This window comes from Duganella sp. AC237, from assembly GCF_979254035.1.
Genome location: NZ_CEEDEW010000003.1, coordinates 3775848 through 3833518 on the forward strand (window position 1 = coordinate 3775848; position 57671 = coordinate 3833518).

Genomic DNA, 57671 nt, shown 5'->3' on the forward strand with positions numbered 1-57671 from the left:
TGCAGGTACTTGCGCTGCGTGCAAATCAGGGTGATGCTGTCGGCCACCTGGGCGCCGTAGCTGGTCTTGACCCGCTCGAAGAACTCGTTGACGCGGAACGACTTGCCCACGCTGCCCAATACGATCTTGCCCACCTCCGAATCATTCACCACCCGCACCGCCGACACGGCCTTGATGAAGTAGTCGTCCGGCGACAGCGATTGGCATTTGCCATGCTTGTTCCACTCGTAGGCGCCGAATGTGCGCTCGTAGAAGAAGTTGGGCATCCATGGCGCGATCTTGTCGATGGTTTCCTGCTTGAGCGAGAACTGCTCGCCCTTGCAGCTGCCATAATTGGTGCCGCACTCCTTCTTGTTCGGCCACAGGCCGTGCAGGTTCAGGTTCTTCGCCTCCAGTTTGCCGCCGTTCATGGCGTCGCATTCTGGCTTTTTGCCGTTGTATTTCACATGCTCGCAAAAACCCGGCTGCCAGGTGATCGCCAGCAGATAGCTATCCTGCTTGTTGGCGATGTTGCACACCCCTCCGGCGGCAGCGATCTCGCGCCCGCGCTGCGCCTTGGTCGGCTTATCGCTCAACTCCGGCGTGCCGCATTCCTTGCGCACCCAGCGCAATGCCGGCTGCGCGCCCGGCACCTCGACCCTGATCCAGTCGTAATCGACCTTGTTGATTTCGCGGACCGTGTACTCGGTCCCCGGCACGATTTTCTGCGCGCCCGGGTTGTTCTGTTTGGCGAAGGATGTGTAAGCCTCGCAGCTTTGGGTGGCGGTGAAACTGCCATTGGCCGATTCGCTGGCGCTGCAACCGAACGCGGTAAAAACAAGCAGCAAGGCGGCTGCGGGGACGGTGTGGCGATGCATTCAAACTCCTCAGGTTGGTCAAGTGCCAATATCTTAGCGGACTTATCGCGGCGGGTGGGAAGCCCTTTTCTATCGAAAACAGCCGCCGGCACCGCGACTTGTGGCAACCGCACGACGAATCGAAGGCTTGCCGTCCGTGATAGGCGATAGTTTCTTTATGACATGATATTCTCGGTTACCGACTGATCCTGCGAACCACAATGATCTCCAACGAAACACGCCTGAAGTGGGTGGCTTTCATACTGCTCGTCTTCATGGGTGGCGTCGGCACGCTGCCCTTCCTGACCAACCGCAGCGTCCAGCACACCATGGCGCAGTTGAAAGCCACTTCGGCCAGGGAACGCCACTACCAGTCGATCCTGGGGTTGCTGGTGGACGCCGAAACCGGCCAGCGCGGCTTCATCCTGACCGGCAAGGAGGAGTTTTTGCAGCCCTACCATGCGGCGGTCAACATGATCGAGCCGCTGCGGGCGACGCTGTGGCAGGAAAGCGCCGACCCGCGCGAGCGCAAAGCGCTGGCCGACGTCAAGGTCTCCATGGACCTCAAGCTAGGCTTGATGGCCGAGACGATCGCGATGCGGCGCGAGCAGGGATTCGCCGCCGCCGAAAAGGTCGTCGCCGCCGGCGCCGGCCGCGCGCACATGGACATCCTGCGCAATCTGATCGGCGGCGAGCTGTCCTCGCTGTCGATCCACCGCGACGAGTTGCGCGAGCAGCTGACGCACGGCGCCCGCAAGGCCATGTACATCAGCGCGGCAGTCAACATCGCCGAGATGATACTGCTGGCGGTGGCGTTGCTGGTCGGTCTGCGCTCGTTGCGCGCGCGCGCGAACGCCGAAAGGCTGGCGGCGGAAAACACCGGGGCGCTGCGCCGCGCCGCCGCCGCGTCGGAGCTGCGCAACCAGCAGCTGGCGGTCAGCGCCGACATGCTGCACGCGCTCGAATGCGTATCCACCGTCGAAGAAGCCTCGCTGATCGTCTCCACGTTCTGCAAAAAGCTGGTGCCCGGCGTATCCGGCAGCCTTTACCTGTATCGCAACTCGCGCGACACGCTGGAGCGCAAGGCCAGGTGGGGCGACATTGCCGACGACGCCGATGGCATCGAGCCGGAACAGTGCTGGGCGGTGCGGCGCGGCACCGTCCACGTCTGCGCCGGTGACGGCGATCTGCAGTGCCGGCATGGCAGCGCGGGCGACAGCGGCGCCGGTCCGCGCGTCTGCATGCCGCTGGTGACGCAGGACGCCGTGCTGGGATGCCTGACCCTGTACGCGGCGCCCGAGCAGCACGACATCTTCGAACGCCAGCGCGAGGTACTGGCCACGCTAAGCGAAGAGATCTCCATGTCGATGAGTAACATCAAATTGCGCGAGACCTTGCGCCTGCAATCGATCATCGATCCGCTGACCGAGTTGTACAACCGCCGCTACATGGACGAGACGCTGCGGCGCGAGCTGATACGCTCGCAGCGGAACGCGAAGCCGCTGGCGGTCATCATGCTCGATCTGGACCACTTCAAGCGCACCAACGACACCTACGGCCATGACGGCGGCGACGCCATCCTGAAGCGGGTGGCGCAGGTGCTGTTGACGAATATCCGCGCGTGCGACGTCGCGTGCCGCTTCGGCGGCGAGGAGATGGTGGTTCTGCTGCCAGATTGCGACATCGACCTGGCGACCGAGCGCGCGCAGCTCTTTCGCGGGTTGATCGAGGCGCTCCAGGTCGCGCATGGCGGCCACACGGTGCGCACGACGGCGTCGCTGGGCGTGGCCGGGTACCCGGAACACGGTGCCGAGCCGGCGGCACTGTTCCAGGCGGCCGACAAGGCGCTTTACCAGGCCAAGCGTGACGGCAGAAACCGCGTCGTCCGGGCGCTGGCCCCGGAGGCGGCCAGCGCGGATCAGCGCCGCACGGAAGCTCACGAAAATCGCGTATCCTAGACGGTTCACACATCTAACGCAGAGCGCACGCCATGGCGACAAAACCAGTTACCAAAGCCGAAACGGTCCTGCTATCGGGCGGCAATCCGCAAATCCCCAAGGCCTATGGCGACGCGCCGGTGCAGGCCTACATCGCCGCGATGCCGGGCTGGAAAAGCGATCTCGGACGACGTCTGGACGAGATCATCGTCCACACCATACCCGGCGTGAACAAGGCCGTTAAATGGAACACGCCGCTATACGGGATCGCCGACCAAGGCTGGTTCCTGGGTTTTCATTGTTTTACCAAGTACGTCAAAGTCACCTTCTTCAACGGCGGTTTTCTCGATCCGCTGCCGCCGGGGGCGTCCAAAACCGCCGGCGTGCGACATCTCGACCTGCGCGAGGACGACCCGCTCGACGAAGCGCAATTCGCCGAGTGGGTGCGACAAGCCAGCCGGTTGCCCGGCGAGCGCATGTAAAGGCCGTCAGGCCACTTTCGCGACCCGCGCGGGCGCTTGCCGCCCGCCCTCCCGCCCCGACGCGGCGAAGATGGTCTCGGCGATGATGTCCGCCGTCGCCGCCGACAGTGTCCAGCCCAGGTGCCCGTGGCCGGTATTGTAGAAGACCGTCGGCGCCTTGCCGCGCCCCACACGCGGCATCAGATTGGGCATCATCGGCCGCAGCCCGGCCCATGGCGTCACGCTGCGCGTGCTCACCCCCGGGAAGCATTGCTGCACCCACTTCACCAGCGGGGCGATGCGGTCGGCCCGGATATCGCGGTTGAACCCATTGAACTCCGCCGTGCCGGCCACGCGGAAGCGGTCGTCGCCCAGTCGGCTGGTCACCAGCTTGGTCTCGTCGTCGAGCAGGCTGACGGTCGGCGCGGCGGCCTGGCTGGCGGCGTCGTTCAGGTGCACCGTGATCGAATAGCCCTTGACCGGATAGACGTTGACGCGGTCGCCCAGCATCGCCGCCATCGCGCGGCTGGCGGTGCCGGCGCAAACGACCACCGCGTCGTAGCGGCGGGTGGTGCTGAAACCGTCCTCCTCGACGGTGATGTCGACGCCGTCGGCGCCCGCCCGCATGGCCGTCACCTGCTGGCCGAAGCGCAGTTCGGCGCCCAGCCGTTGCGCCGCCCGCGCCAGCCCGGTGGTGAATTTGTGGATATCGCCGGTGCTGTCGCTGACGGTGTAGTGGCCGCCGTAGTAGTCGCCGCGCAGGGTCGGCTCGATGGCGCGCATCTCCTCCGGCGTGACGGCGCGACGCGCCAGCCCGCCCTGCATCAACAGCTTCGACACGCCCGCCGCGTGCTCGAATCCGGCGCGCTCGCGGTAGATGTGCAGGATGCCTTCGCGCTTGAGGTCGAAGGCGATGTCTTCGTCCCTGGCCCACTGGAACAGGTGTTCGCGCGCCGCCAGCGCCAGCTGTGCGGTGGCGATCGTGTTGTCGCGGTAGTGCGGGATGGCGGCGATGAATTGGGCGAACCACGACAGCTTGTGCCAGCCCGGCTTTGGATTGACCAGCAGCGGCGCGTCGTTCCTCAGCATCCACTTCAGGCCCTTGGCGATGGTGGACCGGTGATTCCACACTTCCGCGTTGGAGGCGGACAGCTGGCCGCCGTTGGCGAACGAGGTTTCCATCGCCGCGTAGCGGTGGCGTTCGAGCAGGGTGACGGCGAAGCCGCGTTTGGCGAGGGCGTAGGCGGTGGTGACGCCGGTGATGCCGCCGCCGATGATTGCGATGGTTTTCATGAAGATTCCAGACCGTCAAAGGGGATGGTCTCGGCGCACATGCGCAAAGACACCCCCTCTGTTCTGGACCTGAGAGATTCACGCCGGGCCGCGATGGCGGCAGCGCTTGCTCCTTCGGTGCGGGTGGACGACGTCCGAGTCCTGCCGCTCTTCAGAGTTTAAAGTGCTGTATCGGTCCTTTTGCCTGAGAGTTTCCGGGGCGGTTGCTCCTTCGGCGCCGTCCGTCAGCGCGATGCTGGAACAGTCTCTCCCGATACGGCGGTGGCTTTTGGCCACAACGGGCGTAGCTTACCTGAAAAATTGCGGCTTATCCACCCGACCCGCACCCACCCGGCGCATTGGGTTCGCGGCAACCCGGCCGTGGGATGGGATACTTGGCCAACCCGCGCTACGAGATAATGCATGTGGCGCATCACCATCGCCACCACTTCCACTGCGTGAAATGCGACCGCGTGTTCGATATCGAGGGCTGCCCTGGCCATATGGACAGTCTGGCGACCAAGGGGTTTACCATCGAACGCCACGAGTTGACCTTGTACGGCGTCTGCGCCGAATGCTCGGCCGCCGGCGCCACGCCGCCGCCCCGGCCCCAACCCGCCATCAGCTTGACCCGGCACGGCGCCGGCAATCGGCACGCCGGTTTGTGCCCGCCGCGATCCGCCATGCCCCGCGCCTGCCCTGCGCGTGCGACAGCGTACATCGCTTAAAATCGAACTTAGGCATACTTATCGTTACCCCGAAATAACTTGATGAAAGCGAGACATGGCAGAGAATGAAAAGGCGGCGTCGCCCGCCCCGGTGATGGATGCGGAAACCCTGGAGTTCATACGCGGCGTGTTCACGCTGGTGCGCGGCGGCGACGCGGAACGTCTGGCCGGCATGGTGGCCAAGGGCTTGCCCGTCAGTTTCCGCAATGAGAAAGGCGACAGCCTGATCATGCTGGCCTGCTATCACGGCCACCTGGACACGGCGCGCGTGCTGCTCGAAGCCGGCGCCGACCCGAACGTGCCGAACGACCAGGGCCAGACGCCGCTGGCGGGCGTGGCCTACAAAGGCTATCTGGACATCGCCGAGCTGCTGCTGGCCCATGGCGCCGACATCGAAGGCGCCAGCCCGGACGGCAAGACGCCGCTGATGATGGCGGCCATGTTCAACCGCACCGATATCCTCAAGCTGTTGATCGAGCGCGGCGCGGCCGTCGATGCGGTCGACAGTCGGGGCATGACGGCGATCTCGCTGGCGCAGACGATGGGCGCGAAGGACACGGCCGCGCTGCTGGCCGAAAAAAACCTGTAAGCCACGCTGCGGCGACCCCGACCCGTCCCTCCCGCCCTCATGCCCCGATCAGGCCTTGCCCGCACACGCGCAGGGTCGCGCCGCTGATGCCGAACGCGGCCGGGGTGCTGAGGAACGCGATCAGTTCGGCGACGTCGCGCGGCTGCCCGCTCTGCTTGACGGCATTGAGGCGCCGGCCGATCTCCCGCACGACCATGGGCATGGCGTCGGTCATCGGCGTATCGATGAAGCCGGGCGCCACGGCGTTGATGCAGATGCCGCGCGGCGCCAGCAGCGGCGCCTGGGCGGCGACATAGCCGATCAGCGCGGCCTTGGACGCGGCGTAGTTGGTCTGCCCGAAATTGCCCGCCACGCCGCTGACCGACGACAGGCAGACAATCCGGCCGTCGTCGCGCAGCACGCGCCGCTCCAGCAAGCGCTGGTCGATCGCGATCACGGCGGCCAAGTTGACCTGCACCACCAGATCCCAGAAATGCTCCTGCATATTGGCCAGCGTGCGGTCGCGCGTGATGCCGGCGTTGTGGACCACGACGTCGACGCCGCCGAAGCGCTCGAGCAAAAAGTCGGCAAGACGCCCGGCGCTGTCCGGCGCGGCGATATCGGCGAGGAAGGGCACGGCGGCGAAGCGGTCGCAGGCCTGGTGCAACGCATCCGCCGCGCCCGGCACATCGAGCGCGACGACGGTGGCGCCCTCTTGCGCCAGCCGCTCGACCACGGCCAGGCCGATGCCCCTGGCGGCGCCTGTCACCAGCGCGACCTTGCCGGACAACGCCTGCGTCGACGACATGCTGGCGGGCGCCGCCACGTTGGCCGCCAGGTGGAACGCCTGCCCTGTCACGTAGGTGGTGCGGGCGCCGCAAAAGAACCGCAGCGGACCGTCCAGGCGGTCGAGCGCGTCGCGCGCCACATAGCCGAGATTGACCGTAATACCTTTGGCGCCGATTTCCTTTGCCAGCGAGCGCACAAATCCTTCAACGCCACGGGCAACGGCGGCGGCGGCCGGCGTGGCCGCGGCGCCGGGATCGGCCGCCAGTATCAGCACCCGGCCATTGCGAACCAGCCGCCGCACGACAGGATGCAAGCCGTCGTACAACGCCCGGTAGTCCTGCGGCGCCACGCAACCGGTGGCGTCCATCGCGACGATATCGAGCGGCCCGGCGCCGGCGGCCGGCCCGTCCAACGCCGCCGTGCCGGCGCGGACAAAAGCCGCCGCCATCGCCTCGGCCGCATAGCCGCCGGCCGTCCGGCATAACAAAACGCGTTTGCCATCGAACGGCCGGTCCACATACGGTCCCGCCTCGCGCGACAGCGGCACCGGGTTCGGCAGGCCGATGGCCCTGGCGATGGCGCCGGTGATCGGGTTGCCGTTCAAGCGCATTAACAAATCGGACATGTGATTCTCTTCGGTGCGGGTAACACCGCATTATGCCCGCACCGGCCGCTGGAGACGTTCCAGCCCGGTTTGCCGTCCACCCGCAAGACGCCGGCCCGGCCTCAGTCGAGCAAGCCGAGCATTTTGGCCTCGTAGATCGCCTCGGCGCGCGAGTTCACCTTGAGCTTGCGGTAGGTGCGCCGGATGAAGGTCAGCACGGTGTGGCTCGACACCGCCATCAATCCTGCGATCTCCTCGGTGGTGAAGCCTTTGGTGATCAGCTCCAGCACCTGCTGCTCGCGGGGCGACAACTGGGTGCGCAACGGTTGGGCGTCGGCATCCGCCGCGCTCCTGGCCAGCGCCTGCCGCACCGGCGGCAGGTGGCGGAAGCGGGTCAGCATTTGCCGGGCGATGATCGGGCTGATCGGGCTGCCCCCCTGAAAAATGCTGCGGATCTCGTCGGCCAGGCCGCCCGGCTTGGTGTGCTTGAGCAGATACCCGGCGGCGCCGGCCTCGATCGCGCGCATCACATGCAGTTCGTCGCCGAAATTGGTGCTGACCATGACCGCGCAATCGGGCCAGTGGGACGCGGCCGCGCCGATGACATCGATGCCGGAACCGTCCGGCAGGCCCAGGTCCACCACCAGCACGTCGCAGGCCCGTCCGTCGAGCATTTGCAGGCCGGCATGGCGCGTGCTGGCGGCCGCCGCCAGCACCATGTCGGCCGCGCCGGCCACGGTCCCCTCCAGCGCATGCAGGAAGTCCATATCGTCCTCGACGATACCGACGCGGATGGGGTGGATCGAAGTGGTGGTCATCATGGGTTGTCTCAGTGGTGTGTGGCGACCCGCGGCGGCGCCAGGGTCGGTTGCGAGTGCGTTGGCAGTGCCGGTTGCGGTTGCGGTTGCGATAGCGGCTGGGGTTGCGGTTGCGTTAGCGGCAGCCACAGCAGCACGCGGGTGCCGCCGCCGACGACCGCCTCCCAATCGATGGCGCCGCCGATGGCGGCGGCCCGGCGCTGTTGGTTCAGCAAGCCCTTGCCGCCGCGCTGCCGCGCCGCCGCCAGATCGAAGCCGGGACCGTTGTCGGCGATCGACACCGTCACGCCGTCGTCGTCGAACGCGGTGGCGACACGGATTTCAGTGGCGTTGGTGTGCTTGACGATATTGCTCAACGCTTCCTGCAAGATGCGCAGGATGTGCAGCGCGGTGCGCGGATCGATCCATTCGAGCGGCGGCACGTCGGCCACGGCCCAGTGCAGGCGCATGCCGGCCAGTCGCAGACGCTCGCCCAGCCGGTAGCGCAAGGTCGCCAGCAACAGCAGCAAATCGGCCTCGACCGGCTCGAGCGAGTCGATCGTCAGGTGCAGGTCGTCGATGCAGGCGCGCAGGATGTCGGGGATGGCGTTCTCCTCGAGCTGGCCGCGCTCGACCGCCCACAGCGCGCTTTGCAACGACGAGCCGAGGCCGTCGTGCATGTCCTGCATCAGGCGCAGGCGTTCGCCGGCGAGCGTTTGCCTGTGCTCGATCTCGATGAGGCGCTGGTAGCTCAATGCCAGCTCGGCCTCGCGCTCGCGCAGGCGCGACGCCAGTTGCAGGTTGCTCTGCTCGACATGCGCCAGCGCGCCGATATAACGGCGGTACATCAGGTAGCACAGCATGCCGAAATTTTGCAGATTGATATACGGTCCCAGATACCAGTGCTCCGGCCCGAGGAAATTGCTTTGCAGCGCCCAATCGTTAAGACCGTACAACACGCAAAGGCCGACGCCGACCGACATCAGCATGGCGTCCGGCGAACGGCGCCATGACGCCCGTACGCCGGCAACGGTGATGGCGCTGCCGGCCACGATGGCGAGCAGGTAGATCAGCGGCGTGACCAGCGGCGTGTTCCAGCCCGCCAACGACGGCGACGAGCACACGGCGACAAAAAAGTTGACCGCCAGCAAGCTGCGGCTCAGCCAGCGCTGGCGTTGCCCGTGCACCATCTCCTGGAACGCGTGCACCAGCGTCAGCATCCAGAACAGCGAATTGAGCATGAGCCAGGCGAACCAGTCGTTGTCCAGCCGCGCCTCGCAGAAAAAGCTCAGCGAGCGCGTGAACTGGGCCGCCGCCAGCAAGGTGAACAGCCCGTAGCCCAGGCCGACGCCGCGCCACAGCCAGACAAAGGCGGAAAACACGCCGACGGCGACGAAGGCGCCGATGCACATGAGCGGCAGATACAATTGCAGCCACTGCCGTCCGTGGTAGCGCCAGCCGATATCGTCGGTCGTTCCCAGCCACACAGAGGCGAGCGCCGCGCGGCTGCTGGGCGGGTGCTGAATGCGGAACAGGATCTCGCGCGGCGGCGCGCTGCGCGGGTCGCCGCCCAGTTCCAGCCACAACGGCGGCCAGTACCAAGTCGGCCCGTCGAGCTGGCGTTGGTGGCGCAGCCGGCCGTCGACGTAGACGGCGATCGGGCCGTAGGCCTTGACCCGCGCCGAGTACAGCATCCGCCCCGCGCCGGATTCGGCGGCCGGCAAGGTCAGGCGGAACCAGGTGGTGACGATGGGGGCGCCAGATACGTCCAAGCGGCCTGCGGCGGTGGGGGGGCTCGGCACGTCAGGCGTATCGGGCGTTTCGTGCGCGCTGGCGCCGCTGCCGGCCTGCGCCGCGCGCGCCTGGCCGAGCACGTCCGACGGGTGGGCGTAGGGCAGTGTCACGGTGCGCCAGGCCGCCGGCAACGTGGCGCTGTCGACCTTGTCCGCGGCCGGCGTGGGGCGCTCGCCTGCGACTTCCTGCATCTCGGCTTTCGTCAGGTGCAGGGGCCCGGCGCAGGCACCGGCCATGCCCAAAAGCAGCATGCTGAGGCAAGCCGCCAGCCTGCCTGGCGGCATGGCGATGCGTCGGCGAGGCGGCCGCGATAGTGCTGTGCGTGGATACAATCTGGCCCCGCCCGATGAAAAAACCCCAGTCCCCGTTCGCCTCGAACAGCGCTTGCACGCCGGGCAAAAGTGACTATTAAGAAAATATTAATGTTATTCTTAATCGTAACATTAATGTCCACAGTTTAAACATCGCGGTCTGTCCCCAATTCTGGTGACAGCGCGGTTGGCGCTTCAGAGGTAGAGTGGTCGATGTCAACGAGGCCCCCACCATGAAACTGTCGCTCGCCGCGAAATTCAATATCGTCTTTCTCACCATTTTCGCGATCGGCTTCGGCGCCGCCAGCGCCGTCACCAACCACTTGCTGCAGCAAAACGCACGCGAAGAGACGCTGGAAAGCGCCCGCGTGCTGATGCAAGCGGCCAGCGCCGCGCGCAGCTACACCTCGGGCCAGATCGCCCCGCTGCTCGACATGCAGCTCAAGTATGAATTCCTGCCCCAGTCGATCCCCTCGTACGCCGCCACCGAGCACCTTAACCATCTGCTCAAGTCCTACCCGGATTTCAGCTACAAGGAAGCGACGCTGAACCCGACCAACCTGCGCGACCGCGCCTCCGACTGGGAGGCCGACGTCGTCAACACCTTGCGCGCCAAACCGGAGCTGAAGGAAATGGTGGGCGAGCGCGGCACGCCGATCGGCCCGGCGCTGTATGTGGCGCGGCCGCTACAGATCACCAACGCGGCCTGCCTGCGCTGCCACAGCGTGCCCGACAACGCCCCCAAGACCATGCTCGACATTTACGGCCGCAACAACGGCTTCGGCTGGAAGCACATGGAGATCATCGGCGCCCAGGTGGTGTCGGTGCCGATGGAGGTGCCGCTGCGGCGCGCCAGCGTCATGCTGCGCAGTTACATGGTGTCGATGCTGGGCATCTTCGTGTTCCTGTTCATCGCCCTCAACTTGATGGTGCACCTGTTCGTCACGCGCCGCATCACGCAGATGTCGCGCCTGGCCGACCAGGTCAGCATGGGCGAGTTCAGCGCCGGGGAGCTCGACGTCAAGGGCAGCGACGAATTGTCGGTGCTGGCGCGCTCCTTCGGGCGCATGCGCACCAGCCTGGCGAGCGCGATGAAAATGCTCGAAGAGTAAGCGCGACATGCTTGCGCAATTGGGGAAATACCGGATCGACGCCACCCTCGGCAAGGGCGCCATGGGGGTGGTCTACAAGGCCTTCGATCCGCACATCGAGCGGGTGGTCGCGCTCAAGACGATCCGCAAGGAGTTGTTCGGCGACACCCGTCAGGCCGAGCTGATCAGCCGTTTCAAGAACGAGGCGCAGGCCGCCGGCCGCCTGCAGCATCCCAACATCGTCAGCGTGTACGAGTACGGCGAGGACGCCGACGCCGCCTACATCGCCATGGAATTCGTCGACGGCACGCCGCTCAATACCTTGATGGTCGCCGGCCAGCCCACCGCGCTGGCGCACGTGGACGCCTGGATGGGCGACCTGCTGCTGGCACTCGACTATGCGCACGCGCGCGGCGTGGTCCATCGCGACATCAAGCCGGCCAACCTGCTGATCACGTCCAGCGCCCAGGTCAAGGTGGGCGACTTTGGCGTGGCGCGCATCGAATCGTCGACGCTGACGCAGACCGGATCGATGATCGGCACGCCCAGCTACATGTCGCCCGAGCAGTTTCGTGGCGAAACCGTGGACGGCCGCTCCGACGTGTTCTCGGCCGGGGTGCTGCTGTACCAGCTGCTGACGGGGGTGCGGCCGTTCGTCGGCTCGCCCACCATCGTGATGCAGCAGATTCTCAATGAGATACCGGCGCCGCCGTCGCAACTGGTGGCGACGCTCGGCACAGGCTACGACCGTCTCGTCGAACGGGCCATGGCCAAGGCGCCGGACGAGCGCTATCCTTCGGCGCGCGCTTTTCTCGACGACCTGTCCGCCCTGGGGCGCGCCGGCGCCGCCTCCCAGGACACCGCGGCGCTGGCCGATGCCGACCGCACGGTGCTGGCCTCCGACGTGCGCGCCAATTGGGTCCCGCCGCCGGTGTCTGTGCCCGGCGGCGACGGGAGCACGGGCACGGGCAGCCTCACGATGACGCCATGGAAGCTGGAAGCCTTCCCCGAGCTGGAAACCATCCTGTCGCGCCAGATCGGGCCGATGGCGAAATTCCTGCTCAAGAAAGTCGCGACCAGGGCGGACGGCATCGACGAGCTGTGCGACCTGCTGCTGCCGCACATCCCGTCCGAGCTGGGCAAAGTCGAATTCCAGCAAGGCGTGACGCTGGTGAAGCGCAAGCTTGCCGCCAGCGGCACCGGAACGGGCAGCTCGCGTGCTACCATGGGCGCCGGCGCATCGTCGGCGGGATTGCGCACGGCTGCGACAACGGGCATCGGAACCGGCGGCGGCACCGGCGCTGCGGCAGGCCGCTCGGCGATCGTTCCGCCGGTCGCCTTCGACACAGCCTTCGTCGACGCCACGGCGCAAACGCTCACGGCGATCATCGGTCCGATCGCCAGGGTGGTAGTCAGGCGGGCATCCCGGGAGACCGTCGACCGCGACGATTTCCTGCGCCTGGTGGCCGCGCATATCGAAACGCCGTCCGAGCGTGCCCGCTTCCTCGCCGCGAACGGCGTCGCGGCATGAGCGCCCGGACGCCACTGTCAGACACCCGTCCGCACCGGATGGCGATCGGCGTGGCGCTGGGCGCCACCGACATCGGCCCGGTACGCGACAGCAACGAGGACAACTTCCTGATCGACGCCGAACTGGGTCTGGCGATGGTCGCCGACGGCATGGGCGGCCACCAGGCCGGCGAAGTGGCCAGCGCCGGCGCGCTGACGGCGCTGCGCGACTATCTGCGCCGGCACGGCGGCCAGGGAACGCCGTTCGACAGCGCCGACGCCGACGCGACGTGGTCGGACCTCGACATGCGCGCGGTGGCCTTGCTGCACGACGCCATCGATGCCGCCAACCACGCGCTGTACGCCCGCAACCTGGAGCGCAACTGCGCCGACGGCGGCGGCATGGGCACCACCTTGTGCGGCTACTGGTATCCGCCCGGAGCGGTCGCGCTGGTGCTGTTCAACGTTGGCGACAGCCGCTTGTACCTCCAGCGCGGCGGCCGGCTCGAACAGCTGACGCGCGACCAGACCTTGTACCAGCAAGCGCTCGACTCGGGCATGTTCGACAACCTGCCGGCCAGGAACCTGCTGCTGCAGGCGGTGGGACCGTCGCAACGGGTGTCGCCGGAGGTGCGCTCGCAGGTGGTGCGGCCGGGCGATGTGCTGATGCTGTGCAGCGACGGCTTGCACGGCGCCGTGCCGCACGGGGAAATCGAACAGGTGCTGGCCGGCGCCAGCGCCGCCACGCTCGATGCCGACTGCGCGCGCCTGATCGCGCTGGCCACGCGCTACGGCGGGCGTGACAACGTCACCGTGCTGCTCACCTGCTGCCCGCCATGAACGTCATCGCCGTCATGCACAATATGAGTGGCCATCCGTCAGGCGCCGGGCCAGCCGTGGCCGCGCCAGTCGCCATCGAGCAGCGCCGCGAAGGCGCCGGCGGGCGGCAGGCCGCGGCTGAGAACCAGGCAAGGCGCCACCTGGGGCGAACCGTCGGTCCACCACAGGCAGTGTCCCGACAGCGCGGCGGCGGCGATGGACGCGACCACGCCGCCGCCATCGGCCCGCGTCTGCGCGAGCGCGGGCGGCGCGATGCCGTCCAGCGCAACCACCGTGGTCCCCGGCGCCCCGGCCAATGCCGGTGGTGGCGCCAGCGCCTCGACGGCGGCGTCGAACGCATCGAGCGAAAAGTCTTCCTCCAGCGACGACAGCGCCAGCGACTCCAGTTCCGCATACCAGCGATGATGCGCCGTCACGCAATCGGCCAGCGGCGCGGCGGTATCGAGCGCGCGCGCCAGCGTCAGCGGAAAATGGCGCCCGACCCGGTCCACGCTGGGCATCAGCAGGCCGGCCCGCCCCTGCACGCCGCATACACCCGGCGCCAGCGCGAAGCGCCAGATCGGACTACTGAGATATGTGGCCAGCCAGCCGGCGCCCAGCGCCGCCTTGCTGTGTTGAAGTCCCGCTTGCAACCAGGCGTCCCATGGCTGCTGGAACTCCGGCGCCAGCCGGCGCGTGACGAAGTCGCCATGGCTGGTGACCTTGCCGAAGAAGCCCGTACGCTCTACATTATTTTCCCAAGCCATGATGCCTCGTTGATGGTTAAAACGCCGCGGCCCATGTGGCAAACCGCTTGGTTTGGTCCCGACCACTATACCCGATAGGGCAACGTCCATGAACGAATTAAAGCAACTTGGCCGGTATGAACTACAACGCTTGCTCGGGCGCGGCGCCATGGGCCTGGTGTACCTGGGCCTCGATCCAAAGCTGAACCGGCGCGTCGCCATCAAGGTCGTCGAAACCACCCACCTCGACGCCGAACAGCGTGCCGACTATTCGGAGCGCTTCGTACGGGAGGCGCGGGCGGTGGCGCGCCTGAACCATCCGAACATCGTCACCGTGTACGACTTCGGCGAGGAAAACGGCATCGCCTACCTTGTGATGGAACTGATCGCCGGCGAGGAGCTGGGCGACTACTTCGACGAGAACCAGTCCTTTTCGCTCGAATTTACCTTGGCCGACGCGGTGCGCATGACATGCGAGCTGCTCGACGCGGTGGCCTACGCGCACCAGAACGGCGTGATCCACCGCGACATCAAGCCCGCCAACATCATGCTCGGCGCCCAGCTGCGCGTAAAGCTCACCGACTTCGGCGTGGCCTGCCTGGAAAGCGCGGCGGTCGACGAAGTCGGCACACTGGTCGGCACTCCCAGCTACATGTCGCCAGAGCAGATCGCCGGCCAGGGCGCCGGTCCGAGCTCGGACATTTTCGCCGTCGGCATCATCCTGTACCAGTTCCTGACAGCGCAAAAACCGTTTCGTGGCCAGGGCCTGTTCGCGCTGCAGCAGAACATCCTGCACGAGCAGCCCGTGTTGCCAAGCATGCTCAGTCCCGCGCTCGATCCGGTTTTCGACCGCATCGTGCTGCGCGCGCTGGCCAAACGCCCGCACGACCGCTACCCGGATGCCCGCGCCTTCCGCGAAGACCTGCAGCGCGCGCTCAATGGCGAGCGCATCGCCGCCAACGCCACCATTCCGCCGCGCCTGCACGGCGTCAACCCCTTCCTGACGGCGCCGGATGAGGACCAGACGGTGGAGGCGCCGCCGGCGCGCGACCGGCCCGAGGCAACGCCGCCGACGCCGCCGACGCCGCCATGCAGCGACCTCGAGGCCACGTTACTGGCGACGCAAGCCAATGACGCCGACGCCACCATCGTGGCGCCACCGCGGGGACGCTCGCCATGAGCGCCGGGCCCACCGACGACGCCGCGTGCCGCGCCGCCTTTTTGCCGCAACTGCGCAGTGTCGGCGACAGCATCGGCGCCACCGGCGACATCGACGACATCATGCTCAACCTGTCGGCCGGCATCTGCGAGCTGTTTGGCGCGGACCGCCTGAGCATCTACGCGCTGGGCGAGGACAAGGCCAGCCTGGTGTCCAAGCTCAAGACCGGCCTGGCGTCGTTCAAGCAGCTCAAATTGCCGATTTCGGCCGACAGCATCGCCGGCTATGCGGCGCTGACGGGGCGCACGCTGAACCTGCGCGACGTCTACGACGAGGAGGAGCTGCGCAGCCACGCTCAGGCGCTGCGTTTTCAGTTGGGTGTGGACCGGCGCACCGGCTACCGCACGCGCGAAATGCTGGTCGCGCCCATCGTCGACGGCGGCGGGGCCGTGCTGGGCGTGGTCCAGCTGATCAACAACCGCCACGGCGGGCCGTTCCCGCCACTGATCGAAGACGGCGTGCGCGAGCTGGCGCGCCTGCTGGCGGGCGCGTTCGCCAATGGAGGCGGCGGCAAGGCCGCGCGGCGCGAGCGCGGACGCTTCGCCGCGCTGATCCCGGAAGCGTTGTTGTCGCGCGCCCAACTCGACCAGGCAATGCGGCTGACCGTCGCCGGGCGCGACATCGAGGATGTGCTGATCGACGACTTCGGCATCAAGACAGTGCTGGTGGGACGGGCGCTGGCCGACTTCTACTCCATGCCCTACTTCACCTTCGACCGCGCCCACCGGCGCCCGGTGCGGCTGCTGGAGCAGTTCCAGCGCGCCGACGTGCTGCGGCAACAATGGATGCCCATCGTCGACGGCGGCAACGGCCTGTTCGTTCTCGCGGTCGATCCGGACCAGGCGCGCGCCGACGGCGCCGTCGCCCGCGCCTTTCCCGGCGTGCGGCCGGTATGGTGCGTGACCACGCGGCGCGAATTCGGCTCGATGGTGGAGCAGTTTTTTGGCGACGAGCCGCCGGTGGCGCCGGCGCCGATGCCGGCCGACTTGGCCGAAGTGGTGGCCGGCCTCGCGCAGCAGGCGCACCGACACGGCATCCGCCAGTTGCACATCGAAACGACGCCCGGGGACGCCCCTGGCGAAATACGCTTTCAGGTGAGCGGCGTGCTTCTTTCTGAAACACGTAGGGCGGATTAGCGAAGCGTAATCCGCCATGCACGCGCCGTCGGCGGCTCAAAGATGGCGGATTACGGCGTTCCGCCTAATCCGCCCTACGTGTTTTAGATTTTCTCAAGCTTCACCACCCCGCCGGGCACCGGAACTGCTCCAGCGCCTCCCGCCTGAACGGATTCACAACACTGCTCGCTGTCAGTTGATACACAACCTTGCGGCCCTCAAGGTCGAAGGTCAGTTTGTACCGCTCCCCCTGCGCGCTCGGCTCCAGCACGCCCTTGTCGAGCATGCGAAACCATGCCCAAGGCCCATCGCTACGCAAATCCGCCTTCAACGCCGGCGTCGCCTCCAGGTGCATCTGCCCTCCGGCCTTACCACTCGGAAGCGAAATAGGCACCGGCCGCCCCACCGCGCCGGCGGCGTACAACACCGGCTGCCCATCGATATCAAAACTAATCTTGCTAAACGCCGCATCCGCGCCCAGCGCCGCCAGCTCGAACCGCAGCGACGGCTGCCGCCCGCCCGCGACAAAAAACATCTCCCGCACCCGCGCCGCGCGCTGGAACTGGTTCAGCACCTCCTGCGGCAATCCCGCCGCCGCGCCGCCATCGCGCCATTTCCACTGCGCCCCGCCCATATCCACCTGGGCCGCCAAGTTCTTGGCGAAGAAATCATCCATCACCCCACCCGGACCAAAAAACCGCCCGAAATCGTCGGGCGTCACCTCCTTTGCCGCGCCGCGCGCCAGCGGATAACGGCCGGCGATGGCATCCTGGCAGAACGGTCCGCCGTCCGCGTTCCACAGCGATTGCAAGCGCGCCCGCTCGCCGCCCACGGTGAGGCCGGCGCCGGCGCTGTCGATATTTTTCAGCATGCCGCCAAGCGGCGCCGGCTTGCCGTCGGCCTCGCGCTTGAGGCGCTGCATGACATCGGCCGGCGGCGGCGGCGTTCCCGCCCGGCGCGCGCCATCGGCGGCATCGAAGTACTGCGACGCGTCCTTCAGCATCGCCAGCAACGCATCGAGCGGCGCCGGGCCAGCCGCGCCCGGGGCGCCGACCAGCTTGTGCAGCGCCTCAAAATGCTGGTCGACCGGATTGGCCGCCTTGGCCTCGGGCGGCGGCGCATCCTCGGCGCCCAGCGCCGATTCGAGCTTGCGGCGCGCGGCGGCCAGTTTGCCGCGCACCGCTTCGTCGAGCGCGGCGGCCGTCGGCTTGGCGCCGGCGCCATCGAGCCGGGTCTCGCGCGCGGCCGCCTGCAACAGGGCACGCAGCGGCGAATCGGGCAACGCCAGCGCGTTGGTGACGCGCGCACCCTGCTCAAGGCTGGAAAATGGCACGATGCGCACATCGGCCAGCAAGCCGTCCCATTGCCGGATGTAGTCGGCGTAGTACAGCTGCAGCACCGCCGCGCGCATTTGCTCGCCGCCGGCGGCCGCCAGCGCGCCCTCGGCCTCGCGCCGGTCCAGCACCCAGCTGTCCTTGGCGATATCGAGCATGGCCTGCGGCAGCTGTTTGAGCAGCTCGCGGTAACCGGCGACGCTGTACACACCGGGGATGCCGCGCGTGAGCGGCTCGCCGCTGCCGCGCGCCAGCAGCGGCGAGACGTCGCGTCCCGCCGCCCGATTGACGCTGAACTCCGGCAGGCGCGCCTGCGCCACCTGTCGTTTGATCCGGTTGTAGACGCGCTGCGGCAACGGCATCATCGCCAGGGTCAGTCGCGTCTGGGCGATCAGCGCGGCATCGAGCACGGGCGGCTCGGCGCTGTCGGCGCCATCGGCATCAAGCATCGCGGCGACGTGGGCCGACAGCTGGTCGCGCTGCTCGGCGTCGGCGTCGGGCAGGTTGCGGCTCCAGTCGAAGCCCAGCCAGGCCTGCACCGACTCGGCATCCAGGTGACTCGGCTGGCCCAGCATCAGGTAGACGCGCAAGGTTTCGTACAGCAGTTCCTGGTTGTTGGCGTCGCCGCGGCGCAGCACATCTTCGAGACGGCTGGCGACGCGCGGCAGCAGCGTGGCGCGCAGCAGGCGCCGGTAGACGGTACGGGCGCCCGCCCCGAGCTTGTCGGCCTGATTGAGTCCAAAACGGTTCAGCAGCGGCACGCCGTCGCCGCGCTGGGCATAGCCGCCCGGCAGATCGCGCGCCGCGTGCAACAGCGGCAGCAGCGCCACCACACTGCCCTGCGGCGGCGCCGATTGCGCCATTTTCTCCAGTTGTGCCGCGCGCACCGCCATCTCGTCGACATAGCGCTGGTTGCGCACATAGCTGGTGGCCAGGCCGGCGGCCGTCAACACCAGCAGCACGCCCGCCAGTCCGCCGGCCAGCCAGCGCAGGCGCCGGCGGCGGCGCTCGAAGTCACGGTCGGTGCCGGCCAGCCCGGCCTCCTTGAACATCAATTCCCGCAGCAGATAGGTGATGAAATAACTGCGGCCGCTGGCCGCGTTGGGCGCCAGCACCTTGCGATCGAGTCCGAACGCCGACGCCAGCGACACCATCACGCGGTCGATCGGACTGCCCTCCTGCGTGCCGCTGGTGAAGTACACACCGCGCAGCAGTGCCGCCTGCTCGAAGCGCGTCGACTGGAACACCTCGTTGAGAAAGCCGCCCAACACCTCGCCGATGGCGGCGAACTGCTGCGGGAAGCGGTAGACCAGCGCGCGCCGCTGCAAGTCGCGCTCATGCTGCACGCGTTCGAGCACACGCACCTGCAATTGCCGCTCCAGCGCCTGGAAACGCTGCGGGAAACTGGCCAGGGCACGGCCGGTTTGGTCCTCCACGCCCGCCGCAAACGTCATGCCCCAGACCTGTGCGCGTTCTTCCCGGCCAAGGCCATCGAAAAACTCGACGAAGCCGGCCAGCAGATCGCATTTGGTGACGGTGACATAGATCGGGAAGCTGCTGCCCAGGCGCTCATGCAACTCCTTGATGCGGGCGCGGATCGCCAGCGCCTGCGACTGCCGTCCGGCGGGCCCCTGCTGCAAAAGATCGGCCACGCTCAGCGCGACGATGACGCCATTGATCGGACGCCGTGGCCGGTGCTTTTTCAGCAGACCGAGAAAGCCGCTCCAGCCGGCCTGGTCGAGCGCGCCGTCGCTGTCCTGGGTGGTGTAGCGGCCCGCCGTGTCCAGCAGCACCGCCTCGTCGGTGAACCACCAGTCGCAATGGCGCGTGCCGCCCACGCCGCCGATCGCGCCGGGCCCCAGGGTGTCGGCCAACGGAAACTGCAATCCGGAGTGCAGCAAGGTGGTGGTCTTGCCGCTGCCCGGCGCGCCGACGAACATATACCACGGCAGCTGGTATAGATACTGGCCGTTCCACTGCTTCTTGCCCGGCGCGGCCTTGCGCAGGGCGTCCATCGCCTGGCGCATGCGCGTCGCCAGCAAGGCCTGTTCGCGCAGCGCTTCCGTGGGCTGCGTGGTGTCGCCGGCCTTGTTTTCTTCCGGCGGCGCGAGGCTGGCCATCAAGCGCCGGTTGGCCAGCCTGGCGGCGATCAACTTCCAGAGGAAGTAGGCAGCCCATATGGACAGCAACAACAAAATGATGAACCAGCGCGCGCCGGCCGGCTCCAGCGGCGCATTGCCGTCGAAGGCGAACAGCGGCCCCTCGAACCATACCAGCAGCGAGACAAGCAGCACGCCGAGCAGGGACAGCACCCAGCGCTTCATCAGCCAGGAGAATAGTCGTTTCATAGTCTTCCGCCCGGGCGGCCCACAAAAGTTGTCAATGTTTTGACCGTCACGGCGCCGGCGCCGGTGTCAACACGACGATGTCGACCCGGCGGTTGCGCGCGCGGTTGATCGGACTGTCGTTTGCGACCAGCGGCTCTGTATCGCCACGTCCCTCGGCGGTGTAGCGCGACACCGGGCCGGCGCGCCCCGCCAGCGCCGTCATCACGCCGGCGGCGCGCGCCTTGGACAGGTCATAGTTGGAAGGCAGGCGCGCCGACAGCCCCGGCTTGGTGTTGTCGGTGTGGCCGATGACGACCACCTTGCCCGGCAGTGTGTTCAGTGCCTCGCCGATGCGCGCCAGCAGTGGCGACACCGTGTCGCGCACCTCGGCGCTGCCGGAGCCGAACATGCCGTCGCCGCGCACGGTGATGACGCAACGTCCCGCCGTCTCGCGCACGCTCACCAGGCCTTGGGCGATTTCCGGTGCCAGGAAGCCGGCGATGCGGGGCGGCGCGGCCGGCGGCGGCGCGCGCGGTGGCGCTGGCGTCGTGCGCAGCACGCGGATAGCCGACAATTCGGCAAATACAGGGTCGGACGCGCGGTTCAGCAGGACGCCGCAGACCAGTTGCACGATCAGCAGGACCACGGCGGCGGCGGCGACCAGCACCCATAGCGGCACCCGACGCAGCGGCGATGTGGCGCGCGTGGTCTCGCCGCGCCAGGATGGCGACAGGTCGGCCTCGTAGCTGCCACGGTGCTGACGGATCAGCTGCAGCAGGCGTTCGCGCAGTGTCGCCAGTTGCGCCTGGCCCTGTTCCAGCATGCGGTAGCGGCCTTCCAGGCCAAGAGCCAGGCACAGATACATCAATTCCAGCAGATCGAGGTTGGCGGCGGGATTCTGGCTTAGCCTTTGCAGGATCAGGAACACCTTCTCGCCGCCGGACGCCTCATTATGGAAGGCCACCAGCAGGCTGCGCGTGTTCCACACCCCGCTGCCCCAGGCAGTGCTGGCGATGGTTTCATCGAGCAGCGTGCAAAGCGCATAGCGCGCGGCGGCGATGGCTTCGCTATCGACACCACCCGCGCGGGCCTCGACTTCAAAGGTTTTGAGCGCCTGCGCCAGACGTTCTCGCAACTGCTGTAAATCGGGTGGCTGCGCCGTGGTGCGTAGCGGGACCACCAGGTCGAGCAACGGGTTGGCGGCGCGCACCAGCGGATTGAGTCCGCCGCCGAGCGACACGGGAACCGTCGCTGCGGACGGCGACGGCGGCGATACCGCCGCAAAGCTTGGCGCGGCCGGCTGCGGCGTCGCCGCTATGGGCGTGACGGCAGTGGCGTCGACTGGCGCCGTCGCCGTCGTCGCCGTCGACGCGGGCCGGCGTCCGCCCGGGCGCGGCACCATCATCGTGGCGTCAGGGTCCGGGTTGGGGTCGCGGGGATCTTGCGCGCTCACGCCCGCCTACCTTCTGATGGCCCAGAACTGCATCTGCAATCCAGGAAAATCGCCGGCCACGTGCAATGCGAAGCCGGCCGAGTTGGTGAGGTGCTGGAAGTACTCGCTGCTGCGATCCAGTTCAAAATAGGTGTGACCGGCGTAGAACGGCAATTGGCGCGGTGCCACCGGCAAGGCCCGCAGGCCGATGCCCGGCAGCTGAAGGTTGACCAGGTCGCGGATCTTCTCCACGGAGCCGATCTTGACCTGTGCCGGGAAGGCGTTGCGCACCATCTCGGCCGGCATCTGCGCGTTCACAGCCAGCACAAACGACGCAGAGCGCAGCAGCTCCTTGTCCGGCAACACCGCCACGCGGATGCCGAACTGGCGCTCCTCGAGCGGGATCGCCACGGCCTGCGCGTCCATCACGGTCGACAAGGCGCGTCGCAGATCGGCGATCACCGGCGCAAAGCTCTCGGCCAGATGGTCATGACGATACTGCGCATACGCCGCCGCGCGCTTGCCCGCCTCGGTAAAGGTAGCCAGCTCGCCGGCCAGTTGCAGCATCGCGCTATACAACCGCTCCGGATGCACTCCGGTGGCGCCGGCGAGGTGCATGAACTGAGGCTCGACGCGATTCAGCAACTGCAGCAGCAGGAAGTCGGCTATTTCGGCGGCGCCGGTGGCACCGGGCTGCGACAGCCGCGCGGCCAGCGCGTCGCCACGCTGGTGCAGCAGGCCTACCAGTTCGTCGGCGAAGCCGGCCAGGCGTGGCGCGGCGCGGAAGTCCAGGCATGGCGGACAATATTCGGGATCGAGCACCACGCGGTTGTCGGCGCGCCGCTCGACGATGCGGGCGATGCCCAGTGTGGCGTAAGCGTTGACGACTTCACTCTCCAGCGCGAGGCGCAGGCGCAGCTTACCGACCTGCATCAGCGCGCTGTTATCCAGGCCGTTGCTGTCCCAGACCTCGTAGTCGTCGACGCGGTGGCGGGCGAAGTTGTCCGGGCCGTCCTGGTTGCCCACTTCGGCCACGCCATGGCGGCGCAACGGCAACGCCAGCACCACCAGCACGTTGCGGGCGTCGGCCGGTACGTCGAGCGGCAGTGGCAGATCGTCCTCGGACGGCAAATCGAACGGCGTACCGTCGGGCAGCACCGCGCGGCAGGACAGCAACGACAGCTTGCCCAGCGCCAGTTGCTGCTCGTCGAGCCGCAGGTCGGCGAAACCGTAGCCGTAAGGCGTCAACGCAGCCACCCGCGCCTCGAGCTGGCTTTGCCAGTAACGGTCGTGCTGCTGCAGGTGCTGCGGCTGCAGCAGCATGCCCTCCGACCAGACCACTTTATTTTTCCAAGCCATGATGCCTCATCGATTGCTCATTGATTGTGGAAGCCGCTTCTATTTGCGAGCCTGGCGCAGGCGCGCGACCTGCTCTTCGTACGCCTCCGAGAATTTTTCGCCATACAGACGTTGCAGATCGTCGTCGGCCTCGCGCGCGATTTCGCCGTATAGAACCACCAGGCGGTCCCACAGCTTGGCCTTCCGGTGCGAGACCATCATCTTGTCCATCACGCTCGGCACGGCGAGGCGGCCCTCGATACGCGCCGGGTCGAAGCGCTGCAGCACCGCCGCCAGCGCCGCGCGCATGCCGGCGATGACGGCCAGTTCGTGCGCCTTCAAGTCATCGAACGCGCCGCGCATCGCCTGCACTGGCGGCATGTAGCCGGCCATGGTGTTGGTCAGCATCTGCGTCAGCGCGCTGTCCGGATTGGGGAAGAACTTCAGCGGATTGTTGGCGCTGACGGAGATCATCGTCATATCGATGCGGCTCTCCTTCTTGGTCAGCGCGCGCGCCATCAGCACATCCATGGTGCCGGTGGTCGCCTCGCGCAGCATCGCGCCGACGGTTTCGGCCACCTGCACGCCGGAGCGATTGAGCTGCAAATCCGGCAGGCCAAGACCGCGCAGCAGCGCCTCGAGGATTTCGCTGTCGCTGGCCGCAGGCGCTGATGCCGGGGTTGCCGATGGAGTGATGGCTGCCGGAGACGGCGGCGCGGCCACTGCCTGTATCTGCTCTTCGCGCACGGCTACCGGCTCGCTCACGGGCAACGGCGGAGCCGCCATAGGTTCCTGTTGCGCAGGCGCGGGCGCGACCACCGGCGGCAAAAAGTCCGCCAGCGGATCGTAATCATGCGGAATCGCGAATCCGCCCGACGCAGGCTTGGGCGTGTCAGCCACCGGCATGCGGAACGGGATCAGCTCAGGCGACACATGATCGCTTTCGGCTGCGTGGTGTTGCGGTGCCAAATTCAATCCGAAATCGCCCGGCACGACAGGCGCCGGCGGCGGAGCCGCGAACAGGTTAAGTCCAAGCGGATCGTCGAGGGCCAAAGCCGCACCGTCGGTGGGAGCGATATCGAGTATGCGCGCGCCTGCCAAGGCATCGAATGGCGTGGCTTGATAGGCCGGCGCCGCGACGGGTCTGGGGATCGGCTCCAGCGCCGGCAGCGATACTGGCGCGGCCACAGGCGGCGGCTCGAACAATGGCAACGCGGGATCGTTCATCGGCACCGGCGGCAGCCACGGGGTGGCCGGCGTCTCGGCGAGCACGCGCGCCTCGAGCTGATAGTCGCCGATGACGATGCGGTCGCCGTCGGCCAGCATGATCTCGCGGCCCTTGCCCAGCGGCCGGTCGTTGATCACACTGGGATTGCTGCCGACGTCCTCGAGAAAATACGCCCCGCCACGACAGCTCACCCGCGCATGCGTGCGCGAGATGTATTTTCCTGGATCGTCGAGGACCAGCAGGTTGTCGGGTCCACGTCCCAAGGCGCCACCAGCGTCGGAAAAGCGCCCCGCTGTCGCCTGCGGCGTTGGCTGGTTGCGATACGTGAGAACACTCAGGGTCAGCATCATCGGTTAATCGTCAGGGTTGACATCAATTTATCTTGACCATGGCGCCGCCACTGATCACCATCATCGCCCCTGCCTTGGCCTCAATGTTGGCGTCGGCGGCGATCTCGATCTGAGCGGACTTGATGGTGATCTTGGCCGCCTCGATCTTGATGCTGCTGCCGCCCACCTTCAACTCGATCGACGTACCGGCCTCGATGGCGATGGTGGTGCCCACCTTGATCTTCTGCGCGCCGTCGATGGCGATGCTTTCGTCGGCACCCACCTTCACCGTATGGTTCTTGGCGATGTCGACGCCCTGATCGTTGCCCACCTTGATCTTCTCGTCGTGGCCCACGTCGAGCATGCGGTCGTTCTTGATGGCGATGTCCTGGTCGCCCTTGGCGGCGGTTTCGAAGCCGACCTTCAGCACGTCGTTGTTCTTGACCACGCGTTTGAAATCGCGCTCGGCCTGCACGTAGACTTCTTCCGCGCCCTTCTTGTCCTCGAAGCGCAACTCGTTGTAGCCCTCGCTGCCCTTCGACGAATTCGACTTGAGGGTGGACTTGGTCTGCTCGGCGGGCAGCGCGTACGGCGGCAGCGCGTCCGAGTTGTAGACGCAACCGGTGATCAGCGGCCGGTCAGGATCGCCCTCGAGGAACTCGACCACCACCTCCATGCCGATGCGCGGAATGAACATCGTTCCCCAGCCCTTGCCGGCCCAGCTTTGCGACACGCGCACCCAGCACGAGCTTTTCTCGTCATCCTGGCCCAGACGGTCCCAGTGGAACTGCACCTTGACCCGCCCGTATTTGTCGGTCCAGATCTCCTCGCCGGCTTTGCCGACCACCATTGCAGTCTGCGGCCCCTGCACCACCGGCTTGCGCGTCACCGGCAACGGCCGGAACGCGAACGCGTTGCCGATCGCCGCAATCGTCACCTGAAAATCGATGCCACCGCCACCAGTACGGTAATCGACGCCCTTGATCGCGTAAGCGGCCTCCGTCACCAGGTAGGTGCGGTTCTGGTCGTCGCGCGGATGCTCGGCCAACGTGAACAAGCCTCCCGTGCACAGCGCGCGCGCGTTGCTGGTGGCGTCGATGCGCTCGCCCTGGCCGTGCAGGCTTTCCATGCGCCCGCGCGCCAGCGCCGTGCCGTCGGCGGCCAGGGTATAGCCACCGGGGTAATCGAACATCTCGAACGCGGACTGTTCGAAAGGCGCGGCGATGGTCGACTTCACCAGCAGGCCACCGCTGTTGCTGGCGGCGGCCTTCTCGAAATCGAAATCGTTCAGGGCAAAGGCGCTCGACCCGATTTCGCCCGACGCCGACCATGCGTAGACCATCTCGTCATCGGTGCTCACGCGCCGGTCCTCGCTGGAAAACTTCAACGCCTCGCCGGGAATGGGCACGTGCGCGCCATAGGAATCGGCCAGCACCATCGTGTGCTTGTCGGCGTCGTGCGTGAAGAAGAAGTAGATGCCGGCGCCCTCCAGCAGGCGGCAGACGAAGTTGAAATCGGTCTCGCGGTACTGCACGCAGTAAGGCAGCTTGGGATAGGTGCCGCTGAGCGCGCCGGCCGACAGGTCAACCAGGCCGCCGTACGCGGCGGCACCGCACACCTCGGCAACGATTTCGGGCACCGACAAGTCCTGGAAAATGCGACAGTTCGACGCGCGCGTCAACAACCACAACCACGGATGGACAACGGCCTCGTAGGAGGCGCCGTGATTGTCCCAGCCGTTGCTGCGAAAGCGCGTGACGACACCGTTGAAATGGCGTACGCCGCCACCGGCCAGATTGATGTGCACGCCCATCGGCTTGCCGAGCACGTCGCCGATGCGGATGTCCTTCTTCGCGCTGCTGAGCTGCACGCGGTACTCCGACAGCCGTCCCAACTGCTCGGTGCCATTCATCGAATGGAACAACAGCGCGTCGCCCGCCAGCGCGGAGGTCACGGATATGTCGCGGTGGGCTTGCGTTGCGGGCATCGGTATCTCGGTTTCTTTCGTGTTAAGGAATCATGGTCTTGACGGTGCCGGCCGTGCTGAAGGCGATCACACCTCCCCAGTTGCACATGCATTTCGATACGTTGTCGAGCGCCGGCATGTTGGCGATTAACACCGTCGGCGCGCCCGGCACCCACGGCGCGCTGGTGGCCGGAATGCACGGCATCGGCGTCAGTACGCCCAGCGCGGCGGCGGTGGCGGCAATCACCATCGGGTTGGCCATCGAACTGCACATCCCGAACGGCATGATGTTCACCATCGGGATGTGGTCCATGATATTGGCCGCCGGCGGACCTTCGGCTAGCACCTTGTTTTTTGGCGGCACCATTAGTGAGGAAGGCGCGACGCCGAAGGTGCAGGTCATTAATGCACCCATGGATACTTGGTTTGGCATTCTTACTCCAGAGAATAGGCAAACAAGCTTCAGTCGATTTACAACACGATCAAAGCGAGCAAGATTACTCTTTAAAATCTAAATTTGACTACATAGTATTTAGCTGTATCGCAGTCACGGGTTTATTCCCTGCTCTAAATTTATCGAATTTTTTATGCGCTATGCTTAACGCATCATCCTCGCAGCGATTTAAATAATAAGCGTAAAGCAAATATCCATAGCCAACCTGCCATGCTTCCTCGTCTAATTTATCAAATGGGGGATTTTTCTTCATAAATGCACGCGCACCCTTACTTTCTAAACAAATATCGTCTTCAGTAGGTTGCAGTTGCCTAGTAACATCTGTCAATGCAAGTTCGGTAACTTTCTTCATAATCTCACCCCGGGGCTTCTCCGGAATGCCAACGACGGCGACTGAGAGAGATGGAAAAACATTGTCTGGCGCACAGCTGGATATTACCCATTTCTGTAAAAGCGGAACAAGTGCTCCTGGATCGACTGGTCCATGCACAAATTTTGTTTCCACCTCGCTAAATCTGGCGGCCTCACCAATTGTCATAGCAAAAAAACCAATAGCTATCTTGCAGTTTTTTACGACGTTTTCGTCTAGATTTTGTTCACCCAATCCGTGAATATAATTTTTTATATTCTCGCAGTGAACTGAAGCATCGGAGATCGAAAAATGGTTAATCTGCATTCCCTCTGCTATACCTAGTGCACCGTAACCGGATTCGAACGGAAGGGTTATTATGTTGGGAATTCCTCCAAATTCTTTTGCTTGGTTTTTAGTAACAAACCACTGCCTCTCGGCCAATCGCATTCCTAGAATATAGAGTGTATTTCCTAGTAGGCAAACGTCAATTGAACAATCATTTTTCTCGTCAAATATTGCCACGGCAATACGTCTCATTCCTTTATTCAGACGGTCATTTAGGATATAATATGGCGGCCTCCAAGTACACAGCTGCATGCGTACTCTTCTAATGCTTTCGGTATATTCCTCTACATTTTTATAGCTAAAAAGAATTCCATTATCTTCCATGTCATACTCCACAATTTAAATTGGGTAATGGGGTCAAGTCTGGCATTTGGACACGACCTCAACTAAGGCTTTTCGCGATGGCAACATTCAATTAATTTATTCTTTAGGTTTTGCCCGAATGTCAGATTTGCCCCTGAAAACCTGACTCTTGGGCCATGGGGTCAAGTCTGGCATCTTGGGCCATGGGGTCAAGTCTGGCATCTGGACACGGCCCCAGCTAAAACGTTTCTGCGAGACTGCCAGTGGAGCAATCACTAACAGCTCATCAGCACGAAGAACTGATCAGCACGTTCCGGAATATCGGATCTTCCCCTAGTTGCGAGTCCGAACTGCGTCGTTAACTGTTTGCCTTGTGCGACAAGGAAGAAGGTCTTCAATTCCGTCACTCCGACTTCCTTGGGGTGCATTTATTCCGAGATCGGTTTGCATAGTGGTTCCTCGCATCGTGGAAAAGACGGTACGGAGCGGATCAGGCGCCTGGGTAAAAATCAAATCTTGAGTTTTTCCGATAGGGTGCTTGAACCGTCTCTATTAAAATAATGAAAAGCCCTCAAGACGTATTCGGCGGAGCCCGTTGGGAGGCATATATGGCGCATCAAGGCCAAGTCCTCCAAGGGCGTCATGCACCGCGTAGCAAAAATCAGTTCAGTTAGAAATGGAAATCCCCCAACACCCTCGGTATTTTCGGGAAAAATCGGCGATGTACCTTTCGCCTCTCGAGCAAAGCAATACACACCAACCGCCATACGAATCGCAATCTGGGCTCTTAACTGCTCATGTTCTTTTTCACTAATGAAAACTGTCAACATTCGCCAATGCGCAAATCTCGTTATGCCTCCCCTTGTCTTTTGCAATTGATATTTCATGTTTTCAATACTACTTCGCACGGTGGCCTTCAACTTTACGGTTTTTGCAGTGGATTCTAATTTTGTATCGCTATCTATATACTTTACCACCGTCCCTACATCATAAGGTCCCGCTTTATTTTTATACACCGCAGCGGACTCTTTTCCGATTGGCCCCTCAAATTCATAGCAGATGTCGGAGGCGATGGGGCCATTCGGATCATGTTCGACCATCACCATGTGGCCGGAGTCGCTCGGCGAGTGCCCAATCCATGCTTGAAACGTAATATTCGGCATACAAGATCCTTTACAAATGTGATCAACACATCTCTAACCGGCGTCAAGTCTGACATTGAGACCCGTCCTCAACTAAAGCCGGCAGCGGCGGAAACATCCAGTCCTTTTGCCCAGTACCTGTCCGAAAGGCAGACTTGCGCCGCCTTCCACTAAGATCCGTGTCATACCCATTTCCGGGTGAATAAACTCGCTCAATGACCGCATGCAGCAAATTAGGACTATCACGCGGACTATAGTTTCTAAGGCTCAACGAGCGTTGGATTGAATATCCTTACAAAGTGGCTATCGGGTACGCCCGGCTGAATTTGGGTTTCGCGCATTGCGAGAACTTGCCGGCGTATTGAGGTACTGTCATAGCGCGGATTCGTCCCGACTGCCACACCGGTCGTAAAATTGTTGCAGCCGTAAGCCTTCCCGTTTTCCCCGATGACCATCCAATGCCCAAGTTGCCCGCCCGCTTTCGGCACGCCGTTGGGATTAGCCCGGTACATATAGATAATGTCGCCGATATTAGGGTTGAATCCGTCGAAGTTATTGCTAACATCGACCATCACACCTTGGGGGAATATAGCCAACAGCTGGGCCGCCACGCAATTGGCATCCGTCATTACGCCAACGATGGCGGTGACGCTGCTGCGTAAATACCACTGCAATGTCACATGGCCAGATGCCAACAACCATGACTGAACCGCCCGATAGCAGGTCCCCTCGACAGGGAATGGCCGACGGTCACGCGCGACCGTGTGCAACTGCGTCAACAAGCCGACGTTGTTTTCGCCGGGCTCCATCGTCGCCGCCCGCACCATGGCATCCGCGTCCGCACTCGCGTCTTTCACATAGATACGAATCGCCTGTTGGATATCGATCTCGCTCCTCCATTTCCATCGATTGATCGTACCGGCTGGCCAACCGCCATCTATTAGCACCGTATGGTCAAATTGCTGCACGGGCGGGCGCAAATAAACTGCCTGGCACAGCAACAGAGCTCTCAATGCCGCTCGCCGTGCCTCGCCATTGCCAACGTACACTCCCGCACCGGAAGTCGACACTGGTCCAAGGTGCGCTGTGACGACAGCGTCGAAATTATTCTGATGATTCGCCGCAGCCAATATCATCATGCGATGCATAACGTCGTTGGCAAGGGCCGAATTGACGTTATGGCTGAGATAAGTGATCGAATCGAGGAATTTTGAATAATTCATGGCAATCGGTGTCGAGTTCGTTTATACGCGTATAGAAATAGCACTTCAAATCGCGATGGGGTCAGCCGCGCCGACGGCTTAAAACCGGTAACTGAATCCGCCGTTCTCCACCCCCACCTGAACGCCGGCCACCGCCTGCCCCACCATCATCCGACTCAGGAACTCTTTCGAAATATCCGGCAGCATGGTGTTAGTTAAGATCGCATCAATCATGCGCCCCCCCGACTCGCCCTCGGTGCAACGCGAAACCACCAGCTTGACCACGTCCTCGGTGTACTCGAACGGAATTTTGTAGCGCGCTTCGACGCGCTTCTTGATGCGGTTCAGTTGCAGTTTGACGATCGAACCGAGCATCTCGTCCGACAGCGGGTAGTACGGTATCGCCACCAGCCGGCCCAGCAGTGCCGGCGGAAAGATCTTCAGCAGCGGCGCGCGCAGCGCCTTGGCCATGTCGTCCGGCTCCGGCATCAGATCCGGGTCTTTGCACAAGCCGGCGATGAGATCGGTGCCGGCGTTCGTCGTCAGAATGATCAGCGTGTTCTTGAAATCGATGAACCGCCCCTCCCCGTCCTCCATGAAGCCCTTGTCGAACACCTGGAAGAACATCTCGTGCACATCCGGGTGGGCTTTCTCCACCTCGTCGAGCAGCACCACCGAGTATGGCTTGCGTCGCACCGCCTCGGTCAGCACGCCGCCTTCGCCGTAGCCGACGTAGCCCGGCGGTGCCCCCTTTAAAGTCGACACCGTGTGCGCTTCCTGGTACTCGCTCATGTTGATGGTGATAAGGTTTTGCTCGCCGCCGTACAACGCTTCGGCCAACGCCAGCGCGGTCTCGGTCTTGCCGACGCCGGAGGTACCGGCCAGCATGAACACCCCGATCGGCTTGCTCGGATTGTCCAACCCCGCGCGCGAGGTCTGGATGCGCTTGGCGATCATCTCCATCGCGTGGTCCTGGCCGATCACGCGCTTGCTCAGCTGCGAGGCGATGTTGAGGATGGTTTCCATCTCGTTTTTCGCCATGCGTCCGACCGGGATGCCGGTCCAGTCGCCCACCACGGCGGCCACCGCCTGGTAGTCGACCGTCGGCAGGATCAGCGGGGTTTCGCCTTGCAGGTCGGTCAGTTTCGCCTGAACTTCCTTCAGCTCCGCCATCAGGACGATGCGCTGCTCCACCGTCAGCGGCGCGGCCGGCGCGGCACTTCCGGCAGTCGCTTCCAGCTTGCTGCCGGTGCCTTCCACCGGTTGGGCGCCGTCGCGCAACCGCGCACGCAACGACAGCAATTGATCGACCAGCACGCGCTCATCGTTCCAGCGCGTCTCCAGACCCGCCAGACGATCGCGTTCCACACCCAACAAATCGTTGGCGTCGGCGGCGCGCTTGCCGGTGTCGATGCCGATCGCGCCTTCGCGGCCGATGATGCCCAGTTCGACCTCCAGCGCTTCGATGCGCTTGCGGCTGTCGTCCACTTCGGCCGGCGTGGCGTGCAGGCTGACGGCCACGCGCGCGCAGGCCGTGTCGATCAGGCTGACCGATTTGTCGGGCAGCTGGCGCGCCGGGATGTAGCGGTGCGACAGCTTGACGGCCGCTTCCAGCGCTTCGTCGAGGATCTGCACCTTGTGGTGCTTTTCCATCGTCGAGGCGACGCCACGCATCATCAGGATCGCTCGTTCCTCGCTCGGCTCGTCGACCTGGATCGATTGGAAGCGGCGCGTCAACGCCGGGTCTTTTTCGATGTGCTTCTTGTATTCGGCGAAGGTGGTGGCGCCGATGGTGCGCAGCGTGCCGCGCGCCAGGGCCGGTTTCAGCAGGTTGGCGGCGTCGCCGGTGCCGGCCGCGCCGCCTGCGCCCACCAGCGTATGCGTCTCGTCGATGAACAGGATGATCGGCTTCTGGCTGGCTTGCACCTCGTCGATGACGGAGCGTAGCCGCTGCTCGAACTCGCCCTTCATGCTGGCGCCGGCCTGCAGCAGGCCAACATCCAACGTCAGCAGCTGTACCTCCTTGAGCGACGGCGGCACGTCGCCGCGCGCGACGCGCTGCGCGAAGCCCTCCACCACCGCCGTCTTGCCGACGCCAGCCTCGCCGATCATGATCGGGTTGTTCTGGCGCCGGCGCATCAGGATGTCGACCATCTGGCGGATTTCGTCGTCGCGGCCGACGATCGGGTCCATCTTTCCGCTGCGCGCCTGTTCGGTCAGGTCAACGGTGAATTTCTTCAACGCTTCCTGCTTGCCCATCGCGGCCGGGGCGATTGCACCGGAGGCTTCGCCGGGCGACGCACCGCCGCCCGAGAAGCCGTCGGTGGCGACCATCTTCGCTTCAGGCGATTCGCGCAGCAGGCTGGCGAAGTTGTCGGACAGGTGTTCGAGCTTGATTTTCTCGAACTGCCTGGACATGCCATACAGCGCGTTGCGCAGGCCGGTGGTTTTCAACAAGCCGATGATCAGGTGCCCGGAGCGCACCTGCGATTCGCCGAACATCAAGGTGCCGTACACCCAGGCCCGTTCGACCGACTCCTCCAGCTGGGACGACAGGTCGGTGACGGAGGTCGAGCCGCGCGGCAGCCGGTCGAGCGCCGCCGTCAGGTCACGCGCCAGCGCGGCCGGATCGAGGTCGTACTGGCGGATGACACGCACCAGGTCCGAATCCTGCAGCTGCAAAATCTGGTGCAGCCAGTGCACCAGCTCCACGTACGGATTGCCGCGCAGCTTGCAGAACACGGTGCTGCTTTCGATCGCCCGGTAGCACAGGCTATTGAGTTTGCCAAACAATGCAACACGGCTGATGTCGGCCATGATTTTCCTTTAACGTGGGTGTATCAATAACTGGTCGTGATGCCCCTGCGGCGCGGCGCTGGCCAGCCAGCTGGTCCAGCCAAGCCGGGTGCCTCCCGTGGCGGCGGCGCCCAGTCGTAACGGCGGCCGCTCGTGTTTGTCCAACACCAGCCGCAGGTCCCAGTCGAGCGCCAGGCCGGCGTAACTGCGCACCCATGCCTGCAGGCGGCGCAAGCTGTCGCCACCGGGCAGCAGCCGCTGATAATCTGCATACGGAATCGGCCCGATGACGATGCGGAACTTGTTCTGACAATCCCAGACGCCGCGCCCCAGCACCATCGAGCCGCCCAGCCGGTTGCCCTGCCCGGCCTGGCCGATGCGGCTGTAGGCGTCGGCCGGCAGCCGCATCCAATGGCCGACGAATTGCTCGACGTGCAGAGGCAGCCTGAAATAGGCGCGCAGGATCGACACCAGCCCCGATGCCGGCCGGTTGCGGCTGGCCATCAGGCCGGCGAAATGCAGCTTGGCGAAGTCGCTCAGGTCGTCACGCTCGCGCAGCGCCGGCGCGCCGATGCCGAACAGGCTGCCGACAAACATCGAGTAGCGGTCCGCGTCCGCCCGATCAAGACTGATGGTCGGTTCGGCGCTGGCGCGTGCACGGTAGAACAGCGCGAGCATGCGGTGGTGGAATACGTCGAGAAACGCCAACATGGTGCCGTCGCCGCCGTTGCGCAGGCGTCCGCGCACGTATTCGGTCAAATGCGTCGGCAGCGGACCGTTGGCGCCCAGCAGTCCGAAGAAATTGACCGCCAGCCGGGCGCGCGACTCACCCGAGGCGCGCTTGAACTGGCCCAGCGCGGCGGCGTGGAAAATCAGCTCCGGGTCCTGGCCGAAGCGCACCGCATCGTCGCGCGGGCGCAGGGAGGCGCCGATGCGCGGCAGCTCCGGGTGGGCATTCTCGATCAGCCGCAGCGTCTGGAAGAAGTCCATGCGCGCCGCCTTCCGTTCGAGCTGGAGATGGAGTGCTACAGGATCGCGCATACGCCCTCCCGTGCTTGCCAACGCATGATGTCGCCGCGCGCGAGCGTCTTCACCACGGTTTCGGTGAAAGTGTTGATGGAAACGTATTGACCGAAGAACCGGTTCAGCACGGCGCCCAGCAGGAAGGCGCCGGAGCCTTCGAAGGCGGCGTCGTCGAGCGTGACGCTGATCTCGACGCCGCGCCCGAAGGTGATCGGCCCCGGCGACGGCATGCGCCGCGTGACGGCGCGCGAGGCGATGGCGCGCACGCCGTCGATCTGGCGCTGGGCGTTCACGTCGGTGGGCGGACAGTACAGCGACAGCATCTCGCGTAGCGCGGCGGCGCCTTGCGCGGCGTCGCTGTCGACCAGCGACAGGTAGTTAAGCGACAGGTGGTTCAGCAAGCGCCAGGCGACGCTGCCCTCGGCGATCGACGGGTGCGGCTGGCTGGGGCCGGCCAGGCAGCGCGCCGCCAGCAGCGGTGCGCCCGAGTCGAGAATGAAGTCGGTCTTGCCGACGCCGATCGGCATCGACAGCGGCAGGTCGCGGTTGGTGCACCACACCGACAGGCCCAGTTGGCGCAGTTCGGCGCGGTACGGCGCCTCGGCCGCGTCGACGATGGAGATGAAAGCTTCGCTGCCGATGTAGCTCGAACGCGGGCCGTCGCGGCGCTGGCGCTGCGAGATGGTGCGCGGCTCACGGCGGATCTGGAAAAACGCCTGCTCCTGCCGGGCGCCGGCGATATCCTTGGCCGTGTAGAAGGGCCGGAACGCCTGCTCGGCCTGGTTGCCGCTGCCGTAGCCGGTCACCGAATCGACTTGGTACACCTCGTAGTCCATCGGCCGGGTGCGGTCCACCAGCACGTGATACTCGAACTGCTCGCCGGTGACGTTGATGCGGTCGGCGCGGCGCTGGAACAGGTTCACCACCGGCGTGCAGTGCAGCGCGAAATGGGAGGCGTCGAGCGTCTTTTCCAACTGCGCGTCGGCCTGGTCCAGCAGGACGGTGAGTTCGACTTCTGTGTCGGCGCACTGGCGCAGCGCCTCGCCCAGCCCGCCCAGCTCGACGAAATGGTAGCGCTGCGGGAAGGCGAAATACTCGCGCAGCAGGCGATAGCCCTGAAAAGTTTGATCGCCGCTGGGCAGCAGCGCCTCGTCCTCGGCGAAACCGAGCGGACGCACGGCGCTTTTCGGTAGCAGCCGGTGCCAGGCGGCCGGCCGGCCGACCGGAGTGGCCAGCACTCCGACGGCATGGCCAAGCAATTTTTCGTATATGCGCACCGGCATATCCTCGGCGCCGCGCAGGTGAAGGCTCACGCTATCGAGCGGCAGATCCTTGAATGCGACGCCGCCGCAGGTACGCAGGCGCAGCCGAATGCCGGCCTTGACGGTGGGCGGCAATACCACGTTCAAGCCGGCCTGGTGGCCGCCATGGGTGAAGAACTTGGCTTCCACCAGCTCGATCGGCCACAGTGTGACGGCGTGGCCGCTGCGGTATTCGCAGGCGGTGTTGTCGCCGGCTCCCAGCACGCTGCGCAGGGCGCTGCCGCGCGGCACGAGGTAGCCTTCCTTCAGGCTGGGGTTGCTCAGGTCCGGCTGCAACTGCACCACCGCCATCGACGGCGTCGGCGCCAGGAACTGCGGATACACCAACTCGGAAAGGTGCTGGGTGAAGCGCGGGAACTCGGCGTCGATCTTCATCTGCACCCGCGCGGCCAGGAAGCTGAAGCCTTCAAGCAGCCGTTCGACGTACGGATCGGCGCATTCGAAGCCGTCCAGGCCGAGGCGGCCGGCGATCTTCGGATAGTCGCGGGCGAACTCGCCGCCCACTTCTCGCAGGTGTTGCAGCTCCTGGCTGTAGTAACGGAGGAAGCGCGGGTTCATGACGCGCTCCGAGCGTCGGTTTCGGTGAGCACGACCGCGGCACGGTCCAGGTCCAGCTCGGTTTTGAGGTACAGCCGCTCAGGATAAGGCTGGGCCCACAGGTCGGCCTCGATTTCGAAGATCATCTTGTTGTGGCCGACCTGGGCGGTCGCCAGCGCGCGCACGCTCACCGACGAACGGATCAGGCGCGGCTCGAAGTCCCAGATGGCTTGGCGGATGCCGCGTTCCAGCTGGTTCAGGTTCAGGCCCGAGACCGGGATACCCGAGATGTCCGGCACACCGTAGTTGATGACCGAACTGGCGACGTACGGCAGCTTGGCCGCATCCAGCACGGACAACAGGTTGGTGCTATTGAGCAGCCAGGCGAGGTCGCGCAACACACCCTCGCGCAGCGTGCGCAGCGACAGCACGCGGCGCTCGCGTGATTCGACCGCGCTGCCCGGCTCGTCGTCGCTGAGGCGGTCCAGCAGCGATGGCTGCAGGCGTTCGCGTGGCGCCAGCTCAGCCATCGACGGCTCCTTCGGCGCCAACCGCGTCGGCGTCGGTATCCGCTTGGGCGTCGAACTCGATCAGGCGCACGTCCATCAACGGGTAGTCGCCAGCGTCCGAGACCAGCATGCGCTGGCCCAGGCCCTGGCCGGCGGAGCCGCCCGCCACGATCCATTCGGTGCGGCGCGCCAGCAGCAGCGCCTCGTCGTCGCTGGCCGCCGTGCCGTTATATCTAGTGGGTATCAGGCCGACGGTTTGCGCGCCGTTGGTCCAGGTGAACGAGGCCGGCGTCCAGACGGCGTCACGCAGGTCCACTGGCGCATCGAGTTCGATGCGGCTGATGCGTTGCAGCGGTATCCAGAAATAGCGGCCGTTGACCAGCGCCTCAAGCACCGGCCCGAGGCGCTGATCGGCGTCGGCCAGCCACTCGAAACGCTGGCCGTCGATGCTGCCGCCGACGGCCGGCGCCAGTTCGAAGGCTTGGGCGCGGGCCGAGGTGGAGCGTTCCGCATCCCCGGCGGCGTCGGCCTTGAGCGCCTCCAGCAGCAGCGCCAGCCAGGGTTGCGGCTGGCCGAAGATGAGCGGCGCGCGCGCGCCGCCGAAAATGTCGCCGCGCAGCGCCTCGCATTGGATCGCCTCGCGATAGGTCTGCACCATGGGCAGATTGTCGGCGTCCAACTCGCCGGCCACATTCAATTGCGTCAGGGCGCGGTTCCACTGGCCTAGCACGCAGAGCAACTGAAACAGGAAAATCCGGTATTTTGGATTCGCCGCGTCCTTGCGCACCTGCTCCTGCAGTGCGGCCCGGGCGGCGACCAGCTTACCTTCTTGTATCAGCTCTTGCGGAGTCATGATGTTCCAATTCAAAAGTTCAGTGGACGATCGGATAGCGACCGTCCCGGCAGCATTGCGGCGCCAGCTCTAAACCCTGGCGGGGCCTGTGGCCGGCCGAAACCGGCCGCGGCACTTCCGCAGGCCGGTACCGTGCATCTATGCAGTCGCGGCCGTACCCTCGGCGTTGCCGGCGATATCCCATGCGAAGTCCTTCTTCTTATCCTCGGCGCCTGCGCCAGTCTGCGGCGTGTAGGAGAACGTCACCTTGGCGAAATTCAAGGTCACATTTTCCGTCAGACGGTCCTCGCCCCCGCTGCCGCCGGTCGACACCGACGTGACCATCACTTCTTCCATGATCATGTTGATATAGGCAATCTGGCCTGAGCCAGCCTTGCGTGCCAGCAGCGACACCTTGGGAATGTGCGTGCCTTTGGACAAGTGGATCATCAACGCGTTAGTGGCCGAGTCGATGTATTTGGTGAACGACAGATCCTGGAAATTGGCCTTGCCGGCGCCGCCGCCCTTGCCCATGTGGGTGGTGCCCGACTGCGAAAGGCCCCAGCTCCAGGCCAGCACGTCGATGTCGCCTTTGCCCCCTTGGACTTTGTCGGCCGACTCGCCCTCGATGCCTTTGCCCATATTGATGAACATATCTAATGCCATGATTTTCTCCTGTGTGCCGGCGCCATGCCGGCGGTTTTATGTGAAAAAAGCGAAGCTTAGCCGGCCTTCGCCGATGGCAGCTTGGAGACCAAACGCAGCGACACGGTCAAACCCTCAAGCTGGTAATGCGGGCGCAGATAAAACTTAGAGGTGTAGTAGCCGGGGTTGCCCTCGACCTCCTCCAGAACCACCTCGGCGGCCGACAATGGTTTGCGCGCCTTGGTGCCTTCGCTGGAGTTGACCGGATCGCCGTCTACGTACTGGTTGATCCATTTGGTCAGCCAGCGCTGCATCTCGTCGCGCTCCTTGAACGAGCCGATCTTGTCGCGCACGATGCACTTGAGGTAGTGCGCGAAGCGGCAGGTGGCAAACAGGTACGGCAGCCGCGCGGCCAGGTTGGCGTTGGCGGTGGCGTCCGGATCGTCGTATTCGGCCGGCTTGTGCAGCGACTGGGCGCCAATGAAGGCGGCGAAGTCGGTGTTTTTCTTGTGCACCAGCGGCATGAAGCCGTTGGCGGCCAGCTCCGCCTCGCGCCGGTCCGAGATGGCGATCTCGGTCGGACACTGCATGTCGACGCCGCCATCGTCGGTCGGGAAGGTATGCACCGGCAAGCCTTCGACCGCGCCGCCGGACTCGATGCCGCGGATGCGCGAGCACCAGCCATACTCCTTGAACGAGCGGTTGATGTTGACCGCCATCGCGTAGGCCGCATTGGCCCAGGTGTAGTTCTTGCTGCCCGGCGCCGAGGTGTCCTCCTCGAAGTCGAACGCTTCGACCGGATCGGTCTTGGCGCCGTACGGCTGGCGCGCCAGGAAGCGCGGCATCGCCAGGCCGACATAGCGCGAATCCTCGGACTCGCGGAACGAGCGCCAGGCTGCATGTTCCGGCGTCTGGAAGATCTTGGTCAGGTCGCGCGGATTCGACAACTCCTGCCACGATTCCATCAGCATCACCGACGGCGCGGCCGCCGAGATGAACGGCGCGTGGGCGGCGGCGGCCACCTTGGCCATGCCGGTCAGCAGCTCGACGTCCGGCGCGCTGTTGTCGAAGTAGTAGTCGGCGACGATGGCGCCATAAGGCTCGCCGCCGAACTGGCCGAACTCCTGCTCGTACATTTTCTTGAAGATCGGGCTCTGGTCCCAGGCCGTGCCCTTGAACTTCTTGATCGTTTTGCCGAGCTCGTTTTTCGAGATGTTGAGCACGCGGATCTTGAGCATCTCGTCGGTCTCGGTGTTGTTGACCAGATGGTGCAGGCCGCGCCAGGCGCCCTCCACCGCCTGGAACTCCGGCGTGTGCAGAATCAAGTTGATCTGCTCGCTGAGCTTCAGATCCAGCGCGGCGATCAGGCCCTCGATGGTGGCCAGCACGTCACCCGAGATGATGTTGCTGCCCACCAGCGCCTGCTCGGCCAGGGTGCGCACCGCGCTCTCGACGGCCTCCTTGGCCTTGTCCGACTGCGGTTTGAATTCCTTTTGCAGCAGGCTGCCGAAATCGCTCATCTCGAGCGTGGCGACGGCAAGCGGTGCTTCTGCTTCGTTCAATTCAGCCATAGTGTTTCTCCAGGACGGTCAGATATTATTCTTGCGGTTTCGGGGCCGACGTCAGCGCCTGCATCAGCGCCGGTTCGCTCAGCAGCTTGGCGATCAGGTCCTCGGCGCCGGTCTTGCCGTCCATGTAGGTCAGCAGGTTCGACAGCTGGCCGCGCGCCTCGAGCAGCTTGTTGAGCGGGCCGACCTTGCGGGCGATCGCCGCCGGCGTGAAGTCGTCCATGTTCTCGAACGTCATTTCCACGCTCAGGTTGCCCTCGCCGCTCAGAGTGTTGGGCACCTGCACCGCCACGCGCGGCTTCATGGCCTTGAGGCGCTCGTCGAAGTTGTCGACGTCGATCTCGAGGAACTTGCGCTCGGCCACCGGGGCCAGCGGGTCGGCCGGCTGGCCCGACAGATCGGCCAGCACGCCCATCACGAACGGCAGTTGCACCTTTTTCTCGGCGCCGTAGACCTCGACGTCGTACTCGATCTGCACGCGCGGGGCGCGGTTGCGCGCGATGAATTTCTGACTGCTCTCTTTGGCCACGATACGTCCTCCATGATTGAACAACACGATTGCCGTCTTGCCGGCGACTCTTTACTCCGATGCGCCCTGCGGGCCCCGAATCAAACTGGCCTGCTGTATCCCGTCGGGCGCCAGGTCCTCCAGGATTTCCATGAAGCTCTTGGCCACCAGGCGCTTGGCGCGCAGCAGCAGCATGGGCAAGGGACTGGACGGCTCATGCTGTTCGTAATAGCCGATCAGTTTGTCGAGCACGCGCTCGACGTCGGCGCGGTTGGCGATCTCGCCGCTGATCGGGGCGGCCCGGCGGCCGCCGTCAGCGCCTACGGCGCCCTCTGCATCGACAGCGGCCGCTGGATCGTCGGGCAAGGCGACCGCTTCGACCCCAAGAAACTCGCGGCCTCGCTTGAGCAACCGGGTCAGGCCGTCAAGGCTGAGCGACTGGGCGGCGCCGACGTGGCGCTCAAGCGCTGCTTCAATGCCGGCCGCGCTGTCGCAGGCAAGCGCGATGGCCTGGCGCGCCGCCGTCAGGGCCGCGGCGTCGGCGTCGCGCATCGCCAGCTCGATCGACGCGAGCGTCACCTTCTCCACACCCGGCAGCGGCGCCAGCTCGCCGGTGGCGATTTCGAGCATCTTCAGGGTCAGCCGTCCCAGTCCGGGCAGCACGATCAGACAGGCTTCCTTGAGGTCGCGCAGCACGGTGGCGTGGTCGTTCAGGATCAGCAGGGAATTGATGCGCAATGTCGGGTCCATGTCGTCGTCGGCATCGAGCTGCGGATGGACGCCGTCCCACTGCTCCTCGAGCAAGCGCTGGATCAGGCGCAGGCCGTCGGCCAGCCCCGCCACCCCATGCAGCGCCAGGCCGGCGCGCAGCAAATGCACGGCCAGGCGCAGGTCGCGGCTACGCAGCAGCAAGGCGCGCGCGGTGCGGTCGATGGCCTTCCAGTCCGGCGGCACGGCGGCGGTGATGGTGGCGCCGTACTGCACCTCGGGCTTGCCCGCCACCTCCGACTCGAGCGCGACGAAATCGGGATCGTACTCAAGGTTGGGTCCGCACGGATCGTCTGCGTTGACGTCTTGCAGCAGCAAATCAAAGTCGATGACGGACATGGCAATAGGACCGGGTCGGACGTGCCGGGCGGCCGCGTTTCGCCGCCGGCTGGCACATGGTTATATTTGTAATGTGTACATATTAGTCAGGAGGATCGGGGACGTCTGTCCCCATAAATGATGACGGCGAAAAGCTATCGGCCGGACCCGGGAAGTGGTAATGCGGACTGCGGAGAGGAAGGAAATGAAGCGAAGAGACTTTCAAGGAGTGCGGACGCGCGCGCCGGCGCGGCCCGCTCCCGGCGGGCGCCCGCCACGCGTGTTCTCGCGTGGCGGACGGCGGCGGGTGACGGCGGGGTGACGCCGCGCTAACGCAACTTGTCCGCCAGGTCCTGGGCCAGTCCGCACATGGTCAGCGTGGGATTCCAGGAGCCCGACGTGGGAAAAATCGCGCCACCGGTGACATAGACGTTGCGCACGCCGTGCGGACGGTAGTCGAGGCCGACCACCGAGCTCGCCGGGTCCTCGCCCATCCACAATGCCGAGGCCTCGTGCACGATTACATTGAGACGGATTTTCCCGCGCGGGGGCCGCGCCGGTCCCCATGCGCCGCCGTCGCCCTCGTCCGCGTCGGTCCAGTATTCGACCGGCGGCGCCGTCCCGCCCCGGCTGACCAGGGCGCCGATGGTTTGATAGGTTGCCTCGTCGAGCACGTCCCACAACGCCAGCTCCTCCGGTCCGGTTTCCAGTTGAACGCTAATGTTGGTCGTCGGCTCGGCGCCGCTATTGCGCCGGATCCAGTTGCGCGAATTCTTTTCGTTCACCTCGCCCAGGGTCGCGCAGACGAACACCACATACCCCTCCGAACCGGCCAGTTGCTGCGGCGACGCGATCGCCGCCGCGTCGGGCGCCTCGTGCGCGATCGTGCCGGCGTCGGCGGCCGGATCGGCGACCGCGAAGGCGCTGGCCTGGACGTGGTACTGGAAGCCGGCGGCATCCTTGCCGTCGAGGTAGAGCGCGGCGATTTCCAGCGCCGACAAATCCTTGAATGCGGACCTGTTCACGCGCGCGGTCACGTGCGACATGAAGTGCCCCGTGTAGCGCCGCCCGGCATTGGGCAGCAGGTCGCCGAAGGAGTTCATCAGCAGCGTCGCCGGTGGGATCGTCCCCATCGCCAGGATGATGCGCGCCGCGCCGACCGTGACGACGCCGCGCCCGGTGTCGATCGCGGTCACGCCGCCCTGGTGGTCATGCAGCAAGCGGTTGACGGGGCAGCGGTCGACAATGCTCAGCGGCGCGCCATGGCCGTGCTGCGCCAGGCCCTGCTGATGCTGCTCCAGGTCGAGCAGCGTGCCGACGGTGGAGTACTTGTAGAACTTCACTCCCTTCCAGTCCGGGTTGCCCACCGCGATCGGCGCCGGATACGCATGTTGCGCCGTCGGCACGTGGCGCTGGTAGTTCTCGCGCAAGTTGTCGTCCAGTTGCCGCTGCAGTTCGCCGTAGACGCCGTCGCGCATGTCACTCATCGATTGCACGTGCAGGAAGGTCTTGGCGCGCTCCCAGAAGCCCGGTTGCAAGGTGACGTCGATCAGCGCTTGCGGCCAGTCGCGCATCAGCCCGGGATCGGGCGCGGGGCACCAGGCGCTCCAATAGGTCGAGCGTCCGCCCAGGACCGGAATGTAGCCGGCCTGGAAAAACTTCATGCCGGTGGTCGCCATGTCGGTGGTGCGCGACCACGGGTAGGTGGTTTGCGCCGACGTGGTGGCCTGGAACGCGGCCGGCAGCATCTGGTAGTGCGTCGGCAGCCAGAAGCCGCCCCGTTCGAGCATCAGTATGCGGGCGTGCCGATTGTGCTTGAGGCTTTGCTCGACGAAGGCCACGGCGGTCGGCCCGGTGCCGATGACGATGAAGTCGTAGTTGGCGTTGGCGACGGCGTCCCAGTCGCCGTGGCCGGTGAAGAAGGCGGCGCCGGCGACGCGGTCGGCATCGGCCGTTTGCGCGCCGGGGACGGGGTAGCCCTGCTTGTTACCACCGGACCCGGCATGCGGCCCGGCCAGGAAGCACTTGTAGTTGTGGCTCATGATCGCTCCTCACTTGGCGGGTGTCGATTGGGTCAGCGGCACGACGCGTTTGCCCCTCAGGTCAAATTGCAGGGCGCCGCGCGTGGGATTGGGGTGCGTCGCTTTATGCCAGGCGGGAAGCGACTTGAATGTCAGCACCATATCGAAGTCGGCCGCGATGTTGCCGGCATCCATGGGGTCATCGCCCTTGCGATTCTGAAACCATTTCAGCCATAACTCCGAGCCCGGTTCGGGGGAGACAAAGTCGGTTGTTTCATTAATGGTGGGTGCTTGAAGGAGCGGATTCGCCAGCGCCGGCAGCAGGAAGGACGGGCTGGTATTGGCTGCGACGCTCCATTGCGCCGAACTGTGACAACTCATGCAAGACGAATTTTGAGCGTTTTTGACAGACTTGAATTTTGTATTTGAAAATGGTGCGGACTTGTTCTCGCCGTAGGGATAGACGATGTCATTCATCGCGCCATCGTTGGGGCCGGACAAGCGCCCGCCCCACCCCAACGTCTCGCTCGCGTATGGCGGGGCCTGCGGATTGACCCAATTCTGCACCAGAGGTGGCTGAGGGCCCGGAACGTATTTCTGCACTGGATCGTTACCCCACTGCGCGCCCATCACCACCATTTTTTTCCAGACGTCAGGCGAGGTGATCCGGCTGTCGTATACCAGGGTGGTGAACACCCAGCCGGTCGCGGGCGCGGATACGCTGTCCTTGACGATAATGTCGAACTGCATCAGATACGTGTCCGTGAGCTTCCGGGGCGGCGAAAAGTTCGGATTGTTCGGCGGCGGCGGATAGTCGGTCACGTTCGTCGTGATGTACGCAGGCCAGGACAACGCGCCTTTCATGACGGGCCAATCCTTGGCGCTGACGGTGGTAAATGCGGCCTTGACGATGATCGCACCTTCGGGGAACTGGGTAGATTCTTTCGTCATTACCGGTTGCATCCCGCTACTGCCCCAGATCTTGTTCAAGGTGACGGCGGCGGTCCGGTCGTAGTAGGTCAGCACGTAAGTGGTGAAAGACTTGTTCAATCCGCTTTTTTGAAACAATGAAACGTCCAAGTCACTTGATCCGACATACATGCCGTGTATCGGTTCGCGTGTGCCGTCCCCCTTCACCGAGGCCATCCAAGGCTCGTTGTACCACCCACGCTTGCCGGCGTCCCAGTTCTTGTAGTCTTGCAGCAGCACCCGCATGTCGTCGCCGATCGACGCCTTCAGTGCTTCGGCGTAGGCGCTGGCGTTGGCCACGGAAATGGGCTGGTTCTTAATCGCCGCTTGCCACGGCATCGGCGGCTTGGGCGCGCTGGCCGGATAGGCGTAGCTCAGCTTGAACATCGGCCCCGAATACTCGGACGGCGGCGGCGACGGATTGGCGGAGTTGGCGAACGGATTCGGGGTTTGCGCCGCGGCGCCCAGGGCCACGCAGGTGCAGGCGGTGAAGAGGAATAGTCGGCTCAGTAGCATGTTCTTTCCTATCTTATTGAATTATTGGAGGAAGATCGTCAAACAAATGGGTGACGCTACAGCGGCGGGCCTTTCTGCAAAGAGTGGGATGGGAACAGCAGTGAATTGGGCGCCAGCGGCGGCAGGGATTGCAACCCCGCCGCGGACGGCAAGGGTTGGTGCACAAAGTAGATCAGGGTATCCGGCTCGCCGGCATGGATGTCGGCGACCAGCCTGTCAAGGATGGGGAAAAGTTGGCGTTCGTGTCCGGGCCGGGTGAACCATTCGGAGGTCAAACTCAGTGCTGCTGGCGGTAGCTGTGGCATCTGGTCCTCGAACATCAGCGGTTGGGCGAGCCGGAAACTGCGCGCCGTTTAGATCACTGAGGACAAGATAGCAGATCAAAAATTGCCAAAATACGTAAATTGTAACAACACTAATTTCCGTTGGCAACTACCGCCACGATAGCTACGCCGCCGACCGGGCGGCGGGGGCGGCCGGGCGCCTGCTGCTGGGTGTTGAGCGTCCGGCGCGATGCGGACTTCCAGCTGTATTGCTCGCGGCGGCCCCGGGAAAGACCGCGCCGCCGCGTTGGCTTACTTCTGTAACTTGTAGCGCTGTTCGCGATAGAGGATCGACGGCAGCACCACGTGCGACATGGCCTTGTCCACCAGTTGCGGGTCGGCTGGCGTCGAACTCGTGGTCAGGGTCTTGGTGGCGGCGTCGTACTTGCCCAACAACGGCTCCTGGCCCGGCCGCAGGATCGTCGCCGACGAACCCTCCAGCCACGCGAAGTAATTGTCGAACTGGATCAAGGCCCGCCCCGGGGTGTCGCTGTCGCGCGCGAAGTCGCGGCCGATCATCGGATGCTCGCTCGACACGCCCATCAGCGACAACATCGTCGGCGCCAGGTCGATCTGGCTGGCGATGGTCTTGATGACCTTGGGCTGGATGTCCGCGCCCATGATCAGGCCGGGAATGTGGAATTTATTGATCGGCACCAGGCTGTCGCCATAGACCCGGTTGTCGTGGTCGGCGACGATCAGGAACACGGTGTCCTTCCAGTAGGCCTCTTTCTTGGCCTGGGCGATGAAACGGCCCAGCGCATAGTCCGCATACTTGACGGCGTTGTTCACGGTCTGCTTCTCGGCGTCGTGCAACTGGATTCGGCCGTCCGGGAATTGGAACGGCTCGTGGTTGGACGACGTGAAGATCAGGCTGAAGAACGGCTTGTTGGCCGCGTGCAGCGCCTTGAGGCGTTCGAGCGACTTGTCGAACAAGTCCTCGTCGGAGGCGCCCCAGCTGCCTTCGAACACCGGCTTCATGTCGCGGCGGTCGACCACCTTCTGGAAGCCGTTGCCGGTGAAGAAGCCGCGCATATTGTCGAAGTGCGCTTCGCCGCCGTAGACGAATTCGGTGTGGTAGCCCTTCTGACCCAGGCCAAGCGCCAGCGTGTAGAAGTTTTGCTGCGCCAGCGACAGCTTGACGACGCTCCGCGCCGGGGTCGGGCCGTAACCGGCGACGACCGCCTCGATGCCGCGCACCGAGCGGGTGCCGGTGGCGTACAGCTGCTCGAACCACCAGCCTTCCTTCTTCAACTTTTCCAGCTCGGGGGTGACCGGCACGCCGCCGAGCGATTCGACGAAGGTCGCGCCCAGGCTTTCCTCGAGCACGATGACCAGATTGAGCGGACGCTCACGCTGCGCGGTGGCGACTTGCTTGTGCAGGGTCGGCAACTCGGCGGAGGTGAACTGCGCATCCTTGAGCCACGGTGCGCTCTTGACGACCTGGAACACTTTCTCGCGTGGGTACTTGCCGTAGATCTCGGACGAATTGGCTTCCTTGCTCATCGAGTTGAGCGCGTCGAACACCGACCACGGCGAGTTGATGATGAGCGAATTGACCATAGAATCGCCGGTCAGCGCGAACAGCGCCGGATTGGCCGGCCGGTGCGCGGTGGTCGAGCGGACCTGGACGAACACCAGGCACACCAGCAGCGGCCACACCAGCAACAACTTCAGCGGACGCCAGGTGGTCATGTTGGCGGAGGCGGCCTTGAGCAGCCGGTACAGTCCGACGCCCAGCAAGATGGTGGCGATCACGCCCAGCACCAGGGCGATGCGGAAGCCGTTCCACAGAGTGGCGATGACCTCGTGCGGGTAGGACAGGTACTCGATAAACAGCCGGTTCGGCCGCACGTCGAACTGCATGATGAACTGCGGCGTGGACACTTCCATGAACACGATGAAGATCAACGCGAATGTGGCCCAGCCGACCGACAACAGGCGCCACAGGCGCTGCGTGCGCTGGTGCGCCAGCAGCGGCGCCAGCACCAGCGGGATCGCCAGGAAATAGCCGAGCAAAATCAGATCGGCCCGCACACCCTGGACGAATATCCGCAGCGGAATGCCGGTAGGCGCCACCCTGCTCCATTGCCAGGCAACCAGGCCGGCGCGCGACAGCGACAGGATGAGCAGCCCGAGCAGCAGCAATTGCAGCAAGCTGGAGAACGGACCGGCCCAGGCGGTCAGCCTTTCGAGTTTGGCCGCGCAGCGGTTCAACAGGCTATTCGAAGGTAGTTTCATAACGGTCCCTGAAGACGGGTCAGTCGGCGGCGGCGCCGGGAACTATCGGATGCGAGGCCATGTATTGCGGGGCGCCGGCGCCGGCGCTCATCAGCCAGGCGGTGAACAGCAGGAACACCACCACCATCGCGAACAAGGTCGATACGCGGCGGCTGTCGGCCGGCTGCTCGAACACCGGCGGCTTGCCGTAGCCCACGCCGATGTAATAGGCGGCAAACACGGTGGTCATGTAATGGACGGCGCCGAACATCTCGCCCAGCTCACCCTTGCGCGGGTGGTCGATGACCAGGTGCGACAGCGCCACCAGGGCGATGTAGATCACCGACGCCGACAGCGGCGGCAGGTACAGGCCGAAGCTTTCAACAAAGCGCTGGATGCCCGGACGCTTGCGCGCCAGCAGCGGCAGGATGATGTTGTGGGTCAGGCCGACGATGGCGATGACCTTCAGCAGCACGGCCTTGTGCAGGCTGGCGTTGCCGACGGCAAGGTTGTGCAGATTGGTCTCGGACTGGCGGTTATGGGCCAGGAAGTATTCCGGCGAGGCGATGTGCAGGATGCGCTGGAACCAGCTGATTTCCTCCAGCGCGGCAAGCGCCACCAGCGCCGTCAGGCCGACGAAGGCCAGTAGTTGCAGGTTGATCTTCGGCGTGCGCTGCCATTGTTCGACGGCGAGGAAGCCGAGCATGCCGGCGGTGACGGTGAAGCACAGGAACTGCATCCACTCGACGATGCCATCCTCCACCACCAGGCGCCACAGCGCGCTCTGGTCGCCCTTCCACAGGATCGCCAGCGCCATCACGAAGATATTGACGACGACCCCGACCGCGATCACCGGGTGAACATACCACTTGTTCTTTACCATGCATTGCTCCATTGCTGATTAAATTTGTTCATTGCCGACCGCGTGCGCGAGCACCGGTTCCGGGATCGGCGAGCTGTCCGGCTCGGCCAACGGCGACACCAGCTCGGCGCGGCGGGCGGCGCGCTGGCGCACCAGCGCCACCATCGTCGACCCCAGCGCCCACGACCACAGCAGCGGGTCGAGCAGCGCATCCCACAGGTTGCCGGACGGCAGGCGCAGCACCGAAAACAGCAGCACAGCGACCAGCAGCGCGGCGGCGCCGGCGACGGCCCGGTCGCGCACGATGGCCAGCGCGCAGGCGATGGCGACCGCGCAAGCGACCAGGGGCGCGGCGACGGCGCCGAAGCCGCTAGAATACAGGCCAAGGGCAAGCACGCCGAAGGCCTCCAGATACAGCACCAGGCCGGCGACGACCAGCGGAACCGCGAGGGCCGGCGGCATGACCAGCAGGACCGGCCGGCCCTGCCAGCGCGCGTGCAGCGACACCAGGCTGAAGCCGGCCAGCAGCGCGCTCGGATATTGGAACACCAGGGTCAGCCAGTAGGCCGGCGACGCCGCGCCGGGCAAGGCCATCACCACCAGCATGACGATGACCACGCCGGGAACGAAGGCCGCGTTGGCCATCGAACGGCGCGGGCGCAGCGCGAACACCACCGGAGACGGCTTGGGGGACAGCTTGGACAGCCACGTCGAAAACAGCGCCGGCTTTAACACCGGCAAGATCGCCAGCAGCATCGCGGCGGCGACCAGCGCCCAGGCCAGGCGCCCGTACACGATCTGCAGGGCGAGATCAGGCAAGCTCATAACGGGTCCTTCCCGGGATGGATTTTCAGGCGGTGGTGCGCGATCGCGCGCCGCTGATAAGTGTAGGTGATATGCAGTTCATCGCCGACTTGATACATCGCCGGATACGAAAACTCGTCGCCGGGCTTGCCGCTGACGATATCGGTCAGCGGGCGCCACGCGTGCGCGTCGGTCGAGATCGACAGTGACAAGATGCTGCGCGCCATTTTGCCGGCGGCGCCGTCGTTGCGCAGCATCAGGAAGCTGCCGTTGGTCAGGCGCAGCACCGCCAGCGCGGTGCCATGGTTGGACATCGGCGTCGCGTCCATGTCGTGCCAGCTGTTGCCGCCGTCGCGGCTGAAGGCTTGCTGCACGCGCCGGTCCTCGCCGGCGTCGCGCATCCACGCGCGCACCTCGGTGGCCGACACCGGCACCAGGGTCGGCTGCAGCGATTGCGTGCGCGCGCCGATGCGCGTCAGGCGCTGCGGCGCGCCGCTGGCGTCGAACGCCATCAGCATCGGATATTTGTTGCCGATTTCAAAATAGGCCGGCAGCCACCAGCCGCCATCGGCCAGCCCGATGGGCGCCGAGCGCACCAGCACGCTGGTATTGAAGACGGGAGACATCGGCAGCACGCGGCGCACGGTGAAGTTGGCGCCCTGGTCGCGCGACTCCATCTGCACGATGCGCGAGGCGGCCCAGCCGCCCAGGCCGGTGGCGACCACGTACAGGTGGACGGTGCCGTCGGTGGCGGTCCAGGCGACCGGGTTGCCGATGCGGCGCACGCCGTGGCCGAGCACGGCGCCGAGCGACGCGCGGCTGGCCACTTCCCAGTTATCGCTCCATTTGCCGTTGGACCAGCGCGAGGCGTAGACCTTGACGTCCGGACCGCTCTCGCGGCTGCCGGCCCACCAGAAGGAAAGCAGATCGCCGCCGGGCAGGCTGGCCAGCGCGCTGGCGTGCGCGGACGGCACGCCCTTGGGCATCGGAATGATGGCGCGGGACAATTCGGTCAGGGTCGGATCGGTGGGCGCGGCCGTGGATCGGCTGGCGACCGGCTTGCCGCCGGACTGGGCGGTGTGCGACCAGCGCCAAGCTTCGGCCGCCACCGCGGTGGTCACGGCCAGGACACATGCCAGTATGACCAGACCGGCTGCCCGCTGTAAAGGTGGGCGCGAAGCTCCCATTCCGTCTCCAAGAGATCGGGACATGAAGGAAGCACGTGCAATGATCCTCTTGCCCTAAATTAACAACCCTCCGCGCTCGCCTTGCGGCGGGCGGCAAGCACTACCATGATTTCGCCGCGAATGCATTGACGAATCCGGTATCGTACATGAAAACACGAAAGAAATGTTAGAGCATGGCACTTCTCACGGCGGCCCCGCCGGGCGGCTGCGGTGCTTTGACTTGTCTTGCGCGCCCTCCGATTGGGTCGCCAATCGAATCGCTCTTGTCAAACAGTACTTTCTAGGGTGTAATCTTGCATGGATTATATCTAGCCCGGCGTTGGCGGTCCCAGCGCGGCATATCTGGAGTGGAAGTAACATGTCAGAACCGGTTTCGTCGCAAAACAGCTCGCCCGCCTCATTGCTCGCGGGCTTCACGCAAAGCACGCGGATACTTAAGCTCACCACGCCGCTGGGCGCGGACGTGCTGCTGGCCGAGTGCGTGCGCGGCGAGGAAGGCATCGGCACCGGCTTCAGCTTCAAGATCGCCTCGCTGTCGACCGACGCCGCCATTTCGCTCAAATCGCTGATCGGCCAGCCGGTCCTGCTGGAATTGATGACGGCCGCCAGCCGCGACCAGCTGCGGCCGTTCCACGGCCACGTCACCGCCATCGACATGGCCGGCGCCAACGGCGGCTTCGCGCGTTACAACCTCACCGTCGAACCCTGGACCGCCTTCCTCGCGCGTGGACGCGACAGCCGTATCTTTCAGGATATGACGGTGTTCGACATCCTCGACACCGTCTTCGGCGCTTACCAGGGCCAGGGCAAGCTGGCGCCGGCGTGGCGCTTCGACATCCTCGACCGCGCCGTCTATCCCAAGCGCAGCATCACCACGCAGTACCAGGAAAGCGACCTCGCCTTCGCCCGGCGGCTTATGCACGAGGAAGGCCTGTTCGATTATTTCGAACACAGCGGCGACGCTGCCAGTCCCGGCCTGGGCAGCCACACGATGGTCATCGCCGACCACAACGGCAGTTTCAAGCCCAACGCACAGGCCAGCATCGCCTTCAGCCAACCCGGCGCGACCATGCAACAAGATACGCTGGACCGCTGGCGCACCGAGCTGCGCCTGCAAACCAACGCCATTGAGCTGAGCAGCTGGGACTACCGCTCGCTGGACACCCGTCCGGTTGGCGCCGCCAGCGCGGACGGCGGCGACGGCGCGCCGCTGGTCAGCCGCGACGCGCCCGGGGCCTACGCCTACCAGTCGCGCGAACAAGGCCAGCGCATCGCCGACAACCAGTTGCAGGCGTTCGAGGCCAGCAAGGAAATCCATGTCGGCGCCGGCACCGTGCGCACGCTCTCGCCCGGCACCACGTTCGCCCTCACCGGCCAGGCCCAGTTCGATCTGGCCGGCAGCGACGACGAGCGCAGCTTCCTGGTGGTGCGCACCGTGCACCTGATGCACAACAACCTTAGCGCCGACCTGAAGTCGAGCCTGATGCAGCGGATCGGCCAGGGCCTGCTCGACGCCCTGATCGGCGAGGAGGAAAAGACCAGCCTGCACGCCGTGGGCAAAGCCATGGGCGAGCGGCCTTTGTACCGCAACCGCATCGACGCCATCCGCAGCAATATCCCATACCGCTCCATCGGCACGGACGCCCACGGCCAGCTGCTCCATCCGCGCCCAACCATCCACGGACAGCAGACCGCCATCGTGGTCGGCCCGCCCGGCGCGCCGATCCACACCGACCGCGATCATAGGGTCAAAGTGCAGTTTCACTGGCAGCGCGGCGCGCAAAGCCATAGCCGACTTCAGCATCCGATGCCCGACGGCCACACCGGCGCGCCCGGCGACGACCAGGCCGGCACTTGGGTGCGTGTAGCGACCCCGATGGCGCCGGTAGCCGGCGCCAACTGGGGCAGCAGCGCCCTGCCCCGCATCGGACAGGAAGTGCTGATCGATTTCCTCGAAGGGAACATCGACCGCCCGGTAGTGCTGGGAACCGTCTATAACGGACGCGGCCAAGCCGATGCCCAGCACAATCAGGTGGCCGGCGGCGCCGGCGTGGCGACCGGCAACGCGCCCGCCTGGTTCCCCGGCGAGGCCAGCGGCCACGCGCATCCGGCGGCACTGTCGGGCATCAAGACGCAAGCGATCCAGTCCAGCCAGGGCGGCAGTGGCGCGTACAACCAGTTGGTGTTCGACGACAGTCCAGGGCAGTCGCGCTTGGGGCTGCAGCGCCACGCCACCGCGCACCAGGGCACGGCCGAGTTGAATCTCGGCCACCTGCTGCACCAGAGCGACAACCAGCGCCTTAAGGCGGCCGGCTTCGGCGCCGAGCTCAAGACCGAGCACAGCATCGCCGTGCGCGCCGGCAAAGGCGTGCTGCTTTCAAGCGACGCGCGCGGCAGTGCGACCGGCAGCCAGATGGATTCGAAGGAAGCCATCACACAGCTGGAAGAGAGTTTTCAGCTGCAAACCGATTTGGTCGAGATGGCGCAGAAACATAACGCGAAACTTAAGGACGAACCGGCACCGGCGGAACTGCTGTCGATCAAACAGGTGAAGCATGTAGGTGAAGTGCTGAGTGGAACGGATGGCGGATCGTCCTCCGACTCCGGCGGCCAATCCGAAGCGCTCAAGGCCGCCGCATACACCGAGGCCCATGCGCAACTTTCGAGCCCGACCGGGATCGTGGCGGCGACGCCGGCCAACGCCCTGCTCGCCTCCGGCAAAACCGGCAATCTGAGCGCCGGCCACGACATCAACTTCGCGGCCCAAGGCAATAAATTCCATGCGGTGGCAGCAGGCATCGGCCTATTCACTTATGGCAAGGCGACCAACGCTGAAAAACCAAACAAGGAACTCGGTATTCGTTTGCACGCGGCCAGCGGCAAGGTCAGCGCTCAAAGCCAGTCGGACGAAACGAAGCTCACTGCCGACAAAGCGGTGACCGTGACCAGTGTGGGGAAAAGCATCACTGCCAGCGCCAAGCAATATCTTGCGCTGACCTCCCAAGGTGCTAGCCTGAAGATGGAGGGTGGCAATATTATGCTTCACGGCCCGGGTACGATCACCTTTAAAGCAAGCGCCAAGGAGCTGACCGGGCCATCAAGTTCGTCCAGCAAGTTGAAGTTGCCGGCCGTCGGCAAGCTGGCTGAATGCTCATCAGCACAGTCGGATGCCGCCACGGGGGGCGCAAGTGCAATCTAAGCTCGCTCAGCTACGTGCGAGCATCGATCCTGTTACACCGCTGTTTGTGCTGGTCGATCCGATGGTTGGCGAGCCCCTGCCCGGCATCAGCACCTCCGCGCCTGGATCAGACGCGACTGATCAACGCATGCAAGGTTGGGGGCGCGACATCGTCCCGGTGGAGCTTGCCAAGAGCATTGCGCTGCCCGCGCATCAACATCCTTACCTGATTCAACTGCTGGGACCGGACGACCCGCTGCTGGAGGTCACACTCGCCATCGCAGAAGAAGAGCGCCTCGCGTCGCAGTCTGGCGGACTCGATGGAACAGGCCGCTCAGCCCATCGCATCGGCGGCTGGCTGCAAAGCAGCATGCGCTGGCCGGAGCTCGGAGCGCTTGTTGCGGCAATGTGCCGAGTCAACACCGATGCGAACACCAAGGCGACTTACTTGCGCCTGGGCGATCGCCGGGTGCTTGATCTCTTATGCCACGTCGCCGGCCAAAGCCGTGTCGCCGTGCAATTCTGTCGCCTTCAGAGCTGGACCTATTTGAAAGCGGATGGCGATCTGTGCCTGCTGCAATCGCCTGGCGAGCATCGCGAGCGACTACGCCTGGACGAGACTGAATGGCAAAGGATGCTTGGCGGCGAAATGCTGCATCGAGCGATCGCCCATTACCTAGGGGAGACGACCTTTACCGATGCCATGATAGCGCCGCCGACCTACTCCTCCGCCGAAACGGCGCGCCGCCTCGCCGCAGACGCGGCGCTCCGATGGCCGCATCGTTTCAAGAGCGACGTCGATGACACCGTATGGGGTGCGCTGGCGATGTGGCGGCCATCGATGGCGAAGCTGCGGGCGATCCGAGAACTGCTGGACGACCCAGGTTCGGAAAGCGAGCCTGCCGAGCCGGTGAGCTTTTTGCACCGCGACCTCATCACATTAATACAACAGGCGGAGAAAACCGCCCGATTTGATTGAACTAAGGATTTAGATACACATGGCCACGACTACCGGTTGCGACGTATGCAAAAAAAGCTCGCTCTCGCTGCTGCTGCTACGCCCTAGCCCCATCTCCAAAAGCCCTCTGCTACTCGCCCCTGGCTCGCAGAGCGTTGCCGCCGAACCGGCGTCTGTCGCCGGCCTGTTGCCCTCTCGCCTGCCAACCGAGGCCCGCTTTGGACTGCGCCTGCTGCGCGCGGGCTATGTGCACGTCTACATTCCCAACCCTCCACCCCGAATGACGCACTGGCGGGTCTACCGGGTGACCGAGCAGGCCGATATCCTCCCGCAGGAACATGCGTTGTTTGACCAGCCGAGCGAGCCCTTCGCCTGCGAGCGACCAGTCCACATCGCGACAGGCATGAAGGTACTGAGCATCCCTCAAGCTGACAAGATCGCTGAGATCTGGATCGCATACAGCGCCAACCTTTGGAACGACACGTTGCGCAAGAAAAACGGTGGTGACGCAAAAGTGATGCAGCAGGTCTCCCTGAGGGCGAACGGACCGAACACTTTCACTCCGACCGCGCAAAAACTCAAGGCCCAAGTGCTGGAGTGCGCGTTGACCTCTTACATTATGGACGGCTCAGCGGAGCAAGACTTTGCGTTTAATAGCGTGGCGAGAAGCGTCGATGAGTTGGCGGGTGGATTGACGGCCGCTGCTGCGAAGCATGCGAAGACTGCCGGTAAAGAATTGGCGGTGGTTTTGCGCGACCCCATTGGCATTACTGCCGAACTGAACGCCCTTCGGGTCCGTCGCAACGAGCCTGTCAAACGGGAATTTGCGAAACCCGAAATCGCACATCCTATTAATAGTTCCAATGTAGTTCTAGGTCTGAAGAAATCTCAAGTTGATGCTGCAGACGCCGAAAGTTTTGAGGAAGTTACGCCGTTAACCACCATGCGGGCCTTCAAGAATCAAAAGTGGCCGGATGGAACCACTGGCCGGGTGCTCACGACTGCCGAAGCGAATGCGCTGCTTACAGAACCAGGCTTTCGGTTAGCCCCATTTATGCGCAAAGCCATCCTTGATAAAGAGCAAGTTGTGTGGCTTTTTTATCCTAACCATGCGAACCGGCTCCGGGAGTGGACTGAGAAAAAAGCAGCGAAAGGCTGGTCAAAATTTTCGAAATACGTTGACGAAGAGGCGCGATCGAACTGGGTAAACAACTTCAACCAGCGGATGAAAGTCGAGCACTACGATCCACTTCGAAAAATGGAAGAGGACTGGTTCTCGGCCGCTGAAGACGCACAAACGCTGATGTACTTTGCTCGTCATTTCGATCCCCAATCCGAAGTGTCCGCTTCGAATCCTGGCCTCGACAGCGTGATTTACGCCCATGAAAACCATTTGATTCATACGCCTGCACCAATGACCGCCGGTTCGGTAACCGAGCGTTATGTCGCAATGCTCGATCGACCCATTACAGAAGCGGATGCTTCGGCCGTACGGGCTACTATCGGTAATAAGGAAAATTTGGTAGTGGCTGCGCTTGCCCAATTAAATGGCGATCCTGGTGGTGACGGCATGCGCGACAAAACGTTCGATATGCTGAAGGGATATAGCGAACTTGTAAGATCAGACCGCGTCATGCAATCGCACGGCTGGATCGGTCACGCGTTGGCGCTATACAGCGTTGGACAAATTACAGCGTTGACGGGAGCGGCGATGTCGATAGCTTCTACTCACCCTATCGCAGCAAAGGCCCTCGAAAAATTACAGACGTTGATGAAATTCCAGAAATTGTTGGAATACGCCGTGGAAGGCGCACTTAAGGGTGATGCGCCGAAGCTGCCCGTTTTGATCAGGATGAACGTCAGTCCTGACGAGGCACTCGCGATTATGGCAGCCCGCCAAGGTCAGAATGTGGGTATAACGAAAACCAGAATCGAAGAGCATCGAACTGCTGGCAAGATGGTGACCTTGACTCTGCTTACCGATACAGAGGCAATCAAGGCTTTCGGGGGTGACGTTCCTTCAATGACAACATCCTCCGCCAATGGCAAGGTAAAAATGGGAACCGGCGGCACCAATGCAGCAACAAAATCAGCGATGGGAAAAGCCCCGATTCTTTCCAAACAAGCCTTTCTAGATTTATATCAGCGTCAAGCGAGCATGGCAGGGAAAGCCTCGAACATGATCCGTAACGCCATTCCCGCGATGAACAGAACAGCCACCGGGGCCAATCTATTGGAATTATCAAAAAGCTTAGACGGAAGACTAGCTCTTGGAAGCATGGTGATCCAGACTATAGGCATGTGGTATGGGATGGCGGCGTTAAGTAAGGCAGACACCGACAGCGCGAGGCTAGACGCGACGTATGGACTACTGGATAGTATAGTGGGCTTTAGTGGTGGCGCACTGCAGATGTTCGGGGCATACGGACAGATTTACCTGACGCGCAAAGTTGGGACCCACGCAGCCGAAGCGGCAATTGAGAAAAGCATGGGACTCGGAGCCATGCGATTTCTTGGAGGAGTAACCGGCATCGCCGGAGGGTATATCAATATGGTCGCCTCGTATAAGAAGCGAAATGATCAAGCAGACGCAGGCAATACCACCGCTAGCCGGCTCTACCTGCTGTCGGCAGGCGCCTCTTTCGGGACAATGGTCTCTGCCAGCGTCATATCCACGGGCTATGTCGCAAGCAGCCTTTCGGCACGAGCTATAGGCGGCGCCGTCGTCCGAACGGTTGGGGTTCGCTTAGGCGCCAATGCCGTCTTGGCGACCGTAGGCGGAGTGGCATTAACCGCATCTGGCGTCGGATTGGTTTTGCTCGGTGCAAGTGTGGCTTTTCAGGTCGGCGCGATTATCCTCACACCCACCGACCTACAAGTTTGGCTAGCCCGAAGCTATTTTGGATTAGATGGCGGCATCATTTTCAGTGGAAAACGAGATGACATGTTTCCCAAGGGAGATTGGCCAGCCGAGAAAGCGGCGCTCGAAAAAGTCATCGAACAGTCACGGATAGAGGCGGAAAAACAAAAATCTTGACAGTAAGACCCACCGTCTAAAAATAGCAAGGAAAATATTTTGAGTTCTTCAACTTCCAAAAATAAATTATCAGGCGTGGTAACGACCTACAAAAAGGGCACTCAAGCATCCACCTCTGCAATCGCACTTAACCTCATAAAGAAGGAATTCCCTGATTCAATTGAATACAAGGGGAGCGCCGATGGAAGTAGAGGAATGGTAGCTTTCTTCGGTTCATTGCTCTTAGTGGGGGTAGGTTGTGCAGATTTCATGTTTATTGACGGGCTGATTAAGAGATTTTCTTGGTTTGACTTTATCGTGACGTTTGCCATATTGGCAATTGGCAATACGATTGCGTTTTTTGTTTTCTTAAAGGCATTACGTACCGAATTTTTTCGCCCTATTGACGAGCCAATAATCTTTGATCGAAAAAACAGAAAAAT

The 57671-nt window shown here is 64.1% G+C and carries 44 protein-coding genes and 2 riboswitches (2 of these 46 cut by a window edge); of the genes, 13 read left to right on the forward strand and 31 right to left on the reverse strand.

All coding sequences use genetic code 11. The features are described from left to right. A protein-coding gene (locus AC0IYS_RS16745) for a ribonuclease T2 family protein (protein ID WP_471706217.1) crosses the window boundary here: on the reverse strand, positions 1–857 show its 5' portion. Its footprint begins 139 nt before the window's first position; the window shows 857 of its 996 coding nt (coding positions 1–857); the start codon lies at positions 855–857; the stop codon falls past the left edge of the window. A 200-nt stretch (positions 858–1057) separates the two neighbouring features. On the opposite strand from AC0IYS_RS16745, the gene AC0IYS_RS16750 reads away from it, so the two are divergent. Together AC0IYS_RS16750 and AC0IYS_RS16755 are read left to right on the forward strand one after the other, a co-directional pair. Then, positions 1058–2794: a diguanylate cyclase gene (locus AC0IYS_RS16750; RefSeq protein ID WP_471706218.1), complete on the forward strand. Its 1737-nt coding sequence runs from the start codon at positions 1058–1060 to the stop codon at positions 2792–2794. A 32-nt stretch (positions 2795–2826) separates the two neighbouring features. After that, positions 2827–3255 carry a DUF1801 domain-containing protein gene (locus tag AC0IYS_RS16755; RefSeq protein WP_471706219.1) on the forward strand — a complete coding sequence of 143 codons (429 nt, stop codon included), beginning with the start codon at positions 2827–2829 and terminating at the stop codon, positions 3253–3255. Positions 3256–3261: 6 nt separating this feature from the next. On the opposite strand, the gene AC0IYS_RS16760 is transcribed toward AC0IYS_RS16755, so the two are convergent. After that, complete coding sequence (locus AC0IYS_RS16760; RefSeq protein WP_471706220.1) at positions 3262–4527, reverse strand: D-amino acid dehydrogenase; 1266 nt, start codon at positions 4525–4527, stop codon at positions 3262–3264. A gap of 48 nt (positions 4528–4575) precedes the next feature. Beyond that, positions 4576–4689, reverse strand: a riboswitch (glycine riboswitch). After that, positions 4690–4790: riboswitch (glycine riboswitch) on the reverse strand. Positions 4791–4931: 141 nt separating this feature from the next. On the opposite strand from AC0IYS_RS16760, the gene AC0IYS_RS16765 reads away from it, so the two are divergent. Further along, the gene (locus tag AC0IYS_RS16765) at positions 4932–5234 is read left to right on the forward strand and encodes a hypothetical protein (RefSeq protein WP_471706222.1); all 303 of its coding nucleotides are present in this window, start codon (positions 4932–4934) and stop codon (positions 5232–5234) included. Between the two features lie 55 nt (positions 5235–5289). Beyond that, positions 5290–5823, forward strand: a complete 534-nt coding sequence (locus AC0IYS_RS16770; protein ID WP_471706223.1) for an ankyrin repeat domain-containing protein — start codon at positions 5290–5292, stop codon at positions 5821–5823. Positions 5824–5860: 37 nt separating this feature from the next. On the opposite strand, the gene AC0IYS_RS16775 is transcribed toward AC0IYS_RS16770, so the two are convergent. The 3 genes from AC0IYS_RS16775 to AC0IYS_RS16785 all read right to left on the reverse strand — a co-directional run bounded on the left by AC0IYS_RS16775 (position 5861) and on the right by AC0IYS_RS16785 (position 10070). After that, positions 5861–7216 (reverse strand): 3-oxoacyl-ACP reductase, encoded by a 1356-nt coding sequence (locus AC0IYS_RS16775; protein ID WP_471706224.1) that lies wholly within the window; start codon positions 7214–7216, stop codon positions 5861–5863. Between the two features lie 101 nt (positions 7217–7317). Next, positions 7318–8016, reverse strand: coding sequence for a LuxR C-terminal-related transcriptional regulator (locus tag AC0IYS_RS16780; RefSeq protein ID WP_471706225.1), 699 nt, complete (start codon positions 8014–8016; stop codon positions 7318–7320). 8 nt (positions 8017–8024) lie between these two features. Beyond that, positions 8025–10070: a sensor histidine kinase gene (locus AC0IYS_RS16785; RefSeq protein ID WP_471706226.1), complete on the reverse strand. Its 2046-nt coding sequence runs from the start codon at positions 10068–10070 to the stop codon at positions 8025–8027. Between the two features lie 260 nt (positions 10071–10330). On the opposite strand from AC0IYS_RS16785, the gene AC0IYS_RS16790 reads away from it, so the two are divergent. Genes AC0IYS_RS16790 through AC0IYS_RS16800 form a run of 3 tightly spaced genes read left to right on the forward strand, consistent with a single transcriptional unit; the run spans position 10331 to position 13537 of the window. Continuing rightward, the gene (locus AC0IYS_RS16790; protein ID WP_471706227.1) at positions 10331–11209 is read left to right on the forward strand and encodes a Tll0287-like domain-containing protein; all 879 of its coding nucleotides are present in this window, start codon (positions 10331–10333) and stop codon (positions 11207–11209) included. A 7-nt stretch (positions 11210–11216) separates the two neighbouring features. Next, positions 11217–12719, forward strand: coding sequence for a serine/threonine-protein kinase (locus tag AC0IYS_RS16795; RefSeq protein ID WP_471706228.1), 1503 nt, complete (start codon positions 11217–11219; stop codon positions 12717–12719). Then, positions 12716–13537 carry a PP2C family protein-serine/threonine phosphatase gene (locus AC0IYS_RS16800; RefSeq protein ID WP_471706229.1) on the forward strand — a complete coding sequence of 274 codons (822 nt, stop codon included), beginning with the start codon at positions 12716–12718 and terminating at the stop codon, positions 13535–13537. Before AC0IYS_RS16795 ends, AC0IYS_RS16800 begins: the two co-directional genes overlap by 4 nt. 38 nt (positions 13538–13575) lie before the next feature. Here the strand turns inward: AC0IYS_RS16800 and tagF are convergent, their stop codons facing one another. Next, positions 13576–14283, reverse strand: coding sequence for a type VI secretion system-associated protein TagF (gene tagF / locus AC0IYS_RS16805; protein ID WP_471706230.1), 708 nt, complete (start codon positions 14281–14283; stop codon positions 13576–13578). Between the two features lie 88 nt (positions 14284–14371). On the opposite strand from tagF, the gene AC0IYS_RS16810 reads away from it, so the two are divergent. Further along, positions 14372–15442, forward strand: coding sequence for a serine/threonine-protein kinase (locus AC0IYS_RS16810; RefSeq protein WP_471706231.1), 1071 nt, complete (start codon positions 14372–14374; stop codon positions 15440–15442). Further along, the gene (locus AC0IYS_RS16815; RefSeq protein ID WP_471706233.1) at positions 15439–16617 is read left to right on the forward strand and encodes a GAF domain-containing protein; all 1179 of its coding nucleotides are present in this window, start codon (positions 15439–15441) and stop codon (positions 16615–16617) included. Before AC0IYS_RS16810 ends, AC0IYS_RS16815 begins: the two co-directional genes overlap by 4 nt. Positions 16618–16717: 100 nt before the next feature. Here the strand turns inward: AC0IYS_RS16815 and tssM are convergent, their stop codons facing one another. The 25 genes from tssM to AC0IYS_RS16940 form a co-directional block, all read right to left on the reverse strand. Next, the gene (gene tssM, locus AC0IYS_RS16820; RefSeq protein WP_471706234.1) at positions 16718–20278 is read right to left on the reverse strand and encodes a type VI secretion system membrane subunit TssM; all 3561 of its coding nucleotides are present in this window, start codon (positions 20276–20278) and stop codon (positions 16718–16720) included. 46 nt (positions 20279–20324) lie between these two features. Further along, positions 20325–21710, reverse strand: coding sequence for a type IVB secretion system protein IcmH/DotU (gene icmH / locus AC0IYS_RS16825; RefSeq protein WP_471706235.1), 1386 nt, complete (start codon positions 21708–21710; stop codon positions 20325–20327). 6 nt (positions 21711–21716) lie between these two features. Further along, positions 21717–23048: a type VI secretion system baseplate subunit TssK gene (gene tssK / locus AC0IYS_RS16830; protein WP_471706236.1), complete on the reverse strand. Its 1332-nt coding sequence runs from the start codon at positions 23046–23048 to the stop codon at positions 21717–21719. 39 nt (positions 23049–23087) lie between these two features. Beyond that, positions 23088–24605: a type VI secretion system-associated FHA domain protein TagH gene (tagH, locus tag AC0IYS_RS16835; protein WP_471706237.1), complete on the reverse strand. Its 1518-nt coding sequence runs from the start codon at positions 24603–24605 to the stop codon at positions 23088–23090. A 22-nt stretch (positions 24606–24627) separates the two neighbouring features. After that, a complete protein-coding gene (locus AC0IYS_RS16840; protein WP_471706238.1) occupies positions 24628–26571 on the reverse strand; it encodes a type VI secretion system Vgr family protein in 1944 nt (647 codons plus the stop codon). Between the two features lie 22 nt (positions 26572–26593). Continuing rightward, positions 26594–26983: a DUF4280 domain-containing protein gene (locus tag AC0IYS_RS16845; RefSeq protein WP_471706239.1), complete on the reverse strand. Its 390-nt coding sequence runs from the start codon at positions 26981–26983 to the stop codon at positions 26594–26596. Between the two features lie 88 nt (positions 26984–27071). Continuing rightward, positions 27072–28025, reverse strand: a complete 954-nt coding sequence (locus AC0IYS_RS16850) for a ribosome-inactivating family protein (RefSeq protein WP_471706240.1) — start codon at positions 28023–28025, stop codon at positions 27072–27074. 488 nt (positions 28026–28513) lie between these two features. Next, the gene (locus AC0IYS_RS16855; RefSeq protein ID WP_471706241.1) at positions 28514–29167 is read right to left on the reverse strand and encodes a hypothetical protein; all 654 of its coding nucleotides are present in this window, start codon (positions 29165–29167) and stop codon (positions 28514–28516) included. A 239-nt stretch (positions 29168–29406) separates the two neighbouring features. After that, the gene (locus AC0IYS_RS16860; RefSeq protein WP_471706242.1) at positions 29407–30369 is read right to left on the reverse strand and encodes a hypothetical protein; all 963 of its coding nucleotides are present in this window, start codon (positions 30367–30369) and stop codon (positions 29407–29409) included. A 78-nt stretch (positions 30370–30447) separates the two neighbouring features. Continuing rightward, complete coding sequence (tssH, locus tag AC0IYS_RS16865) at positions 30448–33165, reverse strand: type VI secretion system ATPase TssH (RefSeq protein ID WP_471706243.1); 2718 nt, start codon at positions 33163–33165, stop codon at positions 30448–30450. A 9-nt stretch (positions 33166–33174) separates the two neighbouring features. Beyond that, complete coding sequence (tssG, locus tag AC0IYS_RS16870) at positions 33175–34185, reverse strand: type VI secretion system baseplate subunit TssG (protein WP_471706244.1); 1011 nt, start codon at positions 34183–34185, stop codon at positions 33175–33177. After that, positions 34170–36047: a type VI secretion system baseplate subunit TssF gene (gene tssF / locus AC0IYS_RS16875; RefSeq protein ID WP_471706245.1), complete on the reverse strand. Its 1878-nt coding sequence runs from the start codon at positions 36045–36047 to the stop codon at positions 34170–34172. The genes tssG and tssF overlap by 16 nt, the downstream gene beginning before the upstream one ends. Further along, complete coding sequence (gene tssE / locus AC0IYS_RS16880; protein ID WP_471706246.1) at positions 36044–36556, reverse strand: type VI secretion system baseplate subunit TssE; 513 nt, start codon at positions 36554–36556, stop codon at positions 36044–36046. Before tssE ends, tssF begins: the two co-directional genes overlap by 4 nt. Then, positions 36549–37388 carry a type VI secretion system accessory protein TagJ gene (locus AC0IYS_RS16885; RefSeq protein ID WP_471706248.1) on the reverse strand — a complete coding sequence of 280 codons (840 nt, stop codon included), beginning with the start codon at positions 37386–37388 and terminating at the stop codon, positions 36549–36551. Before AC0IYS_RS16885 ends, tssE begins: the two co-directional genes overlap by 8 nt. A 138-nt stretch (positions 37389–37526) precedes the next feature. Beyond that, complete coding sequence (locus AC0IYS_RS16890) at positions 37527–38033, reverse strand: Hcp family type VI secretion system effector (protein ID WP_471706249.1); 507 nt, start codon at positions 38031–38033, stop codon at positions 37527–37529. A 56-nt stretch (positions 38034–38089) separates the two neighbouring features. Further along, entirely contained in the window at positions 38090–39583 is a 1494-nt protein-coding gene (gene tssC, locus AC0IYS_RS16895) for a type VI secretion system contractile sheath large subunit (RefSeq protein ID WP_471706250.1), read from the reverse strand. Between the two features lie 25 nt (positions 39584–39608). Further along, positions 39609–40109 carry a type VI secretion system contractile sheath small subunit gene (gene tssB / locus AC0IYS_RS16900; RefSeq protein ID WP_471706251.1) on the reverse strand — a complete coding sequence of 167 codons (501 nt, stop codon included), beginning with the start codon at positions 40107–40109 and terminating at the stop codon, positions 39609–39611. Between the two features lie 51 nt (positions 40110–40160). Beyond that, positions 40161–41195 (reverse strand): type VI secretion system protein TssA, encoded by a 1035-nt coding sequence (gene tssA, locus AC0IYS_RS16905; RefSeq protein ID WP_471706252.1) that lies wholly within the window; start codon positions 41193–41195, stop codon positions 40161–40163. Positions 41196–41503: 308 nt separating this feature from the next. Further along, on the reverse strand, positions 41504–43216 hold the full coding sequence (locus tag AC0IYS_RS16910; RefSeq protein ID WP_471706253.1) for a GMC oxidoreductase: 1713 nt from the start codon (positions 43214–43216) through the stop codon (positions 41504–41506). Positions 43217–43225: 9 nt separating this feature from the next. After that, complete coding sequence (locus tag AC0IYS_RS16915; RefSeq protein WP_471706254.1) at positions 43226–44680, reverse strand: hypothetical protein; 1455 nt, start codon at positions 44678–44680, stop codon at positions 43226–43228. A gap of 56 nt (positions 44681–44736) precedes the next feature. Continuing rightward, positions 44737–45000 (reverse strand): hypothetical protein, encoded by a 264-nt coding sequence (locus AC0IYS_RS16920; protein ID WP_471706255.1) that lies wholly within the window; start codon positions 44998–45000, stop codon positions 44737–44739. A 255-nt stretch (positions 45001–45255) separates the two neighbouring features. Further along, the gene (locus AC0IYS_RS16925) at positions 45256–47244 is read right to left on the reverse strand and encodes an LTA synthase family protein (protein WP_471706256.1); all 1989 of its coding nucleotides are present in this window, start codon (positions 47242–47244) and stop codon (positions 45256–45258) included. A gap of 19 nt (positions 47245–47263) precedes the next feature. Beyond that, entirely contained in the window at positions 47264–48106 is an 843-nt protein-coding gene (locus AC0IYS_RS16930) for a hypothetical protein (protein WP_471706257.1), read from the reverse strand. 18 nt (positions 48107–48124) lie between these two features. Continuing rightward, positions 48125–48910: a hypothetical protein gene (locus AC0IYS_RS16935; RefSeq protein WP_471706258.1), complete on the reverse strand. Its 786-nt coding sequence runs from the start codon at positions 48908–48910 to the stop codon at positions 48125–48127. Beyond that, entirely contained in the window at positions 48907–50010 is a 1104-nt protein-coding gene (locus AC0IYS_RS16940; RefSeq protein WP_471706259.1) for a sialidase family protein, read from the reverse strand. Before AC0IYS_RS16940 ends, AC0IYS_RS16935 begins: the two co-directional genes overlap by 4 nt. A gap of 424 nt (positions 50011–50434) precedes the next feature. Here AC0IYS_RS16940 and AC0IYS_RS16945 point away from each other — a divergent pair, with 424 nt between their 5' ends. The 4 genes in view from AC0IYS_RS16945 to AC0IYS_RS16960 are tightly spaced (at most 39 nt apart) and all read left to right on the forward strand, a layout consistent with a single transcriptional unit that may run on beyond the window. Further along, complete coding sequence (locus AC0IYS_RS16945; protein WP_471706260.1) at positions 50435–53275, forward strand: type VI secretion system Vgr family protein; 2841 nt, start codon at positions 50435–50437, stop codon at positions 53273–53275. Continuing rightward, positions 53265–54233, forward strand: a complete 969-nt coding sequence (locus tag AC0IYS_RS16950) for a hypothetical protein (RefSeq protein ID WP_471706261.1) — start codon at positions 53265–53267, stop codon at positions 54231–54233. Before AC0IYS_RS16945 ends, AC0IYS_RS16950 begins: the two co-directional genes overlap by 11 nt. Before the next feature lie 19 nt (positions 54234–54252). Continuing rightward, positions 54253–57249, forward strand: coding sequence for a T6SS effector BTH_I2691 family protein (locus AC0IYS_RS16955; protein ID WP_471706262.1), 2997 nt, complete (start codon positions 54253–54255; stop codon positions 57247–57249). A 39-nt stretch (positions 57250–57288) separates the two neighbouring features. Then, positions 57289–57671, forward strand: partial view of a DUF6708 domain-containing protein gene (locus tag AC0IYS_RS16960; protein WP_471706264.1) — the start only. It continues 589 nt past the right edge of the window; only the first 383 of its 972 coding nucleotides appear in the window; it begins with the start codon at positions 57289–57291; its stop codon lies beyond the right edge, outside the window.

What these genes read in the sequence shown, in the direction of transcription:
- AC0IYS_RS16750 (WP_471706218.1), top strand. Translation starts at nt 1,058, where the DNA reads ATGATCTCCAACGAAACACGCCTGAAGTGGGTGGCTTTCATACTGCTC.
- AC0IYS_RS16755 (WP_471706219.1), top strand. Translation starts at nt 2,827, where the DNA reads ATGGCGACAAAACCAGTTACCAAAGCCGAAACGGTCCTGCTATCGGGC.
- AC0IYS_RS16760 (WP_471706220.1), bottom strand. Translation starts at nt 4,527, where the DNA reads ATGAAAACCATCGCAATCATCGGCGGCGGCATCACCGGCGTCACCACC.
- AC0IYS_RS16770 (WP_471706223.1), top strand. Translation starts at nt 5,290, where the DNA reads ATGGCAGAGAATGAAAAGGCGGCGTCGCCCGCCCCGGTGATGGATGCG.
- AC0IYS_RS16775 (WP_471706224.1), bottom strand. Translation starts at nt 7,216, where the DNA reads ATGTCCGATTTGTTAATGCGCTTGAACGGCAACCCGATCACCGGCGCC.
- AC0IYS_RS16780 (WP_471706225.1), bottom strand. Translation starts at nt 8,016, where the DNA reads ATGATGACCACCACTTCGATCCACCCCATCCGCGTCGGTATCGTCGAG.
- AC0IYS_RS16785 (WP_471706226.1), bottom strand. Translation starts at nt 10,070, where the DNA reads ATGCCGCCAGGCAGGCTGGCGGCTTGCCTCAGCATGCTGCTTTTGGGC.
- AC0IYS_RS16790 (WP_471706227.1), top strand. Translation starts at nt 10,331, where the DNA reads ATGAAACTGTCGCTCGCCGCGAAATTCAATATCGTCTTTCTCACCATT.
- AC0IYS_RS16795 (WP_471706228.1), top strand. Translation starts at nt 11,217, where the DNA reads ATGCTTGCGCAATTGGGGAAATACCGGATCGACGCCACCCTCGGCAAG.
- AC0IYS_RS16800 (WP_471706229.1), top strand. Translation starts at nt 12,716, where the DNA reads ATGAGCGCCCGGACGCCACTGTCAGACACCCGTCCGCACCGGATGGCG.
- tagF (WP_471706230.1), bottom strand. Translation starts at nt 14,283, where the DNA reads ATGGCTTGGGAAAATAATGTAGAGCGTACGGGCTTCTTCGGCAAGGTC.
- AC0IYS_RS16810 (WP_471706231.1), top strand. Translation starts at nt 14,372, where the DNA reads ATGAACGAATTAAAGCAACTTGGCCGGTATGAACTACAACGCTTGCTC.
- AC0IYS_RS16815 (WP_471706233.1), top strand. Translation starts at nt 15,439, where the DNA reads ATGAGCGCCGGGCCCACCGACGACGCCGCGTGCCGCGCCGCCTTTTTG.
- tssM (WP_471706234.1), bottom strand. Translation starts at nt 20,278, where the DNA reads ATGAAACGACTATTCTCCTGGCTGATGAAGCGCTGGGTGCTGTCCCTG.
- tssK (WP_471706236.1), bottom strand. Translation starts at nt 23,048, where the DNA reads ATGGCTTGGAAAAATAAAGTGGTCTGGTCGGAGGGCATGCTGCTGCAG.
- tagH (WP_471706237.1), bottom strand. Translation starts at nt 24,605, where the DNA reads ATGATGCTGACCCTGAGTGTTCTCACGTATCGCAACCAGCCAACGCCG.
- AC0IYS_RS16840 (WP_471706238.1), bottom strand. Translation starts at nt 26,571, where the DNA reads ATGCCCGCAACGCAAGCCCACCGCGACATATCCGTGACCTCCGCGCTG.
- AC0IYS_RS16845 (WP_471706239.1), bottom strand. Translation starts at nt 26,983, where the DNA reads ATGCCAAACCAAGTATCCATGGGTGCATTAATGACCTGCACCTTCGGC.
- AC0IYS_RS16850 (WP_471706240.1), bottom strand. Translation starts at nt 28,025, where the DNA reads ATGGAAGATAATGGAATTCTTTTTAGCTATAAAAATGTAGAGGAATAT.
- AC0IYS_RS16855 (WP_471706241.1), bottom strand. Translation starts at nt 29,167, where the DNA reads ATGCCGAATATTACGTTTCAAGCATGGATTGGGCACTCGCCGAGCGAC.
- AC0IYS_RS16860 (WP_471706242.1), bottom strand. Translation starts at nt 30,369, where the DNA reads ATGAATTATTCAAAATTCCTCGATTCGATCACTTATCTCAGCCATAAC.
- tssH (WP_471706243.1), bottom strand. Translation starts at nt 33,165, where the DNA reads ATGGCCGACATCAGCCGTGTTGCATTGTTTGGCAAACTCAATAGCCTG.
- tssG (WP_471706244.1), bottom strand. Translation starts at nt 34,185, where the DNA reads ATGCGCGATCCTGTAGCACTCCATCTCCAGCTCGAACGGAAGGCGGCG.
- tssF (WP_471706245.1), bottom strand. Translation starts at nt 36,047, where the DNA reads ATGAACCCGCGCTTCCTCCGTTACTACAGCCAGGAGCTGCAACACCTG.
- tssE (WP_471706246.1), bottom strand. Translation starts at nt 36,556, where the DNA reads ATGGCTGAGCTGGCGCCACGCGAACGCCTGCAGCCATCGCTGCTGGAC.
- AC0IYS_RS16885 (WP_471706248.1), bottom strand. Translation starts at nt 37,388, where the DNA reads ATGACTCCGCAAGAGCTGATACAAGAAGGTAAGCTGGTCGCCGCCCGG.
- AC0IYS_RS16890 (WP_471706249.1), bottom strand. Translation starts at nt 38,033, where the DNA reads ATGGCATTAGATATGTTCATCAATATGGGCAAAGGCATCGAGGGCGAG.
- tssC (WP_471706250.1), bottom strand. Translation starts at nt 39,583, where the DNA reads ATGGCTGAATTGAACGAAGCAGAAGCACCGCTTGCCGTCGCCACGCTC.
- tssA (WP_471706252.1), bottom strand. Translation starts at nt 41,195, where the DNA reads ATGTCCGTCATCGACTTTGATTTGCTGCTGCAAGACGTCAACGCAGAC.
- AC0IYS_RS16910 (WP_471706253.1), bottom strand. Translation starts at nt 43,216, where the DNA reads ATGAGCCACAACTACAAGTGCTTCCTGGCCGGGCCGCATGCCGGGTCC.
- AC0IYS_RS16915 (WP_471706254.1), bottom strand. Translation starts at nt 44,680, where the DNA reads ATGCTACTGAGCCGACTATTCCTCTTCACCGCCTGCACCTGCGTGGCC.
- AC0IYS_RS16920 (WP_471706255.1), bottom strand. Translation starts at nt 45,000, where the DNA reads ATGTTCGAGGACCAGATGCCACAGCTACCGCCAGCAGCACTGAGTTTG.
- AC0IYS_RS16925 (WP_471706256.1), bottom strand. Translation starts at nt 47,244, where the DNA reads ATGAAACTACCTTCGAATAGCCTGTTGAACCGCTGCGCGGCCAAACTC.
- AC0IYS_RS16930 (WP_471706257.1), bottom strand. Translation starts at nt 48,106, where the DNA reads ATGGTAAAGAACAAGTGGTATGTTCACCCGGTGATCGCGGTCGGGGTC.
- AC0IYS_RS16935 (WP_471706258.1), bottom strand. Translation starts at nt 48,910, where the DNA reads ATGAGCTTGCCTGATCTCGCCCTGCAGATCGTGTACGGGCGCCTGGCC.
- AC0IYS_RS16945 (WP_471706260.1), top strand. Translation starts at nt 50,435, where the DNA reads ATGTCAGAACCGGTTTCGTCGCAAAACAGCTCGCCCGCCTCATTGCTC.
- AC0IYS_RS16955 (WP_471706262.1), top strand. Translation starts at nt 54,253, where the DNA reads ATGGCCACGACTACCGGTTGCGACGTATGCAAAAAAAGCTCGCTCTCG.